This window comes from Streptomyces sp. NPDC046203, assembly GCF_040646255.1.
In the GTDB taxonomy this organism is placed as follows: domain Bacteria; phylum Actinomycetota; class Actinomycetes; order Streptomycetales; family Streptomycetaceae; genus Streptomyces.
Window position 1 is genome coordinate 1 of record NZ_JBEYZX010000021.1, and the last position, 57298, is coordinate 57298.

Sequence of the window (57298 nt, forward strand, 5' to 3'; positions counted from 1 at the left end):
GCGGACGGCGCGCCCTCGTCCCGTACGAGCCAGGTGACGGTGGCGTCGGCGGCCGTCTCCAGCTCCAACCGGTCCTCGGTGTGCGGGACTTCGAGGAAGACGCGGACGGGGAAGCCGGCGGGCAGCCGCTCCAGGATCCCGGCGACGGCCGGCAGGGCGGTCTCGTCGCCCCAGAGCAGGGCGGCGTCGGCGTCGGAGGGGGGCCGGAAGCGTACCCCGGTGTTGTCGGCCGAGGCGGGGCCCAGGACGACCACCCGGTCCCCGGGCCGGGCCCCCTCGGCCCAGCGGCAGGCGGGCCCGCCGTCCGGGTGGACGGCGAAGTCGATGTCGATCTCGGTCGTCCCGTCCGGCGCGGTGCGCTGGGCGCGGACGGTGTACGAGCGCATCACCGCCCGCTCCGCGTGCGGCATCGCGCGCCAGGCGCCCAGGATCGCGTACATGTCCGGGGTGCCCAGCGGTGGCAGGACGGGCGCGTCCTGGCCCGGGTGCGGCAGGAAGAGGGAGAGCGACTGGTCGTGGCCCCCGGAGCGGAAGCCCTTCGTCGCCTCGCCGGTGAAGGTGACCCGGACCAGCGACCGGCCGAGCCGCCGCGTCCGGTCGACCTGGAGGGGGAAGAACTGGAACGGGGCGGTCTCGGCGCGGGTCATGGGTCAGGCCACCTTCTTCGCGTTCTCCAGGGCCTTCGCGAGGTCCTCCAGGAGCGGGGCGCACTTGGCGTACGAGTAGACGGGCTCGGTGACCCGCGGGAAGACCTGGCCGGCCTTGACGGCGGGCAGCGCGGCCCAGGTCGGCTTGGCCTTGAGGGCCTCGGGCTGCAGGGCGGAGGTGCGGTTGTCGAGCAGGATGACGTCGGCCTTGTACTTGTCGACGTTCTCCCAGCTCAGCAGCTCGAACCAGCCCGAGGGGTCCAGCTTGTCCGGGACGACGAGGTCGACGCCCAGCTCCTGGAAGAAGAGGGTGTCGGTGGGGCGGGCCGGGGCGGAGACGTAGAAGGTGTCGGGCGAGCCGGAGCCGATGAGGACCTTCACGCCCTTCTTCGCCTTGGCGGCCTTGCGGACCCGCTCGGCGGCCGCTTCGAAGCGGGCCTTGTCGGACTTGATCCGCTCGCCGTTCACATCGGCGCCGAGGGAGGCGGCGAGGTCGGCGTGGCGCTGGAGGACGAAGGGCATCGACTTGCCGGCGGCCCACAGGGCGACACTCGGGGCGATCTTGAGGATCTTGTCCTTCTGCTCCTCCGGCACGTACCAGAGGGCGTCCTTCTCCCACATGTCGGTGACGAGGACATCGGGGTCGAGCTTCAGGTACTCCTCGATCTTGAACTCGCCCCAGACGTTGCCGATGACCTTGACCTTATTGATGTCGAGGTCACCGGCCTGGACGTCCGCCGTCACCGCGCCGGTCTTCGCGTCCTTGACCGTGGTCGGGCCGAAGACGCCCTTCACCTCGACGCCGAAGTCCTTCAGGGCGGCGGCGGTGCCGGTGAAGGCCACGATGTTCTTCGGGGTCGTGTCGCGCTTCACCTGAGTGCCGCGGTCGTCCGTGAAGCTCCACGCGCCGCCCTTGCCGCCGTCGGCGGCGGGCTTCCCGGACTCCTTGTCGTCCCCGCCGCCGCAGGCGACGAGCGCGGCGCCGAGCCCGAGGGCGCCGCCCGCGGCGAGCAGTCCGCGGCGGGTGAGGGAGGTGGCTCGGGCGGAACGGGGCATGGCGAAGTCGCTTTCGTGCGTGCCGGAGACCGGCCTGTCGGGTTGACGTTAGGTTAGCCTAACCTCAATTATGTGTCGTCAGGCAGGGGGAAACCGTTCGCGCGGCAGCCCCTGGCCCCCCACGAAAAAGGGGGCGGGGCGCACGGCCTTCGCCGTACGCCCCGCCCCACCTCGCCTTGTCCGTCAGGCGCCGGGGATCAGCCCCCGATCCCCAACTCCCGGGCGATCAGCATCCGCTGGACCTCGCTCGTGCCCTCGCCGATCTCCAGGATCTTGGAGTCGCGCCACATCCGGGCCACCGGGTACTCGTTCATGAAGCCGTAGCCGCCGTGCACCTGGGTGGCCTCGCGGGCGTTGTCGACGGCGACCGTCGAGGAGTACAGCTTCGCCATCGCCGCCTCCTTCTTGAACGACTCGCCGTTGACCAGCCGCGAAGCCGCGTCACGCCATCCGACGCGGGCCATGTGGGCGCGCATCTCCATGTCGGCGATCTTGAACTGGATGGCCTGGTACTCGGCGATCGGCCGTCCGAAGGAGTGGCGCTCCTTCGCGTACTTCACCGACTCGTCGACACAGCCCTGCGCCAGACCCGTGGCCAGCGCCGCGATCGCGACCCGGCCCTCGTCCAGGATCCGCAGGAACTGCGCGTAGCCCCGGCCCTCCTCGCCCAGCAGGTTCCCCACCGGCACCCGCACGTCGGAGAACGACAGCTCACGGGTGTCGGAGGAGTTCCAGCCGACCTTCGAGTACGGGGCGGCGACCGTGAAGCCGGGCGTGCCGGACGGGACGATGATCGAGGAGATCAGCGGCCGGCCGTCGGGCTTGCGGCCGGTGACCGCCGTGACCGTCACCAGGCCCGTGATGTCCGTACCGGAGTTGGTGATGAAGCACTTCGAACCGTTGATGACCCACTCGTCGCCCTCGCGCACGGCCGTCGTCCGGGTGCCGCCCGCGTCCGAGCCGGCGCCCGGCTCGGTCAGACCGAACGCGCCCAGCATCTCGCCGGAGCACAGCTTCGGCAGCCACTCGCGCTTCTGCTCCTCGGTGCCGAACCGGTAGACCGGCATCGCGCCCAGCGAGACGCCCGCCTCCAGGGTGATGGCGACGGAGGAGTCGACCCGCGCCAGCTCCTCCAGGGCGATGCCGAGGGCGAGGTAGTCGCCGCCCATGCCGCCGTACTCCTCGGGGAACGGCAGGCCGAACAGGCCCATGCGGCCCATCTCGGCGACGATCTCGTAGGGGAACTCGTGCCGCTCGTAGAGGTCGCCGATCTTCGGGGCGACGACGTCGTGGGCGAACTCCTCCACGGTACGGCGGAGTTCCTCGTGCTCTTCGGAGAGCCGGTGGTCGAGGGACATGCTCAGGACTCCTTGGGAGAAAGCGCGCGGACGGTACGGGACGGGCTCGGGCGGCCGAGCCGCTCGGCCATCCACACACTCGTGGCGGTCAGGGCGGCCAGGTCGACCCCGGTCTCGATGCCGAGACCGCGGAGCATCCACACCAGGTCCTCGGTGGCGAGGTTGCCGGTCGCGGACTTGGCGTACGGGCAGCCGCCGAGGCCGCCGGCGGACGCGTCGAAAACGGTGACACCGTGCTCCAGGGCCGCATACGCGTTGGCCAGGGCCTGCCCGTAGGTGTCGTGGAAGTGCACGGCGAGGGCGGGCGTCGGGATGCCCTCCTCATTGAGCAGCGAGAGCAGTTCGAGGACATGGCCGGGGGTGGCCACGCCGATGGTGTCGCCGAGGCTCAGCTCGTCGCAGCCCATCGCGCGCAGCGCCGTGCACACCCGCGCCACCTGGTGCAGCGGTACGGCGCCCTCCCAGGGGTCGCCGAAGCACATCGACACATAGCCGCGCACCCGCAGCCCCGCCTCCTTGGCCTGGGCCACGACCGGGGCGAACATCGCGAGCGACTCGTCGACGGTCCGGTTGAGATTGGCCTTGGCGAAGGACTCGGTGGCCGACGCGAAGACGGCGACCTCCCGGGCGCCGAGCGCGAGCGCCCGGTCCAGACCGCGCTCGTTCGGCACCAGGACGGGCAGCCGCACGCCCTGCGCCGACAACTCCTTCACCAGCGGGAACAGCTGTTCCGCGTCGGCGAGTTGGGGCACCCACTTGGGGTGGACGAAGCTGGTCGCCTCGACCGTGTCGAGACCGGCCGCGGCGAGCCGCCGTACGAACTCGGCCTTCACCTCGGTCGGTACGGTCGTCTTCTCGTTCTGCAGACCGTCGCGCGGGCCGACTTCGTGGATCCGGACCCGCTCCGGTAGGTCGGAGGTCGGGACGGTCATCGGGAGACCGGCGGGGACTTCGACGGTGCTGGTCGTGCCTTCGGCGCTCATGAGGCGTCCTCCTCCTTCTCCAGCGGGGTCACCACGGCCAGGATCTGGTCCATGGCGACGGTCGTGCCGGGCGTGACGTCCAGCTCGGTGACGGTGCCGGCGTGCGGCGCGGAGATGACGTGCTCCATCTTCATCGCCTCCACCACCAACAGGCTCTGTCCGGCGGCCACTTCGTCGCCGACCGCCACCTTTACCACGGTCACGGTGCCGGGCATCGGCGCGGCCAGCGTGTCGGCCCCGCCGTGCCGGGCGCCGGACAGCGCGGCGGCGACCGGGTCGTGGTCCATGACGTGCCAGGAGTCGCCGTCCCGGCCGAGCCAGTCGCCGGCCCGGCGGAAACGGTGGGCGATGCCGTCCACGGTCACCGTGACCGAACGGTCCGTCACTCGTGCGCCCGCACAAGGGACTTCGACGGTCACCGGCTCGGCGCCCGGCACCCGCAGCGGCACCGTGAGCGGCTTCGGGGTGCCGCCGAGGCGCCAGCCGCTCGGTACCGCGAACGGGTCCGTCCAGCCCTCGCCCGTCGGCCGGGGCGCCAGGCCCTCGGCCCGTACGGCCGCGGCGGCCGCGTACACCTCGTCCGGAACCCCGTCCGGTACCAGCCCCTCGGCCTCGCGCTCGACCAGGCCCGTGTCCAGGTCGCCCGCGACCACGTCGGGGTGGGCGAGCAGCCGCCGCAGGAAGCCCGCGTTCGTCGGTACGCCGAGGGTGACCGTCCCGGCGAGCGCGGCGCGCAGCTTGCGCAGCGCCGTCGCCCGGTCCGGGCCGTGCACGATCACCTTCGACAGCATCGGGTCGTAGAGGGACGAGACCTCCGTGCCCTCGGCGAGACCGGAGTCCGTACGGACCCCGTCGCCCTGCGGCTCGTCGAGCGCGAGGACCGTACCGCCGGACGGCAGGAAGCCGCGCGAGGGGTCCTCGGCGCAGATCCGGGCCTCGATCGCCCAGCCGTCCAGCCGGACGTCGTCCTGGCCAAAGTCCAGCGGCTCGCCCGCCGCGACCCGCAGCTGCCACTCCACCAGGTCCAGTCCGGTGATCAACTCGGTGACCGGGTGCTCGACTTGGAGGCGGGTGTTCATCTCCATGAAGTAGTACGAGGCGGGGTCGCCGCCCGGCACGATGAACTCGACCGTGCCCGCGCCCACATACCCGCAGGACCGCGCCGCCTCGACGGCTGCCGCGCCCATCGCCTCGCGGATCGCCGGGGTCAGCAGGACACTCGGCGCCTCCTCGATGATCTTCTGGTGGCGGCGCTGGAGCGAGCACTCGCGCTCGCCCAGGTGCACCACGTTGCCGTGGGCGTCCGCGAGGACCTGGATCTCGATGTGCCTCGGCCGGTCGATCCACCGCTCCACGAGCAGCGTGTCGTCGCCGAACGAGGACCGTGCCTCGCGCCGCGCCGCCGCGATCTCCTCCTCCAGGACCGCGAGGTCCCGCACCAGGCGCATGCCCTTGCCGCCGCCGCCCGCGCTGGGCTTCAGCAGGACGGGCGCGCCCAACTCGTGCGCGGCCTCGGCGATCTCGGGGTCGGCGGCGCCCGGGACGACCGGCACCCCGGCCGCCTTGACGGTGGCCTTCGCCCGGATCTTGTCGCCCATCAGCGCGATCGCGTCGGCCGACGGCCCGATGAAGACCAGGCCGGCCTCGGCGCACGCGCGCGCGAAGCCCGCGTTCTCGGCGAGGAAGCCGTAACCGGGGTGCACGGCCTGGGCGCCGGTGCGGCGGGCCGCGTCGAGCAGGGCGGGGACGGAGAGATACGACTCCGAGGCCGGCGCCGGCCCGATCCGTACCGCCGTGTCCGCCTCCCGTACGTGCCGGGCGTCGGCGTCCGCGTCGCTGTACACGGCCACCGAGCGCACGCCCATCGCGCGCAGCGTGCGGATGACCCGGACGGCGATCTCGCCCCGGTTGGCGACGAGGACGGTGTCGAACATGAGGGGCGTCTCCGTCCGCGCGGGCGCTTGAGTCGTTTCGTGCGTCTGCTGCGTGTTCTGCGTGTTCTGCGTCTTCTGCGTCTTCTGCGTCTTCATTGTGTGGTGTCCCCATTACATCCGGAAGACGCCGAACTGGGGGTCGCCCAGTGGCGCGTTGGCGCACGCGGTCAGGGCCAGCCCCAGCACCTGCCGGGTCTCCAGCGGGTCGATGACCCCGTCGTCCCACAGCCGGGCCGACGCGTAGTAGGCGCTGCCCTGCGTCTCGTACTGCTCGCGGATCGGGGCCTTGAACGCCTCTTCCTCCTCGGCGCTCCACGCGTCCCCGAGCTGGTCGCGCTTGACCGTCGCGAGGACGGACGCGGCCTGCTCGCCGCCCATGACCGAGATCTTGGCGTTGGGCCACATCCACAGGAAGCGCGGCGAGTAAGCCCGGCCGCACATCGAGTAGTTGCCCGCGCCGTACGAACCGCCGACGACCACCGTCAGCTTCGGCACGCGCGTGGTGGCGACGGCCGTCACCATCTTCGCGCCGTGCTTGGCGATGCCGCCGTGCTCGTACGCCTTGCCGACCATGAAGCCGGTGATGTTCTGGAGGAACACCAGCGGGATGCCGCGCTGGTCGCACAGCTCGATGAAGTGCGCGCCCTTCTGGGCCGACTCCGCGAACAGGATGCCGTTGTTGGCGACGATGCCGACCGGGTGGCCGTGGATCCGGGCGAAGCCGGTGATCAGGGTCTGCCCGTACTCGGACTTGAACTCCTGGAAGCGCGAGCCGTCCACGACGCGGGCGATCACCTCGCGTACGTCGTACGGCGTGCGCGAGTCGACCGGCACCGCCCCGTACAGCCCGTAGGGGTCGGCCTTCGGCTCCTCGACCGGCTCGACCTTCCACGGCAGCGGACCGCGCTCGGGGAGCGTGGCGACGATGTTGCGGACGATGCGCAGCGCGTGCGCGTCGTCCTCGGCGAGGTGGTCGGTGACACCGGAGATCCGCGAGTGGACCTCGCCGCCGCCCAGCTCCTCGGCCGTGACGACCTCGCCGGTCGCGGCCTTCACCAGCGGCGGGCCGCCGAGGAAGATCGTGCCCTGCTCGCGGACGATCACGGCCTCGTCGCTCATCGCCGGGACGTACGCGCCGCCCGCCGTGCAGGAGCCCATGACCGCGGCGATCTGCGGGATGCCGGCGCCGGACATCCGGGCCTGGTTGTAGAAGATCCGCCCGAAGTGCTCGCGGTCCGGGAAGACCTCGTCCTGCATGGGCAGGAAGGCGCCGCCGGAGTCGACCAGGTAGAGGCAGGGCAGCCGGTTCTCCAGTGCCACCTCCTGGGCGCGCAGGTGCTTCTTGACGGTCATCGGGTAGTACGTGCCGCCCTTGACGGTCGCGTCGTTGGCGACGATCACGCACTCGCGGCCGCTGACCCGGCCGATGCCCGCGATCACCCCGGCCGCCGGGGCCTGGTCGCCGTACATCCCGTTCGCCGCGAGCGGGGCCAGCTCCAGGAAGGGTGAGCCCGGGTCGAGGAGCGTGTCCACGCGGTCGCGCGGCAGCAGCTTGCCCCGCGCGGTGTGCCGGGCGCGGGACTTCTCGCCGCCGCCGAGCGCGGCCTCGGCCAGTTTGGCCCGGAGGGTCGCGACCAGTTCCTGGTGCGCCGCCTCGTTGGCCTGCCAGGCCGCGGACGCGGGGTCCGCCGCGCTCGTCAGCACAGGTGCCTGCTGCATTCCACGAGCTCCTCTGCTCGGTTAATGAGCGTTAACGTTCATCTCCTCGCCAGGTTAACGACCGCTAACCGGGTTGTCTAGAATCGATTCCATGACCCCGCCTCCGGCCCCGACCCCCGCTACGCCCCCCGCTCGGACCTCCTCCGCGAGCCCTGCCAGGACCCCTGCCAAGGCCCCCGCCGGGACTTCCGCCAGGGCCGACGCGCCGACGCGCCGCGAGCAGATCCTCAGAGAAGCCGCCCGCCTCTTCGCGGAGCGCGGATTCCACGGCGTGGGCGTCGACGAGATAGGCGCGGCGGTCGGCATCAGCGGCCCCGGGCTCTACCGCCACTTCCCCGGCAAGGACGCGATGCTCGCCGAGCTGCTCCTCGGCATCAGCGAGCGCCTCCTCGACGGCGGCCGGCTGCGCGCCGCCGCGTCCGCCGGCGACCCGCGCGCCCTGCTCGGCTCGCTCATCGACGGCCACATCGACTTCGCCCTCGACGACCGGCCCCTCATCACCCTCCACGACCGCGAACTCGACCGGCTCAAGGACGAGGACCGCAAGCGGGTCCGGCAGCTCCAGCGGCAGTACGTCGAACTGTGGGTCACGGTCGTCCGCGAGCTGTACCCGGCGGCGGGCGAATCCGAGGCGAGGGCCGCGGTCCACGCGGTGTTCGGGCTGCTGAACTCGACACCGCGGCTCGGCGGGCCGCTGGGGCGCACGGAGATGGAATCGCTGCTCAGCGGCCTCGCGCACGGTGCGCTGTCGTCGCTGACGGCCCTCGCGGAGGCGTAGATCCGGTCTCCGGCGGCTCCCGTCTCCGGCGGCGGCTCCCGTCTCCGGTGGCGGTTCCGGGCCGCGGTCGCGTCCCCTCTCCCGGGCTGTCCGGAAAGCGCGGGTGCCCGGGGCGCGCGTCACTACGATGCCCCGGTAGCCGTGGACCGGCGAATCGTCGCCACCGGACGGGGTGGACACGGGGGACGCGGCGGACGGGAGGGCACGTGGCCACGAGGGACGCTCGACCCACGATCCCCGCGCCGGGGACCGCACCCGGCGAGACGGCGCGGCCGGACCGCCGGCTGAGAGCCACCGGGATCGGCGCGCTGGCCGTCCTGCTGTGGGCGTCGCTGGCGCTGTTCACCACCTTGACCGGGGACATACCCCCCTTCCAGCTCACCGCGATGGCCTTCGCGGTCGGCGGGATCATCGGGCTGCCCAGGGCGCTTCGCGGTGGCCGGGCACTGACCCGCGGGCTGCCCGCCGGCGCCTGGGCGCTCGGCATCGGCGGCCTGTTCGGCTACCACTTCTTCTACTTCCTGGCCCTGCGCAACGCCCCCGCCGTGGACGCCGGCCTCATCGCCTATCTGTGGCCGCTGCTCATCGTCGTGTTCTCCGCGCTGCTGCCCGGCGAGCGGCTGCGCTGGTGGCACACGGCGGGCGCGGTGCTCGGGCTCGCCGGCACGTTCCTCCTGGTCACCGGCGGTCAGGGGCTGCACCTGCGCGGCACCTATCTGCTCGGCTACCTGGCGGCGGCCGTCTGCGCGCTCGTGTGGTCGGCGTACTCCGTGGCCAACCGCCGCTATCCGCAGGTCCCCACGGACATGGTCGCCTTCTTCTGCCTGGCCACGGCGGCGCTCGCGGGCGTGGCCCATCTGCTGTTCGAGACCACGGTGCGGCCCGACGGTTGGCAGTGGCTCGCCGTCCTCGCCCTGGGGCTCGGCCCGGTCGGCGGCGCGTTCTACGTGTGGGACCACGGCACCAAGCACGGGGACATCCGGCTGCTCGGCACCTTCTCGTACTTCGCCCCGCTGCTGTCCACCGCGCTCCTGATCGCGGCCGGCCGGGCCGACGCGAGCCCGCTCGTCGTCGCCGCCTGCGTGCTGATCGCCGGCGGCGCCATGCTGGCCTCGGCGGACACCCTGCGCGCGGCCCGCCGCCGGAACTGAGGGCGGGGACCGTACGGGGTGCCCTGCCGGGCCCCGTCCCTCACGCGAGGAGCAGGGCCCGGCAGGGGAGCGTCAGGCGTCCACCGGCCAGGTTCCCCGACGGACCATCTCGGTCACCCGGTCGGCGCCGTTGGCCCGGACCAGCAGCTCCAGACGCATGCGCTCGATGTCCTCGGCGCTCCACTCGTCGGTCGCCATGGTCCCCTTCTCGTGCGACCAGCCGTTGTCGTAGTGGCGTACGACGTAGTCCTTCTGGAAGTCCCACATCTTCGTGCCCGGCAGCGGGGTGACGATGAAGGGGTTGGCGTACGCCATGCCGTGGCCCATGAGCGTGACCGCGTAGTCGATGGTCTTCTCGATCTGCTCCAGCGACTCGATGTACGGCTTGTCGCCCGGCCGTTCGGGCGGGTTGACGAAGCCGAGCATGAAGCCGCCGGTGACCTGGATCCCGTACTCGGTGAACATCTCCACGATCTCGCCGGTCGCCTTCTGGAAGGCGTTGAGCCGCGGCTTGCCCGACTCGACCAGGCTGTCCTCGTTGGCGCTCTCCACGGCGAGGTAGACGCTGTAGCAGCCGCCCTCGGCCATCGCTCTGATCAGGTCCCGGCAGGTGAGCCCGGACCGCATCGCCGCGAGGATGTTGCGGAAGTTGGGGTTGCGCCGCTCGGCCTCGTCCATGCCGTTCGCGAACTTCTCGCCCAGATGCAGCAGGACGAGGTTGAACAGGCTCAGACCGCCTTCCTCGACCCAGGGCAGATCGTGCTTGCGCAGGAGCTCGAAGACCCGCATCGCGTACAGCGGGTCGTGCAGCAGATGATCGTCCTCAAGCAGGATTTCGGTCACGCCGTGCTTGCGTATCTCGGCGAGGTGCAGGTCGAACCAGTCGGTTCCCAGCGCCCGCCAGGGGCCGTTCACCATCGGGATATAGCAGAAGTCGCAACCGACATTACAGCCGATGGTCGAGAAGATCTGTGCCCAGGAGCCGTGGTCGCGGACGCGCTTGCCCGAGGAGTGGTAGCCCTGCTCGTACTGGCGCATGTCCAGCATCCCGAAGTCGGGCAGCGGCATCATGCCGAGTCGCTGGTCCAGGCCCTGCCGCTTGGGCAGGATCCGCATGTACGGCGAGCCGGCGGTCGTCCGGACCACGGCTCCGTCGGCGCGCCGGTAGGCGATGCCGGGGACGGCGTCGATGTCGCCGTCCGTCTCGGTCAGCGCCTGGAGGAGGGCGGTAAAGGTCTGGTCGGCCTCGTTGACGACCACGTGGTCGAAGGGGGAATCGGGCACGGAGTAGCGCCAGTCGCCGCTGGGATGGGCGCCGCCGGTGACCGTCACGATCGCCGGGTCGATGTCCTTGACGAGGTCCGCGAGGGCGCGCGCGTTGCCCCACTGGACGGTGTAGATGCACTGGATGCCGACGATGTCGGGCTGGAACTCCTCGATGATCGCCCGTAGTTGCGCGTCGTCGAGGCCGTACCGGACCAGGTTGCTGCCGCCGCCGAGGTCGACGAGCCGGCTCTCCTGCTCCCAGCCGGCGAAGGGCGAGTCGACGATGCGGACGTCGAAGCCGGCGAGGCGGGCGTTGGCCGCGATGCGCAGCAGGCCGATGGGGGTGCCCGCCCGCTTCATGACCTCGAAGGTGTCCAGGCCGAGCGTGCGGAAGCTGCTGTCCTGCGGCGAGGGCTCCACGACCCTGGTGTACGAGGGCACGAGGAGCAGGACACGGGGTGCCTGGCCGAGGGCGCGCCGCCGGGATCCGGTGCGCGAGGTCAGCAGGGAGGGGTTGCCCAGGTGCCGCAGCGGTGCGCGCTGCGGGGCACTGGAGAACTTGACGGAAGGGCTTTCTATGATCACGGGCGAAGTGGAACCATGTCGCGTCACAAGCGCTCCAACTGTCCGATCCGACGGGGGGATTCGCACAGATCTTCGTCTCATTCGCGCGGCCGGGGCAGTGGGCAACGGAGAGATGGCGTGAATCGGCACATGTGGCTCTCCGTGTCCAGGGCATATGCCACGGTGGAGGGGCCGGCCCCCGCGTCCGAGCGGCGCGATCCGGGCGGGGGCGTACGGCGCGGGCGGTCCGGGGCGTACGGCGCGGGGCGTACGGCGCGTATGGCGCGAGCGGTCTGGGGTGTACGGCGCGGGGCGTACGGCGCGAGCGGTCCTGGGCGTACGGCGTGGATCGGCGGGAGCGATCGGCGGGAGCGTCGGCACGGTCCTGGGCGTGCGGCGTGGACCGGTGGGAGCGATCGGCGGGAGCGTCGGCACGGGCCGGTCGGGGTGGACGACACGGGAGGGCGGGGGCGTACCCGTAGGGGGTTCGGGTGGTGGGGCGGCAGAATGTGGGCCATGCCGATACTCAGCCGCGCCGCCCTCGTCGAGCACCTTGTCCGCACCCGTATCGCCGGCGATGTCGCCACGCCCCGTGACAACAACCTCGGCCACTACCGCGGCCTCGCCAACGGCGACCGGCACTACTGGTTCGGCCTGGAATTCGGCGACCGGTGGAGCGACGAGCAGGACGTCCTCGCGGTGATGGCCGAGCGGTGCGGCGTGGTCGACGATCCGGCGCACCGGGCCGGCCAGGACACCATCGACCCCGAGCTGACGGTCGGCGCGCTCGACCGGATGGCCGCGCGGCTCGCGAAGGCCGCCGCCGGGCGCGAGCGGGTGCTGTTCGCGACCGGGCACCCCGGCGCGCTGATCGACGTCCACAGCCGGGTCGCGGGCGCGCTGCGGGCGCGCGGCTGCGAGATCGTACGGATCCCGGGCGGGCTGAGTGCCGACGAGGGGTACGTGGTGCAGTTCGCCGACGTCGCCGTCTTCGAACGGGGCGCGAGCCTGTGGCACACCCACTCGCCGGAGCCGATGAACGCGATCCTCGACGGCATGGAGGCGCTGGGCGAGCCCGCGCCGGACCTGGTGGTCGCCGACCACGGCTGGGCGGGGCGCGCGGCGCAGCGGGGTGTGGACGCGGTCGGCTACGCGGACTGCAACGACCCGGCGCTGTTCCTGGCCGAGGCCGAGGGCACCATGCAGGTCACGGTCCCGCTGGACGACCACGTCCTGGACCCGCGTTCGTACGAGCCGATGACCGCGTATCTGCTGGACGCCGCCGGGCTCATGCGCTGAGGCCGGTGGGGCCTGAGGTGCCGGGGGTGGGATCGGGGCCGGGGTCGTTGTCGGGGCCTTTGGTGGGGGCGGGGCCGGGGCTCGGGGCGAGGCCGCCCGGGGTCGGGTCCAGGTAGACGCGCCGGATCGCCGGGATCCGGGCCCGCAGCCGGGCCTCGGCCTGTTCGCAGGCCCACTCCACGTCGGCGGCCGACGCCAGATCCCGGAAGTCGATCTTCGCCGCGACCATGAACTCCCGCGGCCCCTGGATCAGTGTCGTCAGGTCCAGGATCCCCACGACGTGCGGTACGGACAGCAGCTCCTCGCGCACCGCCGCCCGCAGCGCGCGCGGCAGCGGGCGGCCGACCAGCAGCCGCGCGTTGGACCGGCCCAGCACCCAGGCCACGTACACGAGCAGCACACCGATCAGGATCGAGGCGGTGCCGTCCCACACGCCCGAACCGGTGAGCTGCCCGCCGAGCAGCCCGCCCGCCGCGAGCAGCAGACCGACGAGCGCGGCGGAGTCCTCCATGACCACCGCCTTGACGGTGGTGTCCGGCATGAAGCGCAGATAGCGGGCGAAGGGCGTCCCCGTGCGGGCCGCCTCGGCGCCGACCTGGCGCACCCCGGTACGCAGCGAGTAGCCCTCCAGGAGGAAGGCGACGGCGAGCACGATGTACGAGACGAGCGGATCGCCCGGCGTCTCGCCGTGGGTGAGGGTGTGGATCCCGTCGTAGAGGGAGAAGACCGCGCCGCCGACGAAGGTGGCGACGGCGGCGAGCAGGGCCCAGACGTAACGTTCGCCCGCGTAGCCGACCGGATGGTCCTCGTCGGCGGGCTTCCCGCTGCGCCGCAGCGCGGCGAGCAGCATGCCCTCGGTGACGGTGTCGGCGACCGAGTGGGCCGCCTCCGACAGCATCGCGCTGGATCCGCTGACGACACCGGCGACGGCCTTGGCGGCGGCGATCCCCAGATTCGCCGCCGCGGCCACCAGGACCGTGAAGGTGCTCTCGCCGGTGTCGGCACCGGGACCGACACCACCACCGACCCCGGGTCCGCTGTCGGCTCCGGCCCGCTCTCCGCTGTCCGTCATGACAGGCGACGGTAGGGCCGGCCGTCAGCGCGGGACGCGAACGACACCCTCCTGGATGACGGAGATCGCGAGCCGCCCGTCCCGCGTGTAGATCCGGGCCTGCCCGAGTCCGCGTCCGCCGGCCGCGGTCGGCGACTCCTGGTCGTACAGCAGCCACTCGTCCGCCCGGAACGGCCGGTGGAACCACATCGCGTGGTCGAGCGACGCCCCGACCACGTCGCCGACCGCCCAGCCGCCCCGCCCGTGCGCGAGCAGGACCGAGTCGAGCAGGGTCATGTCGGAGACGTAGGTGGCGAGGACGACGTGCAGCAGCGGGTCGTCGGCGAGCTTGCCGTTGGTACGGAACCACACCTGCGAGCGCGGTTCGCGCGGCTGCCCGACCGTCCCCCACGGGGGCTCCTCGGCGTAGCGCAGATCCACCGCCGCGCGGGCCTCGATCAGCCGGTCGGCGACCTCCCTCGGCAGATGCAGCGGCAGCGTCTCGGCGGCCGTCGGCAGCGACTCCGGGTCGGGCGCGGCCGGCATGTCCGCCTGGTGGTCGAGCCCCTCCTCGTACGTCTGGAAGGACGCCGAGAGATGGAAGATCGGCTGGCCGTGCTGAACCGCGACCACCCGGCGGGTGGTGAAGGAGCGGCCGTCGCGGATCCGGTCGACGTTGTAGACGATCGGCGCGCCGGCGTCCCCGGGACGCAGGAAGTACGCGTGCAGGGAGTGGGCGAGCCGGTCCGCGGGCACGGTCCGGCCCGCCGCCACCAGCGCCTGGGCGGCCACCTGGCCGCCGAAGACGCGGGGGACGAGCGCGGACCGGGACTCGCCTCGGAAGATGTCCCGCTCGATCCGCTCCAGGTCGAGCAGATCGAGCAGGTCGTCCAGAGCGTCCGGGGTGACCGGGGCTTCCTGGGCGTCCGGAGCCTCCGGGGTGTCCTGGGCGTCCGGAGTGGCCGGGGCGCCGGTGGACGGGCCGGCCGGCCCGTCCACCGAGGGGTGCGTGTCGGGCACGGGAGCGCCTACAGGCCCATCGACTTGGCGATGATCGACTTCATGATCTCGCTGGTGCCGCCGTAGATCCGGTTGACGCGGTTGTCCGCGTACAGGCGGGCGATCGGGTACTCGTTCATGTAGCCGTAGCCGCCGTGCAGCTGGAGGCAGCGGTCGATGACGCGGTGCGCGACCTCGGTGCAGAACAGCTTGGCGCTCGCGGCCTCGGCCGGGGTCAGCTCGCCCGCGTCCAGGGCGTCCGTGGCGCGGTCGACGACGGCCTCGGCCGCGTCCACCTCGGCCTGGCAGGCGGCCAGCTCGAACTTGGTGTTCTGGAAGTGCGCGACCGGCTTGCCGAAGACCGTGCGGTCGGTCACGTACTGCTGCGCGAACCGGATGGCGGCCTTGGCCTGCGCGTACGCGCCGAAGGCGATGCCCCAGCGCTCGGAGGCCAGGTTGTGGCCGAGGTAGGAGAAGCCCTTGCCCTCCTCGCCCAGCAGGTCCTCGACCGGGACCTTGACGTCGACGAACGCCAGCTCGGCGGTGTCGGAGGTGCGCAGGCCCATCTTGTCGAGCTTGCGGCCGATCGAGTAGCCCTCGGACTTGGTGTCCACGGCGAAGAGGGAGATGCCGAAGCGGCGGTCCTCGGCGGACGGGGCGGAGGTACGGGCGCAGACGATCACGCGGTCGGCGTGGACGCCACCGGTGATGAAGGTCTTGGCGCCGTTGAGGACGTAGTGGGTGCCGTCCTCGGAGAGCTTGGCGGTGGTCTTCATGCCCGCGACGTCGGAGCCGGTGCCCGGCTCGGTCATCGCGAGGGCCCACATCTCCTCGCCGGTGACGAACTTCGGCAGGTAGCGCTGCTTCTGCGCCTCGTCGGCGAGCATCTTGATGTACGGGAGCGCGAGCAGCACGTGCACGTTGGAGCCGCCGAAGGTGACGCCGGCGCGCGAGGTCTCCTCGTACAGGACGGCCTCGAACTTGTGCGTGTCCAGGCCGGCGCCGCCGAACTCCTCGGGCACGTTGATGCCGAAGAGGCCCAGCTCACCGAGCTTGTAGTAGAAGTCGCGGGGCGCCTGGCCGGCGGCGAACCACTCGTCGTAGACCGGGACGACCTCGGCCTCGATGAAGGAGCGCAGGGTCTCCCGGAATGCCTCGTGGTCCTCGTTGAATACGGTACGGCGCACGAGCCGCCTCCTTGTGGTCCTGTCCTGTCACCGGGCCCCGGGCAACACGACATGCCAGGTGCCTAAGCGCTTGCTCACTCCAAGTTACCGACCAGTTGTCGAGGCTGTCCAGAGTGATGCCGCGCACTCCGGGGGCACCTCGGGGGCGCTCCGGGGCTGTTTCGGGGGCACCCCGAGGGCGTTCCAGGGGCGCTCCGGGGGCGCTGGGGCGGGGCTCGGGCAGGGCTCGGGCAGGGTGGGCGCGTGCGCCGGGGTGCGCGGGCGCGCGGCTCAGCGGGGGAGCTGTTGCAGGGTCCAGCCGTTGCCGTCCGGGTCGGTGAAGGCCGCGTACGAGACGGTCGGCTTGCCCGGTGCGCCCAGGGCCTCGACCTCGGCGACGTCGACGCCGCCCGCGACCAGTTCGGCGCGGGCGGCGTGGATGTCGTCGACGACGAGGTGCAGGCCCTGGACCGAGCCCGGGGGAGTGCCGACGACGGTGCCGAGGGCGATCGAGCACGCCGACCCCGGCGGCGTCAGCTGGACGACGCGGAAGGACTCGTCCGGGCTGTAGTCGAGGTCGACCGTGAAGCCGAGCCGGTCGGCGTAGAAGGCTTTGGCGCGGTCGACGTCGGCGACCGGGAGCGGGATCAGTTCGAGGCGGTAGTCCACGGCGGGATTCCCTTCGAGAGGATTCGAGAGGTGCGGTCCGCTGGGTGGCCAGTCTTCACCGATCGGGGGCGGGGCGGGCCGGGTACGGCGAACCGGCTGGTGGGCGCGGCGAGTTGAGCTCGGTGGTCGTGGCGGTCAGGGCGTACGGCCGAGGGCGAACCACAACTCCATTCGGACGTCCGGGTCGTCCAGGTCGCGCCCGCCGAGCAGGGTGGCGATACGGCCGACGCGCTGGCGGACGGTGTTGCGGTGGACACCCAGGGCCGTCGCCGTCCGGTCCCAACTCCCGTGCAGCGAGAGCCAGGTGCGCAGGGTCTCGGCGAGGACGGGGGAGAGGGGAGCGAGGAGGTCGCGGGCGTACGCCGCCGCCTCGCCTTGGTCCACCAGTGCCGCGAGCCCGCCGGTGACGTGCCGCTGGACCGGAACCCGGCGGGCCTCGGCGCGCCGCAGCGCCCGCGCCGCCTGCGCGTCGGCGGCGACGAGACCGTCCGCCTCGGCGGGGGCGCTCACCCCGAGGGTCCAGCCGGGCTGGGGCAGGACCGGCGCGGTGGGGAGGATGAGCCGTACGGAGGCGGAGACGGGGGCGGTCGGTGCGGCGTCCTCCGGACACTCCGGCCCGGCATTTGCCACCCCGGCACTCCCCGGGTCCACGAGCGAGGTGCCCAGCGCCGCCGCCAGGGCCGTCGCCGCGAACGGGGTGCCGTCGCCCCCGCGCGCGTGGACGACGGTCCACGGGCCCGGACCGAGGGCGCGGGCCGCGTCGGCCGGGGCGGCCCCGAGGAGGAGCCGGACCAGGGCCGTGTCGCGGGCGGCGGTGTCGGCGGCCCGGTCGTACGGCGCGGTCAGCAGGGAGAGGAGGACGACCGCGAGGCCCGTGATGGTCCGGTCGCCCGGCGCCCCGGGCTCCGCCGCCACGCCCAGGGTCAGCCCGCCCTCGCCGCCGCCCAGCGCGTACGCCGTGAGCCTCGGCCCGGCCCCGCCGCTGCCGCCGCCGTCACTCGCCGACGACGGGCCGCGCGGCCGGGACCGTACCACCCCCGCCAGCTCCGCGAGCGCCCGCGCCGTCTCCGGCGGCACCGCGCGCCCGGCCGCCGCCGACTCCGTACCGTCCGCCCCGAACAGCACCGCCCGCCCGTCGAGCCGCGCCGCCAGCGCGCCGAGGACCGCCGGTACCGGGTCGGGCCGGGCGGCAGCAGCCGCCAGGGACCGCTGGGCCTCGCTCACCCGCCCCAGTTCGCGCGTCCGGGCCCGCGCCATCAGCCCCCACAGCGCCCGCGCCACCGCCGTGAACGGTGTCCTCGGAGGTACCTCGATCAGCGGCAGCCCGAGCCGCTCGCACGCCTCGACCAGGTCCGCCGGCACCGTGTCGTGCACCGGCGTCACCCCGAACCCGAGCGCTGCCGCCCCTGCCTCCCGCACCCGTGCGGCGTAGCGCGCCGGGTCCATCAAGTCCGTTGGTGACGCCGGGAATTGCGCCCCGGCCGTCAGCAGCAGCTCGCCGCCGAGCAGATACGGGTACGGGTCGGCCATCTCGGAGGCGTGCACCCCCTGCAAGGGCGTGTCCGCCGCGTCCGACGGCCCCGCGAGCAGCCGCAGCCCCAGTCCGGCCTCGCCGAGCAGCGCCGACAGCGGGATCCGGGGGAGCGGGAAGGCCGGCGGGACCGGGGGGACCAGCGGGGCCAGGGGGGTAGCCGGGGCTTCCGGAGCGTTCACGTGAGTGGATCCTTCGTACATCGCAGAGCACCAGAGTGGAGGAAACCTACACTTCTGTGCCGCTCTCCGGCGTCCTACTGTCGTGCCGACCGAGATCCCCGGCACCCTGGGATCCCGATCGCCCCACAGCACCCCAGCACCGCGACACCCCGACACCCCAGCACCCCGACATCCTCAGGAGGACCGGACGTGAGCAGCAGCAGCGACCAGAACGCGAGCCCCCCGCGCGGCCCGATCGACTCGTCCCGCGTCCCGAGGTACGCCGGTCCCGCGACGTTCGCCCGGCTGCCGAGGCTCGACGAGGTCGGCACCGCCGACGTCGCCGTGGTCGGCGTCCCGTTCGACACCGGTGTCTCCTACCGCCCCGGCGCCCGCTTCGGCGGCAACGCGATCCGTGAGGCGTCCCGGCTGCTGCGCCCGTACAACCCGGCGCAGGACGCCTCCCCGTTCGCGCTCGCGCAGGTCGCGGACGCCGGTGACATCGCGGCCAACCCGTTCGACATCCACGAGGCCGTCGAGACCATCGAGGCCGCCGCCGACGATCTGCTCGCCACCGGCGCCCGGATGATGACCCTGGGCGGCGACCACACCATCGCGCTGCCGCTGCTGCGTTCCGTCGCCAAGAAGCACGGCCCGGTCGCCCTGCTCCACTTCGACGCGCATCTCGACACCTGGGACACGTACTTCGGCGCCGAGTACACGCACGGCACCCCGTTCCGGCGGGCGGTGGAGGAGGGGATCCTCGACACCTCGGCCCTCTCGCACGTCGGCACCCGAGGCCCGCTGTACGGCAAGCAGGACCTCACCGACGACGAGAAGATGGGCTTCGGCATCGTCACCTCCGCCGACGTCTACCGGCGCGGTGCCGACGAGGTCGCCGACCAGCTGCGGCAGCGCATCGGCGACCGCCCGCTGTACATCTCCATCGACATCGACTGCCTCGACCCGGCCCACGCGCCCGGCACTGGCACCCCGGAGGCGGGCGGCATGACCTCGCGCGAACTCCTGGAGATCCTGCGGGGGTTGTCCTCCTGCAACCTGGTCTCGGCGGACGTGGTGGAGGTCGCCCCGGCGTACGACCACGCGGAGATCACCGCCGTGGCCGCCTCCCACACCGCGTACGAGCTGACCACGATCATGTCCCGCCAGATCGCCGCCGCCCGCTAGGAACCGTCCGGGGGCTCTCCGCCCGCCCTGCGCACCAGGGGTGCCGGCCAACAGGCCCGGCACCCCTGATCGTTCGCGGATCGTTCGCGTCTCGTCCGCGTTTCCTCCGGCCGGGAATCGCCGGCCGTCATCGATGCGGAAGGCGCGTCGGCCGCCCGGCCCGGGTCCGGGGCGGGGAGGTCATCGCGGTGTTCCGCCCGCGCGGGAGGGAACGGCGACGAGCATGACGAGCGTGGCCAGGGCGAAGAGGCAGGCGATGACGAGGAAGACCAGCGCGTAGCCCTCGGCCGTCCGCGCCGGGCTCGCGGCGCCGGTGTCCTGCCCGATACGGGCGGTGGCGACGGCGGAGAGCGCGGCCAGGCCCAGGGCGCCGCCCATGTGGCGGGTGGTGTTGCTGATGCCGGAGGCCGTGCCCATGTCCTCGGCGGGCACGCTGCTGGTGGTCAGGGAGGTCAGAGCGGTGGCGGCGTAGCCCAGGCCCAGGGACATCGTCACACCGGGCAGCAGGAGAGCGGCCACGTAGCCGCCGTCGGGGGTCATGGCCGTGTACTGCCACAGCGAGCCGGCCGCGGTGAGGGCCAGGCCCGCGGTGATGACCGTCTTGACGCCGGTGCGCTGGGCGAGACGGGCGGCGTGCTTCGAGGAGATCGCGAGCACCAGGGAGTGCGGCAGGACGGCCAGACCGGCCTGCAGCGGGGAGTAGTGCAGAAGGTTCTGGGCGTAGAGGTTCAGGAAGAACCACATCACCACCATCATCAGACCCACCGGCACGATGCCGGCCGTGGACGCGCGCAGGCCGCGGTCGGCGAACAGCCGCAGGGGCATCAGCGGGGCGGCGGCGCGGGCCTCCACCCGCACGAACAGCGCCAGCAGCACCACACCGGCGGCCAGCGGCAGCAGAGTGCCGGCGGCCTGCCAGCCCAGCGCCTCCGAGCGGCTGACGCCGTACGTGGTGGCGGCCAGCCCCGCGCACACCAGCACGGCGCCGGGCACGTCCAGCCTGGCCGTGCCCGCCGGGCGGGTCCGGGGGAGCCAGGCCAGGGACCCGATCAGTACGAGCACTCCGACGGGGACGTTGACGAGCAGGACCGAACGCCAGGAGAGGTACTGCACCAGTACCCCGCCCACCAGGCTGCCGGCGGCTCCACCGGCGGAGGCGACCGCACCCCAGGTGCCGATCGCCCGGGCGCGGGCGGCCGGCTCGGTGAAGGCGGTGCTCACCAGGGTCAGCGTGACCGGCGCGATCGCGGCCGAGCCCAGCCCCTGCGCGGCCCGCGCGGCGATGATCTCCCAGGGCTGCTGCGCCAGTCCGCCACCCAGACTCGCGAGCGTGAACAGCGCCGTGCCGGCGATGAAGATCGTCCGCTGCCCGAGCAGATCGCCCAGGCGCCCGAACAGCAGCATGAACCCCGAGAACGGGATCACGTAGGCGATGGTCACCCACTGCAGTGCCGCCGCGCTCATCCCCAGGTCCTCCCGCAGCGGCGGGAGGGCCACGTTCATCACCGAGACGTCGAGGATCACCAGGAACTGCCCCAGGCAGGCCAGGAAGAGCACCGCCCACCGGGGCCCCCGGCCTCGGCCGGGATCACGCACCAGGCGGTCTGAGGAGGGGGAGGGGACCAGGGTGTTCATCGGATACTGCCTTCGCGACGTCCAGGGGAAAGTGACCCGGCAACTATCGAGCCCGCCGTCCTTCCGCCCCCAGCCGTACCCTTGGTGCCAGGAAAGTCCCACGCTCCACCCGGGAGACGCGAGTGAAATCCCACACGCCGGACGCACTGGACGAGCGATTCCTGCATCTGCTCCAGCTCGATGCCCGTGCGCCCTTCGCCCGGATCGCCGAACAGCTCGGTGTCTCCGAGACCACCATCGCGCGCCGCTACCAGCGCCTGCGCGGACTCGGCCTGCGCGTCAGCGGCCAACCCGTACATTCCCGAGTAGGCCTGACCCGCTGGATCCTGCGGCTGCACACCGTCCCGCACGCCGCCGCCACGATCGCCGAAGCCCTCGCCCGCCGCTCCGACTCCAGCTGGATCACCATCGCCTCCGGTGGTACCGAGATCTGCTGCTCGATCAACACCCGCAGCCGCCGCGAACGTGACGTCCTGCTCCTGGAGAAGCTGCCCCGCACCCCCCAGGTGACCGCCATCAGCGCCCACTGCCTGCTGCACATGTTCACCGGCGCCTCCGACACCTGGCACGGCACCCGCTTCGGCACCAGCCCGCCGGCCGGGGATCCCGACACCCCCGCTCCCCCCGTCGCCCTGGACGCCACCGACCACGTCCTCCTCGGCCGGCTCGCCGTCGACGGCCGTACCCCCCTGGCCGAACTCGCCACCGCCACCGGACGCTCGCTCTCGACCGTCCAGCGCCGCCTGGACCGTCTCCGCGACACGGGCGCGATCGGCTTCGCCGTCGATTTCGACCACGAACTCCTCGGCTACCGCCTCGCCGCGCGGCTCTGGCTCCGGGTGAGCCCCGCCCACCTGCAGACCGTCGGCAAAGCCCTCGCCACACACCCGGAGATCCCGTTCGCCGCCGCCGCCACCGGCCCCTCCAACATCGTCGCCAGCGGTGTCTTCCGCGATCCCCACGATCTCTACCGCTATACGAACGAGAAGCTCGGCCCCCTGCCCATCGACGCCTTCGAGTCCGCCCCCATCCTCCGCGAGGTCAAGCGCGTCACCACGCCCTGAGCCGCCACGCCGGCGGCCCGGAGGGCGCACACGCGACAGGCCCATCTCTCTCCGACCGGATCGGTTCGGGAGAGACGGGCCTGTCGCGTGTGCGGGCGGTCGGGTGGTCGTGCGGTCGTGCGGTCGGGTGGTCAGACGGCCAGCGTCGAGGCGTAGGCGACGAAGGTGGTGAACTCCGCAGGTCCGAAGGCGAGGTTGGGGCCGGTCTTGTCCTTCGAGTCGCGGACGTACAGGGTGCCGGGCATGTCCGCGACCTCGACGCAGTCCTGCTCGCCGGCGCTGAACGAGGACTTGAACCAGGCGGGGCTGTCAGGGGTGGGGGCGGTCATGGGTGTTTCTCCTCCAGGCTCTTTTTGATGGTCTCGCGCGACGCGTCGGGCGATTGCGCGGTGGCGACGATCTGATCGAAGGCTTCCTCGAAGACCGCCACATCGGTGGTTCCCTCCACGAAGGTGCCGCCGCGCATCTCCAGATGGGCTCTCTCCCCCGATTCGCTCGGGGGAGAGGAGTCTGTCGTGGGGGTGGTCAGACGGTCAGCGTCGAGGCGTAGGCGACGAAGGCGGTGAACTCCGCCGGTCCGAAGGCGAGGTTGGGGCCGGTCTTGTCCTTCGAGTCGCGGACGTACAGGGTGCCGGGCATGTCCGCGACCTCGACGCAGTCGCCTTCGCCACCGCTGAACGAGGACTTGAACCAGGCGGGGCTGTCAGGGGCGGGGGCGGTCATGAGTGTTTCTCCTCCAGGATCTTCTTGATGGTCTCGCGCGACGCGTCGGGCGACAGCGCGGTGGCGACGATCTGATCGAAGGCTTCCTCGAAGACCGCCACGTCGGTGGTTCCCTCCACGAAGGTGCCGCCGCGAAGGTTCTCCAGATGAACGACGGTGGGCCAGGGCGAGGGGAAGTTGACGATGCTGAACATCCCGACCATGCCCGGGTGCCCATGGCAGTCGAGCGGCATCACCTGGACCGTGATGCCCTTGCAGTGGGAGACATCCAGCAGGTAGCTGAGCTGGTCGCGCATGGCGTCAGGGTCGGGGAAGCGCTGATGCAGCGCCGCCTCGCCGATCACCGCCCACAGGCGCAGCGGGTTCGGTGAGCGTTCGAGTACGGACTGCCGGGCCAGCCGGAGACGGGAGAGCGCGTCCTTGTCCTCGTCGGTCCGGGTGATCGCGGCGGCGTTGATGACCTGGCGGGCGTAACCGCCGCGCTGGAGCAGTCCGGGGACCAGGGTCGGGGAGAAGAAGCGCACGCCTTCCGCGTCGTTTTCCACGCTCAGAAGGTCCTGGGTCGAGTCGGCGACGTCACCGAACCCGGCCCACCAGCCTCTCTTGCCCGCGTCACGGGCGAGGGCGACCATCGCCTCGATGAACGCGGGGTCGGTGACGCCGTAATGGCCGAGGAGGTCGTGGACTTCCTTGACGGAGATATGGCGTCGGGCGTTCTCGACCTTCGACAGGGTGGGCTTGTCCCAGCCCATGAGTGTCGAGGCGGCGTCGACACCGAGGCCGGCCTGGACACGCTTCGCCGCCAACTGCTCGCCGAGCCTGCGGCGTCGCAGGGTGGGCCTGGCTCTCTGGTTCGGCATGACTCCTCATTCTCCCTTGCCGGGTGACGTCATGTCACCCATGGGTGGTCGCCTTCCCCGCTGGGGTTCGCGCCTTCCGCGCTGGGGTCGCATGGTGCTTGCGAGGGGTTCAACTCGTCGATGGTGGACAGGAATTCGAGTAGGTGCGCCAGTTGCTCACCCCTCGGATTCGGGAGCACTCTAGCTCTCGCGAAGGAGTGGCGGTTCGTCGCGACACGGGTGTGTAGGACGCTCCGTCACCAAGATCGGGCGTACCCCCATGCCGCCCGATCCGGGCGGTCACCGGGCCTTGGCCGGTGACCGCCGCTCCCCCCACGTCTCAGCTGTACACGCAGAGGAACGGCGATGACCGCGCCCCTTCCGATCACCACCATGACCCCCCATCCCGATGCGACTTCGGCTTGTGAGCACGAGCACGAGCACGAGCATGCCCCCGCTCCCGCCGCCCGCTGGAGCATCCAGGCCGTCACGGGGGCGACTGTGAATCACATCTCACCGGCCTCGATGGGGCCGCCCGGCTACCTCGCCCGGTATAAGGCCCGGCCGACGGCCCCCGGCGAGGCCCGGCGCGACGCCGTCCGCGCCCTCGAAGCGTGGGGGCTGGGGCAACTGGTCGAAACGGCCCGGCTTCTGGTCTCCGAGCTGGTCACGAACGCCGTGGTCCACACGGACTCACGGCGAATCGGCGTGGCGGTCACCCGGACCACCGAGACCACCGTCCGCATCGTGGTGCTGGACGTCGGCCGGACGAGAGTGCCCGCGTCCCGGCCGCCGGGCGACGACGAGGAGTCCGGCCGAGGCTTCTGCCTCGTCGCCGCCCTGGCCGACCGGTGGGGCATCGAGTACGTCACCACCGGCAAACGCGTCTGGTGTGAGCTGGACGCCGGAGGGCCGGACGCCGGAGGGCTGGGCGCCGGGGCGATGGCGAAGCCGTGACCGCTCCCCGCCGCGAGCTGGACGAGCCCGCCGGGCCCGCCACCCCTGATCTGTACGACCAGTGGGCTGCCGCCCGGCTCGAAGCGCTTCAGGAGGGGCTGGTCGACCTGGTGGGCGCGCTCCTCGTCGCTGAGAGTGGCGAGGATCCGGGGCTGGGGTCGGCGTTGGGGCCGGGACGCGATTCCGTGCCGCGCTGAGTCCCTGACCGAGCCCCGGCGGCACTCGTAGCGGAGTGAGGGGCGCGGTCCGCGTGGCTCGCTCATCCGGCGGCCGTACGTGTCAGGGGTGCCGGCCGACCGGCCCGGCACCCCTGGTCGTTCGCGGCTCATGACTTACGCGGCCGGACGGAGCCTCTAGACGCCGCCCCCACCTGAGGCCCGGAGCCTCCTCGGCCGCAGCAGCGCCACCGCCGCCGCCGTCAGCACGATGAAGACGAGCGTGACCGTCGCCATCGCGGTGGGTGCCTCGTGCAGACCGGGGCCCGCGACGGTGAAGAAGACCATGCCGAGCACGGTCACCCCGAGTGAACTCGCCGCCTGCTGAACGGTGCTGAGAGCACCCGACGCGGCACCGGCCTCCCGGGGGCTCACCCGGGACAGGGCCGAACCGATCAGGGTGGGCAGCAGGAGCCCGTTGCCGAGACCGCCGAGGGCGAGGGCGGGAGCCAGCCCGGTGGTGGTGACCTGCCCGTCCGTGAGGGTCAACTGCGCGGCGAGCAGGCCCAGTCCGAGAACGATCAGCGCCCCGCCGATGCCCGGCACCACGGTGCCGTGGCGGGCCGTGAGCCGTCCGCTGAGCAGCGAGCCGACACTGAAGAGCAGTGCCTGCGGGAGGAAGGCGAGGGCCGCCGTGAGGGGGCGCGCGCCGAGTCCGGCCTGGAGGAGCAGCGCGAGCGTGAACATGTAGGCGCCGAAATAGAGTTGGAAGAGTCCGACGGCGCCGACGAGCCGCACATAGGCGCGGTTGCGGAACAGGCCGGGATCCAGGACGGGTTCACCGCCGCGCGCCCGCAGGATCCGCTGCCAGCGCAGGGTGAGCCACCCGGCAGGTACGGACAGCGCCAGGCAGGCCCAGGTCCACCCGGGCCATCCCGTCTCCCGGCCGAGGGAGAGCGGCGCGAGCACGAGGGCCAGCGTCACGGTGACGCCGAGGGCGCCGAGCGGGTCGAACCGGTGCTGTCCGCCGGTGAGCCGGGGCAGCGCGACGCCCGCGAGCACGCAGGCGACGGCGCCCACGGGGACGTTCACCAGGAAGATGACCCGCCAGCCGAGCCCCAGGACGTCCGCCTCCAGCAGGACGCCGCCGAGCAGTTGGCCGGCGATCGAGCCCAGTCCGGCGGCAGCGCCGTGCCAGGCGGTCGCCCGGCCCCGGTGGGAGGCGGGGAAGCGGGCCGTGATCAGGGAGAGCACCTGCGGCACCATCACGGCGGCCGCGAGCCCCTGCGCGAGGCGGCCCGCGACGAGTTGGGCCGGGGACTGGGCGAGACCGCAGAGCAGGGAGGCGATCGCGAAGGACGCCATGCCGGTCGTGAACATCCGCCGGTAGCCGTACCGGTCGCCGAGCCGGCCGCCGGTCACCAGGCCCGCCGCGTACGCGAACGCGTAGCCGGAGACGACGAGTTCGAGTGCGGCATCACTCGCGCGCAGGTCCGAACGGAGCGTCTCGGTGGCGACGTTGACGACGAAGAGGTCGAAGCTCCCCATGAAGGTGGCGATCAGGGCGACCGCGAGCATGCGCCAGTCGCGAGGGGTGGGATGGGCCGCCGTGGGCGGGATCGTCTCTAACCGGGTGTCCGTCACGGGATCATCGATATCAGGGACACGAAATATCCCTCAACGAGTCTCCCTCCACCAGGCTGGTGAGCAGGGAGGGCGGTCCGCCCGGGACCGCCCGGGCCCGGCCCCGGATCAGTCGGTCACGAGGGCGCCCCAGCGGTCGCGGTAGCGGGCCAGCTGGCTCTCGTACCCCTGTTCGAACTCGGCGATCTCCTCCTTCGTCGGGTTCTTGGCGTACATCCGCTCCGGTGCGATCAGCTCGGCGATGTCGGCGTAGACCTGCGCTGCGGCCTTGGCATGATCGCCGCCCTTCTCCCGCGCGAGCAGAACGTGCTCGCTCGTGTCGCGCAGCAGCCGGACCACCGTGACCCGCGGCTTGTCGATCGTCTCCCGGCGCCGCGCGGGCTCCGCGAGCCGGGAGGTTCCCCCGGCCAGCCCCTCCAGCACCCGGAAGGCGGCATGCAGCCGCCCCCACCCGTACGGCTTCCCGTCCTCGACCCGCGCCATCGGCTTCCTCTCCCGTCCCAGCGTGTTTCCACCGCGCCGTACGACCGCCGGCCGGCGACCGCACCGGGGTCCTACCCACGCCGGGTCAACCCTCCCGGCCCCGATCGGGTCTCTTCGGCCGGACGGGGGTGATCGGAAGCGAGAGGGGCACCGTGGGCGTGAGCGGTGCGAGCGGTGTAAGCGGTGTGAGCGATGTGGCCGGCCTGGCGGAGACGGCCGGTGCGGGCGCCGGGGGGCGCCGGGGGCGACCCAGCCGCGTGGGGCGGCGCGGAAGGCCCCGGTAGCCCCAGCGCTCCGGCCGACGACGTGAGCAACCTCAAGGTCATCGCCCGGGGCATCGGGGACTTCCTGACGGAGACGGTGGGCGAGACCCTCGCCGATCTGATCCTCCAGGGACTCGCCTGCGCACTGCTCGCCGCCCTGGCGGCGCTCACCTACCTCGGCTGGTCCTTCAGTCCGCATCTCACCCTCGCGGGTGCCGGAGCGCTCGGGGCCTTCCTCGCGTACGGCGCCGTGTCCGCCTTCCGTACCCCTGCGAAGTCCCGCCGCTACCGGTGGTTCGCCGCGGCCGGCGCCATCGCGTTCACCGCGGTCGCCGGCGTGGCGGTCTTCCTGCTGCTCTACGGCACCGGCTGTGGCTGTCTGTGACCCTGCCCGGGTGCGAGGCCCCGGCCGCCCCCTGGCCCCGCCCCGCCCCTCCCGCCCCAGCCCCCGCCCCGGACCTAGGACCTCCGACCGGTCTTCCCGCGTAATTATTCAGATGGGATGAAAAGCCAACCCGGCCGTGTTGGGCCTTGCGGTAGACCAGCAAGGATGGGAGGCGCCGCGTGGCCGTCGTGGGGCAGGAACGGACACAGGAGCGGGCGGGGGACCGTCCGCGGCAACAGGGCTGGGCGCGCAGGCTGTGGGGGTACGCCTGGCGCTACAAGACCGACGTGGTGCTCGCGCTCGGGTCGTCGCTGGCCGGCATGGCCGTGCTCGCGCTCGTCCCGCTCATCACCAAGGTGATCATCGACGACGTCATCGGCGCCAAGACCGGCTCCCTCACGATGTGGACCGGCCTGCTCATAGCCGCCGCCGTCGTCGTCTACGTCCTCACCTACATACGCCGCTACTACGGCGGACGCCTCGCCCTCGACGTCCAGCACGACCTGCGGACCGAGATGTACGGGACGATCGTCCGGCTCGACGGACGGCGCCAGGACGAGCTGTCGACCGGCCAGGTCGTCGGGCGCGCCACCAGCGACCTCCAGCTGATTCAGAGCCTGCTCTTCATGCTCCCGATGACCATCGGGAACATCCTGCTCTTCCTCATCTCGCTCGGCGTGATGGCCGCGCTCTCGCTCCCGCTCACCCTCATCGCGCTCGCCGTGGCGCCCGCGCTGTGGTGGATCGCCCGCCGCAGCCGTTCCCGGCTGCACCCCGCCACCTGGTACGCGCAGGCGCAGGCGGCCTCCGTCGCGACCGTCGTGGACGGCGCCGTCACCGGCGTCCGGGTCGTGAAGGGCTTCGGCCAGGAGGAGCAGGAGACCGGCAAGATCCGCGAGGCCGGCCGGAAGCTGTTCGCGGGCCGGCTGCGGACGATCCGGCTGAACGCCCGCTACACCCCCGCCCTCCAGGCGGTGCCCGCCCTCGGCCAGGTCGGCGTGCTCGCGCTCGGCGGCTGGCTCGCGTACCGGGGCCAGATCACCCTCGGCACCTTCGTCGCCTTCTCCTCCTACCTGGCCTCCCTCGTCGGCCCGGTCCGCATGCTCGCCATGGTCCTCACCGTCGGCCAGCAGGCCCGGGCCGGCGTCGAGCGGGTCCTGGAGCTGATCGACACCGAGCCGACCATGACCGACGGCACCACGGAGCTGCCGGCGGACGCCCCCGCGACCGTCGAGTTCGACGACGTCTCCTTCGCGTACGGCAAGCCGGGCGAGCCCGGGACGGAAGAAGCCGAAGAGGAGGCCAGCGGGACCGGCGGCGGAAAGGCCGTCCTCGACCGCTTCTCCCTGGAGATACGCCCCGGCGAGACCGTCGCCGTCGTCGGCGCCTCCGGATCCGGCAAGTCCACCGTCTCCCTCCTCCTGCCCCGCTTCTACGACGTGACCCGCGGCACCGTCCGCGTCGGCGGCCACGACGTCCGCGACCTCACCCTCGACTCGCTGCGCGCCGCCGTCGGCATGGTCCCCGAGGACAGCTTCCTGTTCTCCGACACGGTCGCCGCGAACATCGCGTACGGCGTGCCCGGCGCCACCCGCGAACAGATCGAGACGGCCGCCCGCGCCGCGCAGGCGGACCGTTTCATCGCCGAGCTGCCCGAGGGATACGACACCAAGGTCGGCGAGCACGGGCTCACCCTCTCCGGCGGCCAGCGCCAGCGCGTCGCGCTCGCCCGCGCCATCCTCACCGACCCCCGGCTGCTGGTCCTCGACGACGCCACGTCCGCCGTCGACGCCCGCGTCGAGCACGAGATCCACGAGGCCCTGACCTCGGTGATGGCGGGCCGTACGACCCTGCTCATCGCCCACCGCCGCTCCACCCTCAACCTCGCCGACCGCATCGCCGTCCTCGACGGCGGCCGGCTCGCCGACATCGGCACCCACGAGGAGCTTCAGGAGCGTTCCGCGCTCTACCGCCGACTGCTCACCGACCCCGACGAACTCGGCGGCGTCTCGCCCGGCCACATCCTGCCCCCGGCCGTGGACGACTCCGAGGACACGGGCGCGGGCACGCCCGAGGACCGCGCGCTGCGCGCCGAACTGGACGCCGAGTTCGACGCCGAGCGCGGCATCACGCCCACCCTGTGGGTACGCGACGAGACCGCCGAGCGCGAGGCGAGCACGCCCGGCGCCACCCCGGAACTCCTCGCCGCCGTCGCCGCCCTGCCGCCCGCCGACGACACCCCGGACGTCGACGAGACCCGGGCCGTGGCCCCCGAGAAGTCGTACGGACTGCGCCGTCTGCTGCACGGCTTCGGCCGTCCGCTGCTGTTCAGCCTCGCCCTGGTCGCCGTCGACGCGGGCGCCGGTCTGCTGCTGCCGATCCTGATCCGGCACGGCATCGACCAGGGTGTCGACAAGATGGCGATCGGCGCCGTCTGGGCCGCCTCGCTGCTCGCGCTGCTCACGGTGCTCGTGCAGTGGGTGGTGCAGACGACGGAGACCCGGGTCACCGGCCGTACCGGCGAGCGGATCCTCTACACCCTGCGGCTGAAGATCTTCGCCCAGCTCCAGCGGCTCGGTCTCGACTACTACGAGCGCGAGCTGACCGGGCGGATCATGACCCGGATGACCACGGACGTCGACGCCCTGTCGACCTTCCTCCAGACCGGCCTGGTCACGGCCTTCGTCTCCGTCGTCACCTTCTTCGGCATCATGGTCGCGCTGCTGGTCCTCGACCTCCAGCTCGCCCTGGTCGTCTTCGCGACCCTGCCGGTGCTCGCCGTCGCCACGTACTTCTTCCGCCGCGCCAGCGTGAAGGCGTACGAGCTGGCCCGTGAGCGGATCAGTTCCGTCAACGCCGATCTCCAGGAGTCGGTCGCGGGGCTGCGGATCGTGCAGGCGTTCCGGCGCGAGCGGACGGGTGCGGAGCGGTTCACGGCGCGCAGCGTCGAGTACCGGGCGGCCCGGGTGCGCGGCCAGTGGCTGATCTCGGTCTACTTCCCGTTCGTCACCCTGCTGTCGGCGGTGGCCTCCGCCGCCGTGCTCATCGTCGGCGCGCACCGCATCGAGGCGGGCACGCTGACCACCGGCGCGCTGGTCGCGTACCTGCTCTACATCGACCTGTTCTTCGCGCCGGTGCAGCAGCTCTCCCAGGTCTTCGACGGCTACCAGCAGGCCACCGTCTCCCTCAAGCGGATCCAGGAACTCCTCCAGGAGCCCACCTCCACCGCCGCCGTCGGCACCCCGCGCCCGGTGCGGGCGCTGCGCGGCGACCTCGCCTTCGAGGACGTGTCGTTCGCGTACGGGGGCGGCGGCGCGGCCGACGAAGCGGCCGAGACCGGTACCGGTACCGGTGCCGAGACCGGCACCAAGACCGCCGGGGCCGCGCTCACCAAGGTCGACCTGCGGATACCCGCCGGCCAGACCGTCGCCTTCGTCGGCGAGACCGGCGCGGGCAAGTCGACGCTGGTCAAGCTGGTCGCCCGGTTCTACGACCCGACCTCGGGCCGGGTCACCGCCGACGGCACCGACCTGCGCGAGCTCGACATGACCCAGTACCGCCACCGGCTCGGCGTGGTGCCGCAGGAGTCGTACCTCTTCCCCGGGACGGTGCGCGACGCCATCGCGTACGGGCGGCCCGAGGCGAGCGACGCCGAGGTGGAGGCGGCGGCCCGCGCGGTCGGCGCCCACGACATGATCGCCGGGCTCGACGGCGGCTACCTCCACGAGGTCGCCGAGCGCGGCCGCAACCTCTCGGCGGGCCAGCGCCAGCTGATCGCCCTGGCCCGCGCCGAGCTGGTCGACCCCGATGTCCTGCTTCTCGACGAGGCGACGGCCGCGCTCGACCTGGCCACCGAGGCGCAGGTCAACGCGGCGACGGACCGGCTCGCCGGGCGTCGTACGGCGGACGGCGAGACCCCCGGCACGGGGCCCCGCACCACTCTGATCGTCGCCCACCGGCTCACCACGGCCGCCCGCGCCGACCGGGTGGTCGTCATGGACCACGGCCGGGTCGCCGAGGACGGCACCCACGACGAGCTGCTGGCTCTGGACGGCCGGTACGCGACGCTGTGGCGCACCTTCATCGGCGAGGACGCCGACGCCGACGCCGACGCCGACGCCGACACCGAATCCGACGCCGAGGACGCCGCTGGCGCCGAGGGCCGGCGCGGCGAAGGCCACGGCAAGGACCGGGCGATGGCCTCCGAGACCGGCTGAGGCCGCCCTGGGGGCCAGGTCACGAGGAGGGCGGTGCGTACGGGCGGTGCGTACGGGCGGTGTGTACGGGCGGTGTGTACGGAGCGTACGCACCGCCCTCCTCGTACCCCCGGCGTGAGCACGGAGGGCAACTAATTCGCCTTCCTGTGCGTCATCTGTGTGTACGAGACGGGGAGGTATGCGGGGGTGCGGAGGGAAACGGGCGTGCGCGGGCGCGCGGGGGGCGTACGGCGAGCCGGGCGCCGCGCCGCCGCGTATCCACTCGCCCTGCTGCTCGCCATCGGCACCCTCGTCCTCGGCGACCCGGGGGCCGGGAGCGCGAAGGCCGCCTCCGGCTGCCAGGGCCGGCCCACCCAGGTGATCGGCTTCGCCACCGGGGAACTGCGGCTGTACCGCACCCGCTCGTACGTCTGCGCCCTCGCCGTCGCCAAGCGGTCCGGCGCGCCCCGGCCCATGTCGGTGTCGCTCCAGGCGCGCGGCGGGCGGGCCGTCGTCGACAAGGGCCGCTTCGCCCGCCAGGCCGGACCGGTCACCGTCCACGCCCTCAACCGCTGTGTACGCGCCTCCGCCACGCTCGACGGCCGCTCCAAGGCCACGGGCTGGATCCTCTGCTGACGTCCCCTGTCGACACCAATTCCTGCCGACACCCTTCCCGCTGACACCATTCCTGCCGATACGACCGCGCATGCCACCGCCGACGCCACCGCCCACGCCACCGCCGGTGCCGTCACGAGCCGGGGCCGGATCCTCTGCTGATACAGAGGTAAGTGGCCGTCGGGTCTGGCGGTGCGGACACCGTCCCCGCTAGGTTCACGTCACCGTTGTGAACCCAGGGGAGGGTGAATGCGCAAGTCGCTGAGATGGCTCGTGTCGCTTTCGGTGGTCATAGGCACCGTCGGCCCGACGGCCACGGTGGCCACCGCCGCCGACACACAGGCGGCCGATGCCGGGCGGACCGCGACCGCGGACGCGGCCGTCAGCGCCGACATCAAGGACCGCCTGCTGGCGATCCCGGGGATGAGCCTCATCGAGGAGAAGCCGTACGCGGGTTACCGCTACTTCGTCCTCAACTACGAGCAGCCGATCGACCACAAGCGCCCGTGGGCGGGCACCTTCCAGCAGCGGATCTCGGTCCTCCACAAGGACACCGACCGCCCCACCGTCTTCCGCACCAGCGGCTACGGGCTGAGCACCACGCCGAGCCGCACCGAGCCGACGCGGATCATCGACGGCAACCAGATCTCCATGGAGTACCGCTTCTTCTCGCCGTCCCGCCCCGAGCCGGCGGACTGGTCGAAGCTGGACATCTGGCAGGCCGCCAGCGACCAGCACCGCATCTTCACGGCGCTGAAGTCGATCTACGGGAAGAAGTGGCTGTCCACCGGCGCCTCCAAGGGCGGCATGACGGCCACCTACTACGAGCGCTTCTACCCGCAGGACATGGACGGCGTCGTCGCGTACGTGGCGCCCAACGACGTGGTCAACAACGAGGATTCGGCGTACGACCGGTTCTTCGAGACCGTCGGTACCAAGGACTGCCGCGACCGGCTGAACAACATGCAGCGCGAGGCGCTGCTGCGCCGTAAGCCGCTGGAGAAGAAGTACGCGGCCTGGGCGGCTTCCGAGGGCGCCACCTTCAACACGCTCGGCTCGCTCGACAAGGCGTACGAGGCCGTCGTCCTCGACTTCGTGTGGGGCTTCTGGCAGTACTACGGCCAGGACGTCTGCGACCAGATCCCGGTCGCCGCCACCGCGAGCGACGACGAGGTCTACGACACGATCGACGCCTACTCGGGCTGGTCCGCGTACACCGACCAGGACCTGGAGGCCTACACCCCGTACTACTACCAGGCGGCCACCGAGCTGGGCTCGCCCAGCATCAAGCAGCCGCACCTGGCCGGGCTGAGCCGCTACGGCTACCAGCCCGCGAGCTCCTTCGTGCCGAAGGAGATCCCGATGAAGTTCAAGCCGCAGGTCATGCGGGACGTCGACAACTGGGTGCGGAAGAACGCGAACCAGATGCTGTTCGTCTACGGCGGCAACGACCCGTGGGGCTCCGAGAAGTTCCACCTCGACAAGAGCGCGCGCGACAGCTACGTGTACGTCGCGCCGGGCATGAACCACGGCGCCAACATCGACGGTCTCGTGTCCGCCGAGAAGGCCAACGCGACCGCCCGGGTGCTCGCCTGGGCCGGTGTCGACGCGCCCGCCGTCGCCGCCGCCAAGCCGCTCGCCCGCTACGACGCCCGACTCGACCAGCCGGTCGACGAGGACGCCACCCGGGAGCACGGCCTGCGTCCGTGACCTCGGCGCGGGGCATGAAGAGCGCCGGAACCGCGCGAAGTTGAAGAGATGAGAGACGAGCCGGCCCTCCGTCCCCGGCGGACGGAGGGCCGGCTCGCGTGGGTGCGGGCGCGGCGCGTGGGGCGTCCGCTTCCCGGTCGGCGCGGCTACGCGTACGACAGGCCGTAGCCCACCGGGTAGAGCGTCTTCGCCGGGTCGGCCGCGCTCTGCACGGGTACGGGCAGCCGACCGCGCGGATCGACCCGGCCCGCCAACACCCGTACCACCGCCTGGAGTTCGACATCCGTCCAGGAGTAGGTGGCGAGCGTGGCGCGCTGGCCCCGGGTGTGGGCCACGTCGTACGGGTTGCGGATGGCGATCGTCACGACCGGCACCCCGGTCGCCACCAGGCGGTCCACCAGGGTGCGCTGGGGGCTGGTGGCCGACAGGTTGTACGTGCCGACGAGGACCAGGTCCTGCCCGGCGGCGGCCGCCACCGCCTGGTCGATCTGCGCGGCCGTCGGCGTGGTGCCGGTGGACAACGCCCTGGCGGAGAAGCCGAGTTCGCTCAGCGCACCGGTCAGGGTCGCGGTCGGCGGTCCGGTGGTGCCGGACGGCGAGGCCGGGTCGGCGCCGACGACGAGGACCTTGGGGTGGCTGCGCCGGTTGACCGGCAGGAAACCGCCCTCGTTGACCAGCAGGGTCGTGGTCCGCTCGGCGATCCGGTCGGCGTGCGCGAGATGCGCGGCCGTGCCCACGGTCCGGTCGACGCCCGCGTGGGTGACGTACGGGTCCTTGAACAGGCCGAGCTTGGTCTTGAGCCGCAGGATCCGCAGGATCGATTCGTCAAGACGGGCCTCGGTCAGCTCGCCGTTCTTCACGGCGGCGAGCACCGCGTTCCAGGAGACCGACAGGTCCGGCGGGTTGAGGAGTTGGTCCACGCCCGCCTTGAGCGCGAGCACCGCGACCCGCGCGTCGCCGTACTTCGTCCGTACCCCTTCCATCCCGAGCGAGTCGGTGACGACCACGCCGTCGTAGCCGAGCTGCTCGCGGAGGATCCCGGTGAGGATCGGGCGGGAGAGGGTCGCCGGATCCTCGCTCGGGTCGAGCGCGGGCACGACGATGTGCGCGGTCATGATCGAGTCGATGCCGGCGGCGACGGCGGCACGGAACGGCGGCGCGTCCAGCGCGCCCCACTGCTCACGGGTGTGGGTGATGGTCGGCAGCCCGTAGTGGCTGTCGGTGGCGGTGTCCCCGTGGCCCGGGAAGTGCTTCGCGGTCGACGCGACCCCGCCCTGCTGGTAGCCCTTGACCTGCGCGGACACCATCGCGGCCACGGAATCGGGATCGGCGCCGAAGGAACGTACGCCGATGACCGGGTTGGCCGGGTTGACGTTGACGTCGGCGTCCGGGGCGTAGTTCTGCCGGATGCCGACGGCGGCCAGTTCGGCGCCCGCGATCTGGGCGGCCTTGCGGGCGTCGGCGTGCGAGCCGCCCGCGCCGAGCGCCATCGCGCCGGGCATCAGGGTGGCGGGCTTGCCCACCCGGCAGACGATGCCGTGCTCCTGGTCGGTCGCGATCAGCAGCGGCAGCGGGGTGGACTGGGCGAGTCCGGCCCGCTGGATGCCGTTGGACAGCTCGGCGATCTGGTGCGGGTCGCGGGTGTTGTGCGCCCACGCGAAGTAGATGATGCCGCCGACGTGGTAGCGCGCGACGAGTTCGGCGGCGGTGCGGACGCCGAGTTCCTGGAGGTTGGAGTCGATGTCGGCCTGGTCGGGGGCGGTGGCCGAATGGCCGTAGACCCGCATGACGAAGAGCTGGCCGACCTTCTCCTCCAGCGACATGCGGGAGATCAGGGCGCGGAGCGTCCGGTCGTGGGCGGCGGAGGTGGTTCCGGCGGCTCCGGCCGGGGTGCCGGCCGTGGTCGCGGTGGGGGTGCCGGCCTGGGCGATCGGGGCGGCCACACCGGTGACGGCGGCGGCCGCGGCGGCGGCGGACACCGTGAGGAGAGTACGTCTGGAGGGGGATGGGGCGCGGTGCTGCACTCGTGCTCCTTCCATGAAAGAAACTTCCAAGGTGCACGGATAGCCGGAAAGTAACTGCCAGGTCAAGGATCCGCACAAGAATGATCCGGATCGGCGGAAGAAAGATCCTTCCGGCGGTGAGCGGCATGGCGGTGGTGCGGGAGGGGCGGGAGGAGCGGCTGAGGTACGTGTGGGTGGCGCGCCGCGCGTACGTACGACCGCCGAACCGACCGACCCGCGCCGACCCGCCGACGACCGTGACCCCCGGTGCCGCTGATCGCCGCCAGGGGGCTGGAGGCCCGTCAGACCGCCGCCACGGGTGCCGCCATGGGCGCCGCGTGCGCCTCCGCCACCTCCGGCCACAGCTCCTGGAGCGTGCGCACCGTCTCCGTGATCGCCGGCCGGCGCGCCGCACCCGTCCGCCACAGCGCCCGCAGCCACCGGGTCGGGACCGGGTCGAGCCGCAGCGGCACCACCTCCGGCGGCAGCGCCCCGCGCCCGAGCCGGGGCACCAGCGCGATCCCGAGCCCGGCCGCGACCAGCGCGACCTGGGTGTGGTTCTCCTCGGCCTGATGGGCGACGAGCGGCTCGTACCCGGTCGCCCGCAGCGTCCGGATCAGCCAGTCGTGGCAGACCGTGCCCGGCGGCTGGGTGATCCACCGCTCCTCCGCCAACTCTTCCCGGCGTACGGTGTCCCGCTCCGCGAGCCGGTGCCCGCGCGGCACCAGGATGTCGCACCGGTCGGGCCCGATCACCGCCTGCTCCACCTCCGGCGGCACCGGCAGCGGCGCGATGTCCCAGTCGTGCGCCACGGCCAGATCGAGCACGCCCCGCGCGACCAGATCCACCGAGACATGCGGATCCACCTCGGAAAGGCGGGCGTCCAGGGCAGGGTGGCGGCGCATCAATTCTGCGAGCACCCGGGGCATCAGCCCGCGCGCGCCGCTCGCGAAGCAGCCGATCCGCAGCCGTCCGGCCGGCTGTCCGCGGCCCTCCTCCAGTCGTACCTCGGCCTCCTCGACCAGCGCGAGCAGCCGCTCGGCGGTGTCGGCGAGCGCGCGTGCCTCGTCGGTGAGCCGGACGCCCCGGCCCTCGCGCTCCAGCAGGGTCGTACGGGTCTCCCGCTCCAGTTTGGCGATCTGCTGCGAGACCGCCGAGGGGGTGTAGCCGAGGGCGGCGGCAGCGGCGCCGACCGTACCGTGCACGGCGACGGCGTGCAGCGCCCGCAGGCGTCCCAGATCCAGCACCGCGGTGCCCCCTCTTCTCTCCGGTTCTCTTCCCGGCTCACGGCCCGGGTCTCGTTCCGGTTCTTCCGGCGACGATGAAGCGGTACTTCATCCAACCATGAAGGAATCCGTGCTGGTGCTACATGTTCGCGCCGGGTGATGCTCCTCCGTATGCGCCCCGCACATATCGCTCTCGCCGCCCTGGTCGCCGCCGTCTGGGGAGTGAACTTCGTCGTCATCGAGATCGGCCTCGACCACTTCCCGCCGCTGCTCTTCTCCGCCCTCCGCTTCCTCGTCGCGGCCCTGCCCGCCGTCTTCTTCGTCGGCCGCCCCAAGGTGGCGTGGAAGTGGATCGTGGGCGTCGGACTCGCCCTGGGCGTCGCCAAGTTCGGACTGCTCTTCACCGGCATGAGCCTGGGCGCGCCCGCCGGACTGTCCTCGCTGGTCCTCCAGATCCAGGCGGTCTTCACCGCCCTGTTCGCCTTCCTCGCCCTCGGTGAGCGCCCCGGCCGGACCAAGCTGATCGGCATGGGCGTCGCGCTGGCCGGCATCGCGGTCGCCGCCGTCGACGAGGCGTCCGCCCACGGCGGGGCCGAGGGCGCCCTCACCGGCTTCGCCCTCGTCATCGCCGCCGCCGTCTGCTGGGGCGTCTCCAACGTCCTCACCCGCAAGGCCGCCCCGCCGGACTCGCTCAACTTCATGGTGTGGGTCAGCACCGTGCCCGTCCTGCCGCTGCTCGGCCTGTCCCTCCTGATCGAAGGGCCTCGGCGGGACCTCGACGCGCTGCGGGCGCTCGACTGGACCGGCGCCGGAGTCATCGTCTACGTCGCCTGGATCACCACCGTCTTCGGCTTCGGCGCCTGGGGCTGGCTGCTGCGCCGCCACCCGGCCTCGTCCGTGGCGCCGTTCTCGCTCCTCGTCCCGGTCTTCGGCGTCTCCTCGGCGGCGCTGTTCCTCGGCGAGTCGGTGACCCCGCTGCGCTGGTGCGCGGCGGCCCTGCTGGTCGGAGGCGTGGCGCTGACTTCCGTACGGTGCAAGCCTGTTGGGCCCCGGGGAGGGCAGGAGGTCCAGGAGGTCGTAGAGGAGCGGACGGCTAGTGCCGCGACCGGCAATGTTTGCCCGTGAAGGAGCGTCGTACGGTGCGTGCCATCGCAAGGCGGCCGGAAGTCCTTGTAGCGGAGCTACCAGGGCTTTTGGGCAACGCCGCGAGGGTGCGTGCCGGGCGGCGCGACAGGGCAAAGCTTGCCGGGAGGGGCACTAGGGTTCCGGTGTCGACGCCGAACGGGGGAACCGCTTCATGACCCATCCGCAGCAGCCGCCCTACCAGCCACCCGGACCGTATGGCGCGCCGCCGCAACCGCACCCGCAACAACCGTACCCGACGCAGTCGTTCGGGCCGCCGCAGCAACATCCGCAGGCGTACGGCCCGCCGGGCCCGGGCCCCGTCCCGCAGCAGCCGTACGGGCCGCCGGGGCCCTTCCCGCAACAGCCCTACGGGCAGCCGTCGTACGGGCAACAGCCCCACGGACCGCAGCCCTTCCCGCCGCACGCCGCCGCGCCCCTGTGGTGCGAGGCGTGCGGCGCGCAGCCCGCGGCGCCGGTGACCGTCCGCGCGCACCAGGGCATGCTCATCGTGATGCGCACGCTCACCCGGCGCGCCGTCCTCTGCCGGACCTGCGGCCTGGCCGTCTACCGGAAGATGACCTCCGACACCCTGGCGGGCGGCTGGTGGGGGCCGTTCTCGTTCTTCATCACCCCGTTCATCGTGCTGGCCAACGTCGTCGGTGCCCGCTCGGCCGTGCGCCGGCTGCCCGAGCCGTACGGTGCCCAGAGGCAGCCCCTCGACCCCGGACGGCGTGTCCTGCGCCGCTGGCCCGCGCTGCTGATCCTTCCCCCGATCGCGCTGTTCGCGGCCACGATCGGGGTGCTCTTCCTGATCGGGCTGTTCGCGGGCGGCGAGAAGGGCGCGGCCGGCCAGGGGAGTTACGGGGCGGACGGCGCCGCCGCCGCGCTGCGGGGCCTGTCGGCGGGCGACTGCGTCCACAACGAAGCGCGGTGGCCCGAGCAGGAGCTGTGGAAGCTGGACTGCGCCTCGGCGGACGCCGATTACCAGGTCGCCGCCAAGGCCGACTGCGGCCCGTCCGACTACCTCCTGCGGGCAAAATACCTGAGCCCCGGCGCCGGGGAATCCGCATACTGCGTGAAGCCCCACTGATCCCACTGATTCCGCTGATCCCACTGATCCGACCGATCCGCCCGCAGTCGAAAGGCCCCCGGATGACCTTCTCCTTCGCCGACATCGTCGTCGACGCCCCCGAACCCGCCCCCGGGGTCGTCCTCCTGGCCGGCATCCCGGGCAGCGGCAAGAGCACCGTGGCGGCGGCCCTCGCCGCGCGGTTCGAGCGTGCCGCGCGCATCGAGGTGGACGGGCTCCAGGAGCTGATCGTCCGGGGCGGCCGCTGGCCCGGCCCCGAGAGCGATCCGGAGGCCGACCGGCAGATCCTGCTACGGGCCCGCAACGCCTGTCTGCTGGCCGGGAGTTACGCTGCCGCCGGTTTCCTTCCGGTCGTGGACGACGTGGTCGTCCGCCGCTCGCACCTCGACTACTACCGGCGGCACGCGCCGGCGGGGGTCCCGTTCCACCTGGTCGTCCTGGCCCCCGGCCCGGCGGTGGCGTGGGAGCGCAACAACGCCCGCGACAAGCGGCTGACCACCGACTGGACCTTCCTCGACGAGGCGATGCGCGCCGAGCTGTCGGGGGAGGGCGTCTGGATCGACAACGCGCGGCAGACGGTCGAGGAGACGGTGTCGGCGGTCCTGGCCGCGACGGGCCTGGCCTGACACCGGCCCGGGCCCCGCCCCTGAACCATCCCCGTCCGACCGGAGAGAAGAGACAGTCCATGGGGCAGCCCGCCGAAGGCATCCTTGCCCACCCCGTCGCCCATGTCGTCGGCGGCCGGAGCGAGGTCCGGGACGACGCGTGGGCGGACGTCACCGCCGTCATCCGGCTCGACGCCACGCGCTTCGGCCCCGAGGCGCTGGCCGGACTCGACGCCTTCTCGCACCTGGAGGTCGTCTACCACTTCGACCGGGTGCCCGAGGAGCGCGTGGAGACCGGCGCCCGTCATCCGCGCGGCAACACCGACTGGCCGCTGGTCGGCATCTTCGCCCAGCGCGGGAAGAACCGGCCCAACCGCCTCGGCGTCTCGCGCTGCCGCCTCCTGCGCGTCAGCGGCCTCGACGTCCACGTCCAGGGGCTGGACGCGGTCGACGGCACCCCGGTGCTCGATCTCAAGCCGTACATGGCCGAGTTCGGCCCCCAGGGCCCGACCGCCCAGCCCGCCTGGTCCACCGAGATCATGCGCCGCTACTACTGAACGGCCCCCGGCCCCCGGCCCCCGGCCCCCGGCCCCCGGCCCCCGGCGCCGGGCCGGGGCGGGCTCTACCGCCGCTCGCGCGGAAACCCGTCCGTCGCGACGACGATCTCGCGTCCTTCGAGAGGCGGGACCGGATCCTCGCCGAAGGGGCACGCCGGAACTCGATCCCGGCCCGCCGAGTGCCCGACGCTGTCGGCGACCTCGGGGATCTCGGCGATGACGGGCGGCCATGCCCTCGGCATCCGGGTCTTCGAGATCCCCGACCTCGGCACCCGCGATCAGCCCTGCGTCTCCTCGCGGCGTCCCGCAGCGGCCGCTTCGGGTATGAGGAGCAGCTTGCCGGTGGTACGCCGAGCCTCCAGATCGCTGTGGGCCCGGGCGGCCTCGGACAGTGCGTAGCGGCCCGTCACGGTGACCTCAAGCGCCTTGGAGCGCACCCACGCGAACACATCGGTGGCCCGGCGGAGCAGTTCGGACCGATCGGCGATGAAGTCCCCGAGGCTGGGCCGGATCAGGGTCAGCGAACCGCCGTGGGCGAGCCGGATCGGATCGAACGGAGGCACGGCACCACTCGCCGCGCCGAAGAGCACGAGATGGCCGCGGGCTCGCAGGCTGGCGAGGCTCGCGTCGAAGGTGTGCGCGCCGACGCCGTCGAAGACGACCGGCAGTCCCTGACCGCCGTTGAGCCGCCTCACCTCGGCTGCGAGATCGTCGACCGAGGAGGAGAGGATCACCTCGGCGGCCCCGGCACGCTTCGCCAGCTCGGCCTTCGCCGCGGTCGACGTCGTGCCGATCACCCTGCCGCCGAGATGGGTGACGAGCTGGGTCAGAAGCAGCCCCATGCCGCCGGCGGCCGCATGCACGAGCACCGTGTCGCCCCCCTGGACCGGGTAGGCGTCCTTGACGAGATAGTGCGCGGTCATGCCTTGGAGGAGCACGGCGGCGGCTGTGTCGAAGTCGATGTCGTCGGGCAGCGGCACCAGCCGGGAGGCGTCCACGACGGCCCGCTCGGCATACGAGCCGGGAATCTCCACCCAACCGACCCGGTCCCCGACCGCGACGTCGGTGACGCCGGGTCCGACTTCGACGACCGTGCCGGCGCCCTCGGCGCCCGGAGTGAAGGGCAGCGGGAGGGTGTACCGGCCTTCGCGGTGGTAGACGTCGAGGAAGTTGACGCCGGATGCGGCGACTTCCACGACCGCCTCACCCGGACCAGGCCGAGGCTGGTCCACCTCGGCCTCCCGCAGCACCTCGGGACCGCCCACTTCGTACACCTGGATCGCGCGCATGGTTCTCCAACAACGGCTCATCGATAACGGATCGTCAGTAACGGCTCACCCCGCACCAACTCCGTTGACGGCGATCCGATTCCCGGCAAGCGGACCAGCCCGCCGCCCCCGCCGAGAGCCGAGACGCCTGCTTCTGCACCCGGGTCCGGTGCAGGAGATCGAGGCGGTCAAGAGTCGACGAAGGCGGCACCCGCCGCTTCCGAGTCGTCCCGGGCGGGCCTTCCCGGTCGCCGCTCGCTCGTCCCCCGGCTCCAGGCTTCCGGTCTCGTGACAGCGACGGCGCGGAACGCACTCGTCAGTACCGGCGACCCCGCGATGACATCCGGACTTCTCCCGGAAGCCGTTGCCCCGCGTGCTTGCGGAGGCGACTTCGATCTGTGGGGCCGCGCACAGGGCGCCCCACCAACGAGCCTCCCTGTGCGGCGACATGACGATCCTCCCCGCCGTGATCTCCACGCGGTGGCCGGTGGGCAGCCGGGCTTCCGCGAGCAGGTCCCAGGCGCTCGGGCGGCCCCTCCCCGCTGCCGTCGCACCCCCGCCGGGCGGGGGCTAGCCCCTCGGCTTCGCCGTCGTCCCCCGCACCACCAGTTCCGCCGGGACCGTCGCCAGGCCGCCCGGCGGGACGGGTTCCCCACCGAGAGCGAGCCGTCCCGCGCGGGCACCCGCCTCGTACAGCGGCAGACGTACGGTCGTCAGCGCGGGCACCGCGTCCACCGAGAACGGCAGGTCGTCGAAGCCCGCGACCGAGACGTCGCCGGGGATGTCGAGACCCCGTTCGCGCAGCGCCGCGCAGACGCCGAGGGCGATGGTGTCGTTGGCGGCCACCACGGCCGTCAAGTCGGGAGTCTGTTCCAGGAGTTCGAGGGCGGCGCGGTAGCCGGTGGTCCGGTCGTACGGGCCGTGGGTCGTGGGGCCTTCGGGCACCCCGGCCGCCCGCAGCGCCGTGCGGTGGCCTTCGAGCCGGTGCCGGGTCGTCGTATGGCCTGCCGGCCCCGCCGCGTACCCGATCCGCCGGTGGCCGAGCGCGAGCAGATGCTCGGTGAGGCGACGGGCCCCGCCCCGGTTGTCGAACGCGAGCGTGGTGAACGGGGGTAGTCCCGCCCCGGGCCCCCCGTCGGCACCGCCAAGTCCAGGCCCGGGCCCGGCCGCGGGCACGGCGAGCGGCGGGCGCCCGCACAGCACCACCCGGGTTCCAGCCTCGGCGAGCCGGGTCAGCTTGGCGGTCACCGCTGCCTGGTGCGCGTCGTCCTCCAGGGAGCCGCCGGTGAGGATCACGGCGGCGGCGCGCTGGCGCTGGAGCAGGGTGAGATAGGTCAGTTCACGCTCGGGGGAGCCACCGGTGTTGCAGACGACGGCCAACTTCCCGCCCCCGGCCCCGACTCCGCCCGCGCCCCGGCTCGCCGTGTCCTCGCCGAGCGCGCTCTGCGCCGCCCCCGCGATGATCCCGAAGAAGGGGTCGGCGATGTCGTTGACGAGGATGCCGACCAGGTCGGAGGTGGCGGCGGCGAGCGAACTGGCCGGGCCGTTGGGCACGTAGTCCAGCTCGTCGACCGCGCGCAGCACCCGCTCACGGGTCGCCGCCGCGACGGGGTAATTGCCGTTGAGGACACGGGAGACGGTCGCGGGGGAGACCCCCGCGCGGGTGGCCACCTCCGCCAGGGTGACGGTCATCGAGTAGGAACCTCCGGGCCCTTGTCGACGGTGATGTCGGCAGGCTAGCGTCATCAGGGACTGAAAGCGCTTTCTATCCGGCGGGAACCCTCACCAGGGGCGTACGTCAGAGGCGCGCGCCGGGGCGGACGTCCCGGACGGCCACCCCGGCCGGGCGCTCCGGCCGTCCGCCGCCCCGGGGGAGCGGAGTGCCCGGCCGGGGAGGGGACTCGACCGTGACGCGCAGGACCGTCCGCATCGCCATGAACGGTGTCACCGGCCGCATGGGCCACCGTCAGCACCTCGTCCGCTCGATCCTCGCGCTGCGCGAGCAGGGCGGCCTCGACCTCGGGAACGGCGAGACCCTGTGGCCCGAGCCGGTGCTCGTCGGCCGCCGTGAACCCGCCCTGCGCGCGCTCGCCGAGCGCCACGGGCTCGACGCGTGGTCCACCGACCTCGACGCCGTCCTCGCCGACGACACCGTCGACCTCTACTTCGACGCCCAGGTGACCTCGGCGCGGGTGGCCGCGCTCACCAAGGCCATCACCGCCGGCAAGCACGTCTACACCGAGAAACCCACCGCCGGTGATCTGGCCGGCGCCCTCGCGCTCGCCCGGCTCGCCGAGGCCCGGGGCGTCCGGCACGGCGTCGTCCAGGACAAACTCTTCCTGCCCGGGCTGCGCAAGCTGAAGCGTCTCGTCGACGGCGGCTTCTTCGGTGAAATCCTCTCCGTGCGCGGAGAGTTCGGCTACTGGGTCTTCGAGGGCGACTGGCAGGAAGCCCAGCGCCCCAGCTGGAACTACCGCGCCGAGGACGGCGGCGGCATCGTCACCGACATGTTCCCGCACTGGGAGTACGTGCTCCACGAACTCTTCGGCCGGGTCACCTCCGTCACCGCCCAGGTCGCCACCCACATCCCGCGCCGCTGGGACGAGCGGGGCCGGGCGTACGCGGCGACCGCCGACGATTCCGCGTACGGCATCTTCCAGTTGGAGAGCGGCGCGATCGCCCAGATCAACTCCTCCTGGGCGGTCCGCGTCCACCGCGACGAGCTCGTGGAGTTCCAGGTCGACGGCACCCACGGCTCGGCCGTCGCGGGCCTGCGCGGCTGCCGTGTCCAGCACCGCTCGACCACCCCGAAGCCGGTCTGGAACCCGGACCTCCCGCTGGGCGCGGGCCCCTCCTTCCGCGACCAGTGGCAAGAGGTCCCGGACAACTTGGAGTTCGACAACGGCTTCAAGGCGCAGTGGGAACTCTTCCTCCGCCACATCTACCTCGGAGAGTCGTACCGCTGGGACCTGCTCGCGGGCGCGCGAGGCGTCCAGCTCGCCGAACTCGGCCTGCGGTCCGCCGCCGAGGGCCGCCGTCTCGACGTTCCCGAGGTGGCCCTGTGACCCTTTTCCTTCCCCGGCGGGACGGTGGAGGCGTACGGGCGTACGAGCCGCGCACCGCACCCCGGGACCCGCATCCGGCCGGGGCTGCGGGGGCCGCAGGGACGGGCGGGGTCGCCGGGACCGGGTCGCCGGCCTCCCGTACCGTCTTCGCCGCCGCCCATGTGGTCGCCGACCCGCGCGCCGACGTCACCCCGGACGGGCCCGCCGTCCTCGACTGGGACGCCACCCTCGCCTTCCGCCGCCACCTGTGGGCGCACGGACTCGGCGTCGCCGAGGCGATGGACACCGCGCAACGCGGCATGGGACTGGACTGGGTGGGCGCGGCCGAACTGATCCGCCGCTCCGGCGCCGAGGCCAAGGCGGTCGGCGGACGGATCGCCTGCGGCGTCGGAACCGACCAACTCGACGGAGTAACCGATACGTTGAGGATTCGGCAGGCGTACGAGGAGCAACTCGCCGTCGCCGAGGAGTCCGGCGCCCAGGCCGTCCTCCTCGCCTCCCGCGCCCTGGCCGCCACCGCGAGTGGCCCGGAGGACTACCAGGAGCTCTATGGGCATCTGCTGCGCCAGGCCGCCGAACCGGTGATCCTGCACTGGCTCGGCCCGATGTTCGACCCGGCACTCGAAGGCTACTGGGGCTCGGCCGATCCCGACGCCGCCACCAAGACCCTCCTGGAGATCGTCGCCGCCCACCCCGACAAGGTCGACGGCGTCAAGATCTCCCTGCTCGACGCCGGCCGCGAGGTCGCCCTGCGCCGCCGCCTCCCGGCGGGCGTGCGCTGCTACACCGGCGACGACTTCCACTACCCCGAGCTGATCGCGGGCGACGACCAGGGGTTCAGCCACGCGCTGCTCGGGATCTTCGACCCGCTCGGCCCACTGGCGGCCGAGGCCGTACAGCTCCTCGACACGGGCGACCCCGACGGCTTCCACGCGCTCCTCGATCCCACCGTCGCCCTCTCCCGCCATCTCTTCGAACCGCCGACCCGCTTCTACAAGACGGGCGTGGTCCTCCTCGCCTGGCTCGCCGGCCACCAGGACCACTTCGCGATGCCCGGTGGACTGCAGTCCGCCCGCTCGCTGCCGCATCTCGCGCGGGCATACGAACTGGCCGACGGGCTCGGCCTGTTCCCCGATCCGGCCCGCGCCGAAGCCCGGATGCGGGCCCTGCTCACGGTGTACGGAGTGCCGCAGTGAACCTCGACCGCCTCAGCGTCAACCAGATGACCGTCCGCCGGCTTCCGCTGCTCGCTCTGGTCGCCCACTGCGTCCGGCTCGGCATCCCGGGCGTCGGCCTGTGGCGCGCACCGGTCGAGGAGTACGGCGCCGACGCCGCCGCCCGGCTCGTCCGGGACGCGGGACTCACTGTCAGCACCCTGTGCCGGGGCGGCTTCTTCACCGGCACCGGCACCGGCGACGGCGGGGACTGGTGGGACGACAACCGCAGAGCCGTCGACCTGTGCGCGGTCCTCGGCACGGACACCCTCGTCCTGGTCTCCGGCGGGCTCCCGGCCGGCAGCCGTGACCTGGCCGCCGCCCGGGCCCGGATCACCGACGCGATCGGGCGGCTCGCCCCGTACGCGGCGGAGCATGGCGTCCGGCTCGCCGTCGAACCCCTGCACCCGATGTTCGCCGCCGACCGCTGCGCCGTCTCCACCCTGGACCAGGCGCTGGCGATCGCCGAGGAGTTCCCGGCGGATCAGGTCGGCGTGGTCGTCGACACGTACCACCTGTGGTGGGACGACCGGGCTCCCGCCGCCGTGGCCCGCGCGGGCGCGGCGGGCCGTATCCACGCCTTCCAGCTCGCCGATTGGATCACCCCGCTCCCGGCCGGGGTGCTCCATGGGCGCGGCCAGCTCGGCACCGGGTCGATCGACCTGCCCGGGTGGTGCGCGCTTGTCGCCGAGGCGGGGTACACCGGCCCGGTCGAGGTCGAACTCTTCAACGACGAGTTGTGGGAACGGGACGGCGTGGAGGTGCTGGAGGAGACGGTCGGAGCGTTCCTGGCGGTGTGACCGTCAGGGGGGGCGAGCGGAAGAGGCGGCCGGAAGAGAGCGGCGGCCGGGTGGAGCATATGCCCGGCTGCCGACGGCGCCATCCGGGCATATGCCGACCCTCCCGCCGCTGCCGTCAGGCATATGCCCGCCCCGGCCTCCCCGGCCCCGCCCCCACCCGCGCGCCCGCCCCCTCACACCCCACTCGGCGCCGGATCCGCCGCCCGCGCGTCATCCGGTGCCGACGCTGCCGGCCGGCGCGGAAGCAGCAGCGGGGTCGCGAGGAGGAGCACCCCGGCGAGACCGAGAGCCGTACGCGGACCGAGCAGGGAGCCCAGCACGCCCCACACCGCCGTCAGGAGCGCGGTGGTGGCCTTGGCCGACACCGACCAGGCGGTCAGCGTGCGGGCGACCCGGTCGGCCGGGGTGAGCTCCAGCCGGAGGGTCGCGGAGACCGGGTTGAAGACCGCGCACCAGAAGATCAGCCCGAACTCGACGCCCATCACCAGGAGCAGCCCGCCGGTCCCCGGCCCGACGAAGACGAGGCCGACGGGCCACAGCGCCCGCAGCGCCCCGGAGCCGACCAGGACCCGGTGCCGCCCGAACCGGGCGGCCAGCGGCCGGGCCAGCCGCGCCCCGACGAGTCCGCCGATCGCGGGCACGGCGAAGGCGAGCCCGTACTGCCAGGGAGTGAAGCCGAGCCGGCCGAGCAGCAGGACGGCGAGCAGCGGCTCGGTGGCCATCACCAGGCCGTTGAACAGGGCGGTGTGGAAGAAGAGGGGACGCAGTTCCGGGTCCCCGAGGATGTGCCGCCACCCGTCGAGCAGCTCACCGGCCCGCATCCGGCCGCCCTCCGGGCGTGCCGCGGGCCGCGCCTCCCCGCCCCTGATCGCGCGGATCCCCAGGGCCGACAGCAGATAGCTGACCGCGTCGGCCACCACCGTGGCCACCGGCCCGAGCAGTCCGATCATCGCCCCGCCCAGCGGCGGCCCGATGATCGTGGTCGTCCAGGAGGTGGACTCGAACCGCGCGTTCGCGGCGAGCAGGTCCCCGGCCGGCAGAAGCGTCTTCAAATACGCGCCCGAGGCGGCCCGGAAGGTGATGTCGGCCGCCGCGACGGTGACGGACACCAGCAGCAGCTGGACGAAGGTGAGCACCCCGAGCGCGTACGCGGCGGGAATCGTCAGCAGTGCCGCGCAGCGCGCCAGGTCCATCCCGATCAGCACCGGCCGCTTGCGGCGGAACTCCACCCACGGCCCGAGCGGCACCGCCACGACCGCGCCCACCGCCGCCCCCACCGAGGACAGCGCCGCGACCTGGGCGGGCCCGGCGTCCAGTACCCGGACGGCGATCAGCGGCAGCGCGCCGAACGCGAGCCACGTCCCGAGCGCGCTGGTCCCATAGGCGCCCCAGAGCCACCCGAACGGCCGCCCCAGCCCCGGCCCTGGCCCCCACCCCAGCCCCAGCCACCGTCCCGCCCTCGGCCCGGACCCCGCCCCCCGACCCCACCGTCGCCCACCATCCACGTCCGACCCCTCTCGCCGCTCACATCCGCCCGCCCGTACAACCAACAAGCGATCGCATGCATCCAAACGAGCGGCACCGGCCAGGATCAAACAACCAAAAGCCCTCATCGCTACAACCACTGGTTGTTCCCCTACAGTCAGGGCATGGACCTTGAAGCCGTTCGAACCTTCGTCACCGCCGCCGACGCGGGACAGTTCCAGGAAGCCGCCGCCGAGCTGGCCGTCAGCCAGCAGGCCGTCTCCAAGCGCGTCGCCGCGCTGGAGCGGGAACTCGGGGTGCGGCTGTTCACCCGTACGCCGCGCGGCGCCGAGCCGACCATCGACGGGCAGGCTTTCCTGCCCCACGCGCGCGAACTGCTGAGAGTCGCCGACCGCGCGATCGCGTCCGTCCGCGTCGGACTTCGTCCGCTGCGCGTCGACGTGATCAATCTGCGTGGCGCCGCCTCCGGCCTGATGCGCGACTTCCACCGGCTCCACCCCGACGTCGAACTCGACGTACTGAAGCTGTTCGGCATGGACGAGGCGGTGGCCGCCCTCCGGTCCGGCACGATCGACGCGACCTTCCGCGCCGTCGGCGCGCCCGGGCACCCGCTCCCCGCGGACATCGCCTCCGTCCGGGTCTTCGACGAGCCCCTCCAGCTCCTCACCGGCCCCGGTCACGCGCTGGCGTCCGCCCGCTCGGTGCCCCTGCCGGAGCTGGCCGGCCACCGGATCTGGATGCCCGGCATCGCCCCCGGCACCGAGTGGGCCGCCTACTACGACGACCTCGTCGCGGAGTTCGGCCTCACCATCGAGTCGACCGGCCCCAACTTCGGCTCCGACGCGCTCCTCGACACCATCGCCGACACCCCGGCCCTGGCCACGTTCATGAGCGAGCAGACCCGTCTGGTGTGGCCCACCGGCCACGGCCTGCGCCGGATCCCGGTGACCGGCCCCACCCCCGTCTACCCGCACTCGCTCCTGTGGCACCGCGACAACCCGCACCCGGCCCTGGCCGGCCTCCGCGCCCACCTCGCCGCCCTGCCCCCGGCTCCCGAGGCCCCGGACGGCACCTGGGTCCCGCCCTGGACGCCCTCAAGCTGAGTCCCCACCATGGAGGTCTCCACGGAGTTGTCCACAGGCCCCGCGTGGTGTCCGAGACCTTCGATACGGTCGGCACATGTCCAACCTGGCAGTGGTCGAAGGTGTCCTGGAGCGGATCACCTACGCCAACGAGGAAAGCGGGTACACCGTCGCCCGTGTCGACACCGGCCGGGGCGCCGGTGATCTGCTCACGGTCGTCGGCTCGCTGCTCGGCGCCCAGCCGGGGGAGTCGCTGCGGATGGAGGGCCGCTGGGGCTCCCATCCCCAGTACGGCAGACAGTTCACCTGCGAGAACTTCACCACGGTCCTGCCCGCCACCATCCAGGGCATCCGCCGCTATCTCGGCTCCGGTCTCATCAAGGGCATCGGCCCCCGGATCGCCGAGCGCATCGTCGACCACTTCGGCACGGACACCCTCGACGTCATCGAGACCGAGCCGAAGCGGCTCGTCGAGGTGCCCGGCCTCGGCCCGAAGCGCACGAAGCTGATCGGCACGGCCTGGGAGGAGCAGAAGGCGATCAAGGAGGTCATGATCTTCCTCCAGAGCGTCGGCGTCTCGACCTCCATCGCCGTCCGTATCTACAAGAAGTACGGGGACGCCTCGATCTCCGTGGTGAAGAACCTCCCGTACCGGCTCGCCGCCGACGTCTGGGGCATCGGCTTCCTCACCGCCGACCGGATCGCCCAGGCCGTCGGCATCCCGCACGACAGCCCCGACCGGGTGCGCGCCGGGCTCCAGTACGCGCTGTCGCAGTCCACCGACCAGGGCCACTGCTTCCTGCCGGAGGAACGCCTCATCGCCGACGCCGTGAAGCTGCTCCAGGTGGACACGGGCCTGGTCATCGACTGTCTGGGGGAGCTCGCCGAGGACCCCGAAGGGGTCGTACGGGAGAAGGTCCCCGGCCCCGAGGGGCTGCCCGTCACGGGGGTGTACCTGATCCCGTTCCACCGGGCCGAGCTGTCCCTCGCGGGGCAGGTCCGCCGTCTCCTCGGCGCCGAGGAGGACCGGATGCCGGGCTTCGGGGACGTGGACTGGGACAAGGCGCTGGCCTGGCTGGCCCGGCGGACCGGGGCGTCGCTCGCCCCGGAGCAGGAACAGGCGGTACGGCTCGCGCTGACCCGCAAGGTCGCGGTGCTCACCGGCGGCCCCGGCTGCGGCAAGTCGTTCACGGTCCGCTCGATCGTGGAGCTGGCCCGGGCCAAGCGGGCCAAGGTCGTCCTCGCCGCGCCCACCGGCCGGGCCGCGAAGCGGCTCGCGGAGCTGACCGGAGCCGAGGCGTCGACCGTGCACCGGCTCCTGGAGCTGAAACCGGGCGGGGACGCGGCGTACGACCGGGACCGCCCCCTCGACGCCGACCTGGTGGTGGTCGACGAGGCGTCCATGCTGGACCTGCTGCTCGCGAACAAGCTCGTGAAGGCGGTGGCACCCGGTGCCCATCTGCTGCTCGTGGGGGACGTGGACCAGCTGCCGTCGGTCGGCGCCGGCGAGGTCCTGGGGGATCTGCTGACACCCGGCAGCCCCGTCCCGGCGGTCCGGCTGACCCGGATCTTCCGGCAGGCCCAGCAGTCCGGGGTGGTCACCAACGCGCACCGGATCAACGCGGGCGCCCCGCCCGTCACCACCGGTCTGACGGACTTCTTCCTTTTCGCCGAGGAAGAGACCGAGGACGCCGCCCGGGTCGCCGTGGAGGTCGCCGCCCGCCGGATCCCGGCGAAGTTCGGGCTCGACCCGCGCCGGGACGTACAGGTCCTCGCCCCCATGCACCGGGGCCCCGCCGGCGCCGGCGCGCTCAACGGACTGCTCCAGCAGGCCGTCACCCCCGCCCGCCCCGACCTGCCCGAGAAGCGGTTCGGCGGCCGGGTCTTCCGGGTCGGCGACAAGGTCACCCAGATCCGCAACAACTACGAGAAGGGCGCCAACGGCGTCTTCAACGGCACGGTCGGCGTCGTGACCTCCCTCGACGCGGACGAGCAGCGGCTCGTCGTCCGCACGGACGAGGACGAGGAGGTGCCGTACGACTTCGACGAGCTGGACGAGCTGGCCCATGCCTACGCTGTGACCATCCACCGCTCGCAGGGCAGCGAGTACCCGGCCGTGGTGATCCCGGTCACCACCAGCGCCTGGACGATGCTCCAGCGCAATCTGCTCTACACGGCCGTCACCCGGGCCCGGAAGCTCGTGGTGCTGGTCGGCTCCCGTCGGGCGATCGCCCAGGCCGTCCGTACGGTCTCCGCCGGACGGCGCTTTACCGCACTCGCGTACCGGCTCACAGGGGGTGCTCTCGTGTGAAAGATCACGAGGGGCTTTCGGAACCGGGGCGAAGGGGGCAGGATATGCAGGTTGGCGGCACTGAGTGCCGCCAATTGGCCCAATGGTCGACCCCGAGTGCACTCTCCTGAGCCAAATGGGGGATGGTAGAGACAGTCAGGGCACCTCGAAGAAGAGGCACTACGTCGGTGAGGGATGACGTGAGCGACAACTCTGTAGTACTGCGGTACGCGGACGGTGAATACACCTACCCGGTGGTCGAGAGCACCGTCGGCGACAAGGGCTTCGACATCGGGAAGCTCCGAGCCCAGACCGGTCTGGTCACCCTGGACAGCGGATACGGCAACACCGCCGCCTATAAATCCGCCATCACCTACCTGGACGGCGAGCAGGGCATCCTGCGGTACCGCGGCTACCCGATCGAGCAGCTCGCCGAGCAGTCCAGCTTCCTGGAGGTGGCCTACCTCCTGATCAACGGCGAGCTCCCCACCGGGGACGAGCTCACGGTCTTCCAGAACGAGATCACCCAGCACACGCTGGTCCACGAGGACGTCAAGAACTTCTTCCGCGGCTTCCCGCGTGACGCCCACCCGATGGCCATGCTGTCGTCCGTGGTCTCCGCGCTGTCCACCTTCTACCAGGACAGCCACAACCCGTTCGACGAGGAGCAGCGTCACCTCTCCACGATCCGGCTGCTGGCCAAGCTGCCGACGATCGCGGCGTACGCGTACAAGAAGTCGATCGGTCACCCGTTCGTCTACCCGCGCAACGACCTGGGCTACGTCGAGAACTTCCTGCGCATGACCTTCTCGGTCCCGGCCCAGGAGTACGACCTCGACCCGGTCGTCGTCTCGGCGCTCAACAAGCTGCTGATCCTGCACGCGGACCACGAGCAGAACTGCTCGACCTCCACGGTCCGTCTGGTCGGCTCCTCGCAGGCGAACATGTTCGCCTCGATCTCCGCCGGCATCTCGGCCCTGTGGGGCCCGCTGCACGGTGGCGCCAACCAGTCCGTCCTGGAGATGCTCGAGGGCATCAAGGCCAACGGTGGCGACGTCGACGCCTTCATCACCAAGGTGAAGAACAAGGAGGACGGCGTCCGCCTGATGGGCTTCGGCCACCGGGTGTACAAGTCCTTCGACCCGCGCGCCAAGATCATCAAGGCGGCGGCGCACGACGTCCTGAAGGCCCTCGGCAAGTCCGACGAGCTGCTGGACATCGCGCTCAAGCTCGAAGAGCACGCGCTCTCCGACGAGTACTTCGTCTCGCGCAACCTCTACCCGAACGTGGACTTCTACACGGGTCTGATCTACCGCGCCATGGGCTTCCCGACCGAGATGTTCACGGTCCTCTTCGCCCTCGGCCGCCTCCCCGGCTGGATCGCCCAGTGGCACGAGATGATCAAGGAGCCGGGTTCCCGCATTGGCCGCCCGCGCCAGATCTACACCGGCGTCGTCGAGCGCGACTTCGTCCCGGTCGAGGCCCGCTGAAGCCAGACCCGCCGAGGTCAGGTCCACCGAGGGCAGGTCCCCTGAAGTCAGGCATGCCGAAGCGCGGTCCGCTGAGCGAGACCCGCCGAAGCGGCCCGGCCCCTCGGGTCAGGCCCGCCGAAGCCCACTGTGACGGAGCCCGGCCCGCCGTGCCGCGGCCGGCGGCTCCGTCATCCGGCGAAGGTTCTTGAGGCTTGAGGCGTGAGACCCGAAGCCCGAGGCTTCGAGGTTCCGGGGCCGGACTCCATCCGGGTCCGGCCCCGCGCCGTATAAGCGGAAGCGCCCCGCCGTCGATCCCCCCACGGGTCGACGAACGGGGCGCTTCCCATATCCCGGTGCGGATTCCCCCCACGGGATCCGGGCCGGGCGCCGGTCGGCGCGGTCTGCCGGGGTACGTACGGGAGGGCCGCTCAAAGCTCCCCTGTGCACGTGCCCCGGCCGCGCTTGCCTGGGACGTCCCCCAAGACATCCCATGAACGTCCCCCAAGACGTTCTTGGCATCGCCCACTTAGACTCGCGAACGGCCCAGATGGTTACCCCCCAATATCTGTGATCTAGATCTCTTTGGGAAGGTCTCGCGGCGTCACGGGCGGGTCAATTTCACGGACGGGCCGGCCGCCCCCGCCCGCCGCCCCGGCCGGCGGCCGGACAGCTCAGGAAAAACGCCGCAGCCGCAGGCTGTTGGTCACCACGAACACCGACGAGAAGGCCATCGCGAGCCCCGCGATCATCGGGTTGAGCAGCCCGGCGGCGGCCAGCGGCAGGGCGGCCACGTTGTAGCCGAAGGCCCAGCCCAGATTCCCCTTGATCGTCGCGAGGGTGCGCCGGGACAGCCGGATCGCGTCGGCCGCGACCCGCAGGTCGCCTCGTACCAGCGTCAGATCGCTCGCCTCGATCGCGGCGTCCGTGCCGGTGCCCATCGCCAGGCCCAGATCGGCCGTGGCCAGCGCGGCGGCGTCGTTCACCCCGTCGCCGACCATCGCGACCACCCGGCCCTCGGCCTGGAGCCGGCGGACCACGTCCACCTTGTCCTCGGGCAGCACCTCGGCGATCACCTCGTCGATGCCGACCTCCGCCGCCACCCGCTCGGCCACGCTCCGCGCGTCCCCGGTCAGCAGCACCGGCCGCAGCCCGAGCCCCCGCAGCCGTTCGACCGCCTCCGCGCTGGTCTCCTTGACGGCGTCGGCGACCGTCAGCGTGCCGCGCGCCCGCCCGTCCCAGGCAACGTGCACCACGCCCGGCGCCGCCTGCCCCGGCACCTCGATCCCCTCGGCGGCGAGCAGCGCGGCCCGCCCGACCAGGACCAGATGACCGTCGACGGAGCCGCGCACCCCGAGCCCCGGCACGTTTTCGAAGGTCTTCGGTACGGGCAGCTCGCCCACCACCGCGACCGCGCCGGCCACGACGGCCCGCGCCACCGGGTGCTCGGAGGCGTGCTCCAGGGCGCCCGCGAGCCGCAGCAGCTCCGCCTCGTCCGTACCGCCGGAGCCGTACGCGCCCCCGTACACATGCGTCCCCGTCAGCTCCATCCGGCCGGTGGTGACCGTGCCCGTCTTGTCGAGCACGACGGTGTCGACCTTGCGGGTGGACTCCAGGACCTCCGGGCCCTTGATGAGGATGCCGAGCTGGGCGCCCCGGCCGGTGCCGACCATGAGGGCGGTCGGGGTGGCGAGGCCGAGGGCGCAGGGGCAGGCGATGATCAGGACGGCGACGGCGGCGGTGAAGGCGGCCGTGACCTCGCCGGTCAGCAGCAGCCAGGCGATCAGGGTGCCCAGCGCGATCAGGATGACCACGGGCACGAACACGGCCGAGATCCGGTCGGCGAGCCGCTGCACCTCCGCCTTGCCGTTCTGGGCGTCCTCGACCAGCCTGGCCATCCGGGCCAGCTGGGTGTCGGCGCCGACCCGGGTGGCCTCGACGACCAGCCGGCCCGAGGCATTGACGCAGCCGCCGGTGACGATGTCGCCGGGGCGCACGTCGACCGGGACGGACTCGCCGGTCAGCATGGACGTGTCCACGGCGGACGCGCCCTCCGTCACGGTGCCGTCGGTGGCGATCTTCTCGCCCGGACGGACGACGAAACGGTCCCCGACCCGCAGCGCGCCGACCGGGACCCGTACCTCACCGCCCTGCCGGAGCACCGCCACGTCCTTGGCGCCGAGCCGCAGCAGGGCGTGCAGGGCGGCACCGGCCCGGCGCTTGGCGCGGGCCTCCAGATAGCGGCCGAGCAGGATGAAGGTGACGACCCCGGCGGCGACCTCCAGATAGATGGTGGAGGAGGCGTGCTCGCGCGAGGCGGTGAGGTCGAAGCCGTGCCGCATCCCGGGCATGCCGGCGTCGCCGAGGAACAGCGCCCACAGCGACCAGCCGAAGGCGGCGAGGGTGCCGACCGAGACGAGGGTGTCCATGGTGGCGGCGCCGTGCCGCAGATTGGTCCAGGCGGCGCGGTGGAAGGGCAGCCCGCCCCAGACCACGACGGGCGCGGCGAGGGTGAGGCTCAGCCACTGCCAGTGGTCGAACTGGAGGGCCGGGACCATGGCGAGGAGGACGACCGGCAGCGCGAGTACGGCGCAGACGGTGAGCCGCTGCCGCAGCGCGGCGGTCTCGGGGTCGGTGTCGTCCCCGGTGCCGCCCTTGGCGCCGTTGCCGGGTCCGTCCTCCGCTTCCGGCCCCGGCCCCGGCTCCGGATCAGGTTCGGGTTCCGGGGGCGGCGGTTCGGTCGCGGTGTAGCCGGTCTTGACGACGGTGGCGATCAGATCGGTGACCGGGATGTCCACGGGGTGTTCGACGCGGGCCTTCTCGGTGGCGTAGTTGACACTCGCGGTCACCCCCTCCATCCGGTTGAGCTTCTTCTCGACGCGGGCCGCGCAGGACGCGCAGGTCATCCCGCCGATCGTGAGCTCGGTGATCGTGGAGGTCATGGCGGTTCCAAACAGGAGCAGGGCCGTACGTAGTCACCGTACGGCCCTGCGGAGGCGAGACGCGGAGCGCCTCGGGCCGGACAGGGGTCCGGCCGGGTGCGGCCCGGGGGGCCGGGGTGCGAGACCCCGGGTCCGCGGATCCGCGCCGGGGTCTCAGGCGAGGCCCACCAGCTCGTAACCGGCCTCGTCGACGGCGGCGCGGACGGCCTCCTCGTCGAGCGGGGCGGCGGAGACCACGGTGACCAGGCCGGTGGCGGCGACCGAGGCGACCGAGGAGACGCCCTCGATCTCGGAGATCTCGCTGTTGATCGCGCCCTCGCAGTGGCCGCAGGTCATGCCCTTGACCTGGTAGACGGTGGTGACGCCGCCGGCCGTCTCCGCCGCCTCGGCCGCACCGCCGTGGCACGAGCCGGTGGGGGAGCAGCAGGAAGCGGTGGCCTGCGGGAGTTCGGTCCTGGTCTCGGCGGTCATGGGCATTCTCCTCTTCGAGGCGGTGCACTGGGGTGTGCGGATCCGCGCTACGCGGGCCGCACGCCGTACTTACCATCCACTGTACCCCTAGGGGGTATGTGTCGCGGTGCCGGGCCGGGCGCGCCGGGTGGGTGGGGGAGCGGGCCGGGCGGACAGCGGAGTTGCATGCCGTGCCGTCGGGGGCGGCGGGCGAGGCCCCGTGCCGCGGGGGTGGGCGGTGCGGGGCCTCGGGGGAGCCGGGTGCGGCGTGCGGGAAGGCGGGGGTGTCAGGCTTCCCGGCGGCTGCGGTTGCCGGGGCGGTTCGCGACCCAGCAGCGGATCGTGTCCGCGTACCAGAACGGCTTGCCCGACTCGACGTGGTCGGGCGTCGGCAGCAGGCCGTGTTTCCGGTACGAGCGGACGGTGTCCGGCTGCACC

At 72.5% G+C, this 57298-nt stretch carries 49 protein-coding genes (1 of these 49 cut by a window edge); 21 read left to right on the top strand and 28 right to left on the bottom strand.

Going from position 1 to position 57298, the window contains the following annotated elements:
- From ABZ990_RS17310 to ABZ990_RS17335, 6 genes are all read right to left on the bottom strand, one after another.
- Window positions 1-647 (bottom strand): siderophore-interacting protein (locus ABZ990_RS17310; RefSeq protein WP_361231686.1); only part of this gene is annotated, 647 nt, incomplete at its 3' end.
- Window positions 648-650: 3 nt separating this feature from the next.
- Window positions 651-1703 (bottom strand): ABC transporter substrate-binding protein, encoded by a 1053-nt coding sequence (locus ABZ990_RS17315; protein WP_361231688.1) that lies wholly within the window; start codon window positions 1701-1703, stop codon window positions 651-653.
- Between the two features lie 197 nt (window positions 1704-1900).
- Window positions 1901-3061 (bottom strand): acyl-CoA dehydrogenase family protein, encoded by a 1161-nt coding sequence (locus tag ABZ990_RS17320; RefSeq protein WP_361231690.1) that lies wholly within the window; start codon window positions 3059-3061, stop codon window positions 1901-1903.
- Between the two features lie 2 nt (window positions 3062-3063).
- Window positions 3064-4044: a hydroxymethylglutaryl-CoA lyase gene (locus tag ABZ990_RS17325; protein WP_361231692.1), complete on the bottom strand. Its 981-nt coding sequence runs from the start codon at window positions 4042-4044 to the stop codon at window positions 3064-3066.
- The gene (locus tag ABZ990_RS17330) at window positions 4041-5978 is read right to left on the bottom strand and encodes an acetyl/propionyl/methylcrotonyl-CoA carboxylase subunit alpha (RefSeq protein WP_361231850.1); all 1938 of its coding nucleotides are present in this window, start codon (window positions 5976-5978) and stop codon (window positions 4041-4043) included. Before ABZ990_RS17330 ends, ABZ990_RS17325 begins: the two co-directional genes overlap by 4 nt.
- A gap of 111 nt (window positions 5979-6089) precedes the next feature.
- The gene (locus ABZ990_RS17335) at window positions 6090-7697 is read right to left on the bottom strand and encodes a carboxyl transferase domain-containing protein (protein ID WP_361231694.1); all 1608 of its coding nucleotides are present in this window, start codon (window positions 7695-7697) and stop codon (window positions 6090-6092) included.
- 91 nt (window positions 7698-7788) lie between these two features.
- Between ABZ990_RS17335 and ABZ990_RS17340 the strand changes: the two genes are divergently transcribed.
- Both ABZ990_RS17340 and ABZ990_RS17345 read left to right on the top strand, forming a co-directional pair.
- Complete coding sequence (locus ABZ990_RS17340) at window positions 7789-8475, top strand: TetR/AcrR family transcriptional regulator (RefSeq protein WP_361231696.1); 687 nt, start codon at window positions 7789-7791, stop codon at window positions 8473-8475.
- A 206-nt stretch (window positions 8476-8681) separates the two neighbouring features.
- Window positions 8682-9626, top strand: a complete 945-nt coding sequence (locus tag ABZ990_RS17345; RefSeq protein ID WP_361231698.1) for an EamA family transporter — start codon at window positions 8682-8684, stop codon at window positions 9624-9626.
- Window positions 9627-9698: 72 nt separating this feature from the next.
- Here the strand turns inward: ABZ990_RS17345 and ABZ990_RS17350 are convergent, their stop codons facing one another.
- Entirely contained in the window at window positions 9699-11477 is a 1779-nt protein-coding gene (locus ABZ990_RS17350; RefSeq protein ID WP_361231700.1) for a radical SAM protein, read from the bottom strand.
- A gap of 495 nt (window positions 11478-11972) precedes the next feature.
- On the opposite strand from ABZ990_RS17350, the gene ABZ990_RS17355 reads away from it, so the two are divergent.
- A complete protein-coding gene (locus ABZ990_RS17355) occupies window positions 11973-12755 on the top strand; it encodes a phosphatase (protein ID WP_361231702.1) in 783 nt (260 codons plus the stop codon).
- On the opposite strand, the gene ABZ990_RS17360 is transcribed toward ABZ990_RS17355, so the two are convergent.
- The 5 genes from ABZ990_RS17360 to ABZ990_RS17380 form a co-directional block, all read right to left on the bottom strand.
- Window positions 12745-13827 (bottom strand): cation diffusion facilitator family transporter, encoded by a 1083-nt coding sequence (locus ABZ990_RS17360; RefSeq protein WP_361231704.1) that lies wholly within the window; start codon window positions 13825-13827, stop codon window positions 12745-12747. The genes ABZ990_RS17355 and ABZ990_RS17360 overlap by 11 nt on opposite strands.
- 24 nt (window positions 13828-13851) lie before the next feature.
- Window positions 13852-14700: an acyl-CoA thioesterase II gene (locus ABZ990_RS17365; RefSeq protein ID WP_361231852.1), complete on the bottom strand. Its 849-nt coding sequence runs from the start codon at window positions 14698-14700 to the stop codon at window positions 13852-13854.
- A 134-nt stretch (window positions 14701-14834) separates the two neighbouring features.
- Window positions 14835-15992, bottom strand: a complete 1158-nt coding sequence (locus ABZ990_RS17370; protein WP_361231706.1) for an acyl-CoA dehydrogenase family protein — start codon at window positions 15990-15992, stop codon at window positions 14835-14837.
- A 270-nt stretch (window positions 15993-16262) separates the two neighbouring features.
- Window positions 16263-16640 carry a VOC family protein gene (locus ABZ990_RS17375; RefSeq protein ID WP_361231708.1) on the bottom strand — a complete coding sequence of 126 codons (378 nt, stop codon included), beginning with the start codon at window positions 16638-16640 and terminating at the stop codon, window positions 16263-16265.
- 135 nt (window positions 16641-16775) lie between these two features.
- Window positions 16776-18353: a PucR family transcriptional regulator gene (locus tag ABZ990_RS17380; protein ID WP_361231710.1), complete on the bottom strand. Its 1578-nt coding sequence runs from the start codon at window positions 18351-18353 to the stop codon at window positions 16776-16778.
- 189 nt (window positions 18354-18542) lie between these two features.
- On the opposite strand from ABZ990_RS17380, the gene speB reads away from it, so the two are divergent.
- Window positions 18543-19520 (top strand): agmatinase, encoded by a 978-nt coding sequence (gene speB / locus ABZ990_RS17385; protein WP_361231712.1) that lies wholly within the window; start codon window positions 18543-18545, stop codon window positions 19518-19520.
- Window positions 19521-19700: 180 nt separating this feature from the next.
- On the opposite strand, the gene ABZ990_RS17390 is transcribed toward speB, so the two are convergent.
- Window positions 19701-21155, bottom strand: a complete 1455-nt coding sequence (locus tag ABZ990_RS17390) for an MFS transporter (protein ID WP_361231714.1) — start codon at window positions 21153-21155, stop codon at window positions 19701-19703.
- A gap of 122 nt (window positions 21156-21277) precedes the next feature.
- Between ABZ990_RS17390 and ABZ990_RS17395 the strand changes: the two genes are divergently transcribed.
- A complete protein-coding gene (locus ABZ990_RS17395) occupies window positions 21278-22219 on the top strand; it encodes an AsnC family transcriptional regulator (protein ID WP_361231716.1) in 942 nt (313 codons plus the stop codon).
- Window positions 22220-22350: 131 nt separating this feature from the next.
- Here the strand turns inward: ABZ990_RS17395 and ABZ990_RS17400 are convergent, their stop codons facing one another.
- From ABZ990_RS17400 to ABZ990_RS17415, 4 genes are read right to left on the bottom strand one after another with little or no spacing between them, the layout of a single operon-like run.
- Window positions 22351-22548, bottom strand: a complete 198-nt coding sequence (locus ABZ990_RS17400) for a DUF397 domain-containing protein (RefSeq protein ID WP_361231718.1) — start codon at window positions 22546-22548, stop codon at window positions 22351-22353.
- Window positions 22545-22685, bottom strand: coding sequence for a Scr1 family TA system antitoxin-like transcriptional regulator (locus tag ABZ990_RS17405; RefSeq protein ID WP_361231719.1), 141 nt, complete (start codon window positions 22683-22685; stop codon window positions 22545-22547). Before ABZ990_RS17405 ends, ABZ990_RS17400 begins: the two co-directional genes overlap by 4 nt.
- Window positions 22686-22744: 59 nt before the next feature.
- Window positions 22745-22942 (bottom strand): DUF397 domain-containing protein, encoded by a 198-nt coding sequence (locus ABZ990_RS17410; RefSeq protein WP_361231721.1) that lies wholly within the window; start codon window positions 22940-22942, stop codon window positions 22745-22747.
- On the bottom strand, window positions 22939-23802 hold the full coding sequence (locus ABZ990_RS17415) for a helix-turn-helix transcriptional regulator (RefSeq protein ID WP_361231723.1): 864 nt from the start codon (window positions 23800-23802) through the stop codon (window positions 22939-22941). The genes ABZ990_RS17410 and ABZ990_RS17415 overlap by 4 nt, the downstream gene beginning before the upstream one ends.
- Before the next feature lie 345 nt (window positions 23803-24147).
- On the opposite strand from ABZ990_RS17415, the gene ABZ990_RS17420 reads away from it, so the two are divergent.
- Together ABZ990_RS17420 and ABZ990_RS17425 are read left to right on the top strand one after the other, a co-directional pair.
- On the top strand, window positions 24148-24738 hold the full coding sequence (locus ABZ990_RS17420; protein ID WP_361231725.1) for an ATP-binding protein: 591 nt from the start codon (window positions 24148-24150) through the stop codon (window positions 24736-24738).
- Window positions 24735-24935, top strand: coding sequence for a hypothetical protein (locus ABZ990_RS17425; protein ID WP_361231727.1), 201 nt, complete (start codon window positions 24735-24737; stop codon window positions 24933-24935). Before ABZ990_RS17420 ends, ABZ990_RS17425 begins: the two co-directional genes overlap by 4 nt.
- A 156-nt stretch (window positions 24936-25091) precedes the next feature.
- Here ABZ990_RS17425 and ABZ990_RS17430 read toward each other — a convergent pair whose 3' ends face one another.
- Both ABZ990_RS17430 and ABZ990_RS17435 read right to left on the bottom strand, forming a co-directional pair.
- A complete protein-coding gene (locus tag ABZ990_RS17430; RefSeq protein ID WP_361231729.1) occupies window positions 25092-26471 on the bottom strand; it encodes an MFS transporter in 1380 nt (459 codons plus the stop codon).
- Window positions 26472-26645: 174 nt separating this feature from the next.
- Window positions 26646-27020, bottom strand: coding sequence for a hypothetical protein (locus tag ABZ990_RS17435; protein WP_361231731.1), 375 nt, complete (start codon window positions 27018-27020; stop codon window positions 26646-26648).
- 306 nt (window positions 27021-27326) lie between these two features.
- Here ABZ990_RS17435 and ABZ990_RS17440 point away from each other — a divergent pair, with 306 nt between their 5' ends.
- From ABZ990_RS17440 to ABZ990_RS17455, 4 genes are all read left to right on the top strand, one after another.
- The gene (locus ABZ990_RS17440; protein WP_361231733.1) at window positions 27327-27668 is read left to right on the top strand and encodes a lysine transporter LysE; all 342 of its coding nucleotides are present in this window, start codon (window positions 27327-27329) and stop codon (window positions 27666-27668) included.
- 179 nt (window positions 27669-27847) lie between these two features.
- On the top strand, window positions 27848-31885 hold the full coding sequence (locus ABZ990_RS17445; protein ID WP_361231734.1) for an ABC transporter ATP-binding protein: 4038 nt from the start codon (window positions 27848-27850) through the stop codon (window positions 31883-31885).
- A gap of 204 nt (window positions 31886-32089) precedes the next feature.
- Window positions 32090-32500 carry a hypothetical protein gene (locus ABZ990_RS17450; RefSeq protein WP_361231736.1) on the top strand — a complete coding sequence of 137 codons (411 nt, stop codon included), beginning with the start codon at window positions 32090-32092 and terminating at the stop codon, window positions 32498-32500.
- Window positions 32501-32728: 228 nt separating this feature from the next.
- Window positions 32729-34189 carry an aminopeptidase gene (locus ABZ990_RS17455; RefSeq protein WP_361231738.1) on the top strand — a complete coding sequence of 487 codons (1461 nt, stop codon included), beginning with the start codon at window positions 32729-32731 and terminating at the stop codon, window positions 34187-34189.
- A 146-nt stretch (window positions 34190-34335) separates the two neighbouring features.
- On the opposite strand, the gene ABZ990_RS17460 is transcribed toward ABZ990_RS17455, so the two are convergent.
- Together ABZ990_RS17460 and ABZ990_RS17465 are read right to left on the bottom strand one after the other, a co-directional pair.
- Window positions 34336-36228: a glycoside hydrolase family 3 protein gene (locus ABZ990_RS17460; protein WP_361231740.1), complete on the bottom strand. Its 1893-nt coding sequence runs from the start codon at window positions 36226-36228 to the stop codon at window positions 34336-34338.
- Window positions 36229-36494: 266 nt separating this feature from the next.
- Complete coding sequence (locus ABZ990_RS17465) at window positions 36495-37439, bottom strand: LysR family transcriptional regulator (RefSeq protein ID WP_361231742.1); 945 nt, start codon at window positions 37437-37439, stop codon at window positions 36495-36497.
- Between the two features lie 150 nt (window positions 37440-37589).
- Here ABZ990_RS17465 and ABZ990_RS17470 point away from each other — a divergent pair, with 150 nt between their 5' ends.
- The 4 genes from ABZ990_RS17470 to ABZ990_RS17485 all read left to right on the top strand — a co-directional run bounded on the left by ABZ990_RS17470 (window position 37590) and on the right by ABZ990_RS17485 (window position 40795).
- Complete coding sequence (locus ABZ990_RS17470; protein ID WP_361231744.1) at window positions 37590-38543, top strand: EamA family transporter; 954 nt, start codon at window positions 37590-37592, stop codon at window positions 38541-38543.
- A gap of 172 nt (window positions 38544-38715) precedes the next feature.
- Window positions 38716-39633 carry a hypothetical protein gene (locus ABZ990_RS17475; RefSeq protein WP_361231746.1) on the top strand — a complete coding sequence of 306 codons (918 nt, stop codon included), beginning with the start codon at window positions 38716-38718 and terminating at the stop codon, window positions 39631-39633.
- Window positions 39634-39695: 62 nt separating this feature from the next.
- Window positions 39696-40259 (top strand): AAA family ATPase, encoded by a 564-nt coding sequence (locus ABZ990_RS17480; protein ID WP_361231748.1) that lies wholly within the window; start codon window positions 39696-39698, stop codon window positions 40257-40259.
- A gap of 59 nt (window positions 40260-40318) precedes the next feature.
- The gene (locus tag ABZ990_RS17485; protein ID WP_361231750.1) at window positions 40319-40795 is read left to right on the top strand and encodes an SAM-dependent methyltransferase; all 477 of its coding nucleotides are present in this window, start codon (window positions 40319-40321) and stop codon (window positions 40793-40795) included.
- Between the two features lie 65 nt (window positions 40796-40860).
- On the opposite strand, the gene ABZ990_RS17490 is transcribed toward ABZ990_RS17485, so the two are convergent.
- The 3 genes from ABZ990_RS17490 to ABZ990_RS17500 all read right to left on the bottom strand — a co-directional run bounded on the left by ABZ990_RS17490 (window position 40861) and on the right by ABZ990_RS17500 (window position 43755).
- Window positions 40861-41037, bottom strand: a complete 177-nt coding sequence (locus ABZ990_RS17490; protein ID WP_361231752.1) for a hypothetical protein — start codon at window positions 41035-41037, stop codon at window positions 40861-40863.
- A 36-nt stretch (window positions 41038-41073) separates the two neighbouring features.
- Window positions 41074-42084, bottom strand: a complete 1011-nt coding sequence (locus ABZ990_RS17495; protein WP_361231754.1) for a quinone oxidoreductase — start codon at window positions 42082-42084, stop codon at window positions 41074-41076.
- A 549-nt stretch (window positions 42085-42633) separates the two neighbouring features.
- On the bottom strand, window positions 42634-43755 hold the full coding sequence (locus tag ABZ990_RS17500) for a LacI family DNA-binding transcriptional regulator (protein WP_361231756.1): 1122 nt from the start codon (window positions 43753-43755) through the stop codon (window positions 42634-42636).
- Between the two features lie 215 nt (window positions 43756-43970).
- Here ABZ990_RS17500 and ABZ990_RS17505 point away from each other — a divergent pair, with 215 nt between their 5' ends.
- The 3 genes from ABZ990_RS17505 to ABZ990_RS17515 are packed head-to-tail and all read left to right on the top strand — an operon-like array spanning window position 43971 to window position 47142.
- Window positions 43971-45128, top strand: coding sequence for a Gfo/Idh/MocA family oxidoreductase (locus tag ABZ990_RS17505; RefSeq protein ID WP_361231758.1), 1158 nt, complete (start codon window positions 43971-43973; stop codon window positions 45126-45128).
- Window positions 45125-46324, top strand: coding sequence for a dihydrodipicolinate synthase family protein (locus ABZ990_RS17510; RefSeq protein WP_361231760.1), 1200 nt, complete (start codon window positions 45125-45127; stop codon window positions 46322-46324). Before ABZ990_RS17505 ends, ABZ990_RS17510 begins: the two co-directional genes overlap by 4 nt.
- Complete coding sequence (locus tag ABZ990_RS17515) at window positions 46321-47142, top strand: sugar phosphate isomerase/epimerase family protein (RefSeq protein WP_361231762.1); 822 nt, start codon at window positions 46321-46323, stop codon at window positions 47140-47142. Before ABZ990_RS17510 ends, ABZ990_RS17515 begins: the two co-directional genes overlap by 4 nt.
- 173 nt (window positions 47143-47315) lie before the next feature.
- On the opposite strand, the gene ABZ990_RS17520 is transcribed toward ABZ990_RS17515, so the two are convergent.
- On the bottom strand, window positions 47316-48587 hold the full coding sequence (locus ABZ990_RS17520; RefSeq protein ID WP_361231854.1) for an MFS transporter: 1272 nt from the start codon (window positions 48585-48587) through the stop codon (window positions 47316-47318).
- Between the two features lie 204 nt (window positions 48588-48791).
- Between ABZ990_RS17520 and ABZ990_RS17525 the strand changes: the two genes are divergently transcribed.
- The 3 genes from ABZ990_RS17525 (at window position 48792) to ABZ990_RS17535 (ending at window position 53489) form a co-directional block, all read left to right on the top strand.
- A complete protein-coding gene (locus ABZ990_RS17525; RefSeq protein WP_361231764.1) occupies window positions 48792-49730 on the top strand; it encodes a LysR family transcriptional regulator in 939 nt (312 codons plus the stop codon).
- 76 nt (window positions 49731-49806) lie between these two features.
- Window positions 49807-52020 (top strand): ATP-dependent RecD-like DNA helicase, encoded by a 2214-nt coding sequence (locus ABZ990_RS17530; protein ID WP_361231766.1) that lies wholly within the window; start codon window positions 49807-49809, stop codon window positions 52018-52020.
- Window positions 52021-52199: 179 nt separating this feature from the next.
- The gene (locus ABZ990_RS17535; RefSeq protein WP_361231768.1) at window positions 52200-53489 is read left to right on the top strand and encodes a citrate synthase; all 1290 of its coding nucleotides are present in this window, start codon (window positions 52200-52202) and stop codon (window positions 53487-53489) included.
- A gap of 653 nt (window positions 53490-54142) precedes the next feature.
- Here the strand turns inward: ABZ990_RS17535 and ABZ990_RS17540 are convergent.
- The 3 genes from ABZ990_RS17540 to ABZ990_RS17550 all read right to left on the bottom strand — a co-directional run.
- Window positions 54143-56410: a heavy metal translocating P-type ATPase gene (locus ABZ990_RS17540; protein WP_361231770.1), complete on the bottom strand. Its 2268-nt coding sequence runs from the start codon at window positions 56408-56410 to the stop codon at window positions 54143-54145.
- A 153-nt stretch (window positions 56411-56563) separates the two neighbouring features.
- Window positions 56564-56881, bottom strand: a complete 318-nt coding sequence (locus ABZ990_RS17545; protein WP_361231772.1) for a heavy-metal-associated domain-containing protein — start codon at window positions 56879-56881, stop codon at window positions 56564-56566.
- A 266-nt stretch (window positions 56882-57147) separates the two neighbouring features.
- Window positions 57148-57298, bottom strand: partial view of a MarR family transcriptional regulator gene (locus ABZ990_RS17550; RefSeq protein WP_361231774.1) — the 3' portion only. It continues 50 nt past the right edge of the window; only the last 151 of its 201 coding nucleotides appear in the window; the start codon falls outside the window, past its right edge; it ends in the stop codon at window positions 57148-57150.

What these genes read in the sequence shown, in the direction of transcription:
- ABZ990_RS17315 (WP_361231688.1), bottom strand. Translation starts at nt 1,703, where the DNA reads ATGCCCCGTTCCGCCCGAGCCACCTCCCTCACCCGCCGCGGACTGCTC.
- ABZ990_RS17405 (WP_361231719.1), bottom strand. Translation starts at nt 22,685, where the DNA reads ATGCGCGGCGGCACCTTCGTGGAGGGAACCACCGATGTGGCGGTCTTC.
- ABZ990_RS17330 (WP_361231850.1), bottom strand. Translation starts at nt 5,978, where the DNA reads ATGTTCGACACCGTCCTCGTCGCCAACCGGGGCGAGATCGCCGTCCGG.
- ABZ990_RS17415 (WP_361231723.1), bottom strand. Translation starts at nt 23,802, where the DNA reads ATGCCGAACCAGAGAGCCAGGCCCACCCTGCGACGCCGCAGGCTCGGC.
- ABZ990_RS17480 (WP_361231748.1), top strand. Translation starts at nt 39,696, where the DNA reads ATGACCTTCTCCTTCGCCGACATCGTCGTCGACGCCCCCGAACCCGCC.
- ABZ990_RS17530 (WP_361231766.1), top strand. Translation starts at nt 49,807, where the DNA reads ATGTCCAACCTGGCAGTGGTCGAAGGTGTCCTGGAGCGGATCACCTAC.
- ABZ990_RS17340 (WP_361231696.1), top strand. Translation starts at nt 7,789, where the DNA reads ATGACCCCGCCTCCGGCCCCGACCCCCGCTACGCCCCCCGCTCGGACC.
- ABZ990_RS17430 (WP_361231729.1), bottom strand. Translation starts at nt 26,471, where the DNA reads ATGCTCGCGGTCGCCCTGATCGCCACCTTCATGGGGAGCTTCGACCTC.
- ABZ990_RS17390 (WP_361231714.1), bottom strand. Translation starts at nt 21,155, where the DNA reads ATGAACACCCTGGTCCCCTCCCCCTCCTCAGACCGCCTGGTGCGTGAT.
- ABZ990_RS17400 (WP_361231718.1), bottom strand. Translation starts at nt 22,548, where the DNA reads ATGACCGCCCCCACCCCTGACAGCCCCGCCTGGTTCAAGTCCTCGTTC.
- ABZ990_RS17525 (WP_361231764.1), top strand. Translation starts at nt 48,792, where the DNA reads ATGGACCTTGAAGCCGTTCGAACCTTCGTCACCGCCGCCGACGCGGGA.
- ABZ990_RS17325 (WP_361231692.1), bottom strand. Translation starts at nt 4,044, where the DNA reads ATGAGCGCCGAAGGCACGACCAGCACCGTCGAAGTCCCCGCCGGTCTC.
- ABZ990_RS17475 (WP_361231746.1), top strand. Translation starts at nt 38,716, where the DNA reads ATGACCCATCCGCAGCAGCCGCCCTACCAGCCACCCGGACCGTATGGC.
- ABZ990_RS17410 (WP_361231721.1), bottom strand. Translation starts at nt 22,942, where the DNA reads ATGACCGCCCCCGCCCCTGACAGCCCCGCCTGGTTCAAGTCCTCGTTC.
- ABZ990_RS17545 (WP_361231772.1), bottom strand. Translation starts at nt 56,881, where the DNA reads ATGACCGCCGAGACCAGGACCGAACTCCCGCAGGCCACCGCTTCCTGC.
- ABZ990_RS17470 (WP_361231744.1), top strand. Translation starts at nt 37,590, where the DNA reads ATGCGCCCCGCACATATCGCTCTCGCCGCCCTGGTCGCCGCCGTCTGG.
- ABZ990_RS17455 (WP_361231738.1), top strand. Translation starts at nt 32,729, where the DNA reads ATGCGCAAGTCGCTGAGATGGCTCGTGTCGCTTTCGGTGGTCATAGGC.
- ABZ990_RS17420 (WP_361231725.1), top strand. Translation starts at nt 24,148, where the DNA reads ATGACCGCGCCCCTTCCGATCACCACCATGACCCCCCATCCCGATGCG.
- ABZ990_RS17495 (WP_361231754.1), bottom strand. Translation starts at nt 42,084, where the DNA reads ATGCGCGCGATCCAGGTGTACGAAGTGGGCGGTCCCGAGGTGCTGCGG.
- ABZ990_RS17355 (WP_361231702.1), top strand. Translation starts at nt 11,973, where the DNA reads ATGCCGATACTCAGCCGCGCCGCCCTCGTCGAGCACCTTGTCCGCACC.
- ABZ990_RS17540 (WP_361231770.1), bottom strand. Translation starts at nt 56,410, where the DNA reads ATGACCTCCACGATCACCGAGCTCACGATCGGCGGGATGACCTGCGCG.
- ABZ990_RS17360 (WP_361231704.1), bottom strand. Translation starts at nt 13,827, where the DNA reads ATGACGGACAGCGGAGAGCGGGCCGGAGCCGACAGCGGACCCGGGGTC.
- ABZ990_RS17435 (WP_361231731.1), bottom strand. Translation starts at nt 27,020, where the DNA reads ATGGCGCGGGTCGAGGACGGGAAGCCGTACGGGTGGGGGCGGCTGCAT.
- ABZ990_RS17335 (WP_361231694.1), bottom strand. Translation starts at nt 7,697, where the DNA reads ATGCAGCAGGCACCTGTGCTGACGAGCGCGGCGGACCCCGCGTCCGCG.
- ABZ990_RS17320 (WP_361231690.1), bottom strand. Translation starts at nt 3,061, where the DNA reads ATGTCCCTCGACCACCGGCTCTCCGAAGAGCACGAGGAACTCCGCCGT.
- ABZ990_RS17490 (WP_361231752.1), bottom strand. Translation starts at nt 41,037, where the DNA reads ATGCCGAGGGCATGGCCGCCCGTCATCGCCGAGATCCCCGAGGTCGCC.
- ABZ990_RS17500 (WP_361231756.1), bottom strand. Translation starts at nt 43,755, where the DNA reads ATGACCGTCACCCTGGCGGAGGTGGCCACCCGCGCGGGGGTCTCCCCC.
- ABZ990_RS17485 (WP_361231750.1), top strand. Translation starts at nt 40,319, where the DNA reads ATGGGGCAGCCCGCCGAAGGCATCCTTGCCCACCCCGTCGCCCATGTC.
- ABZ990_RS17460 (WP_361231740.1), bottom strand. Translation starts at nt 36,228, where the DNA reads ATGGAAGGAGCACGAGTGCAGCACCGCGCCCCATCCCCCTCCAGACGT.